47 protein-coding genes and 1 other RNA gene (1 of these 48 running past the window's edge) are annotated in these 57,671 nt (G+C 46.1%); 14 read left to right on the top strand and 34 right to left on the bottom strand.

Translation table 11 applies throughout. The features are described from left to right. A protein-coding gene (locus tag DXA36_RS11935) for a LytR/AlgR family response regulator transcription factor (protein ID WP_243114632.1) crosses the window boundary here: on the bottom strand, positions 1–358 show its 5' portion. Its footprint begins 359 nt before the window's first position; 358 of the gene's 717 nt are visible here — the first part of the coding sequence; it begins with the start codon at positions 356–358; the stop codon falls past the left edge of the window. A gap of 270 nt (positions 359–628) precedes the next feature. Between DXA36_RS11935 and DXA36_RS11930 the strand changes: the two genes are divergently transcribed. The 3 genes from DXA36_RS11930 to DXA36_RS11920 all read left to right on the top strand — a co-directional run bounded on the left by DXA36_RS11930 (position 629) and on the right by DXA36_RS11920 (position 5,111). After that, positions 629–3,007, top strand: a complete 2,379-nt coding sequence (locus tag DXA36_RS11930; protein ID WP_118679426.1) for an endonuclease MutS2 — start codon at positions 629–631, stop codon at positions 3,005–3,007. A gap of 82 nt (positions 3,008–3,089) precedes the next feature. Then, on the top strand, positions 3,090–3,788 hold the full coding sequence (locus tag DXA36_RS11925; RefSeq protein WP_118679424.1) for a response regulator transcription factor: 699 nt from the start codon (positions 3,090–3,092) through the stop codon (positions 3,786–3,788). Between the two features lie 15 nt (positions 3,789–3,803). Next, the gene (locus tag DXA36_RS11920; RefSeq protein WP_147366583.1) at positions 3,804–5,111 is read left to right on the top strand and encodes a Gfo/Idh/MocA family protein; all 1,308 of its coding nucleotides are present in this window, start codon (positions 3,804–3,806) and stop codon (positions 5,109–5,111) included. A gap of 79 nt (positions 5,112–5,190) precedes the next feature. Here DXA36_RS11920 and DXA36_RS11915 read toward each other — a convergent pair whose 3' ends face one another. From DXA36_RS11915 to DXA36_RS11885, 7 genes are all read right to left on the bottom strand, one after another. Next, entirely contained in the window at positions 5,191–6,387 is a 1,197-nt protein-coding gene (locus DXA36_RS11915) for a DUF4185 domain-containing protein (RefSeq protein ID WP_118679420.1), read from the bottom strand. Positions 6,388–6,417: 30 nt separating this feature from the next. Further along, positions 6,418–9,273 (bottom strand): hypothetical protein, encoded by a 2,856-nt coding sequence (locus DXA36_RS11910; protein ID WP_118679418.1) that lies wholly within the window; start codon positions 9,271–9,273, stop codon positions 6,418–6,420. A 17-nt stretch (positions 9,274–9,290) separates the two neighbouring features. Further along, the gene (locus tag DXA36_RS11905; RefSeq protein WP_118679416.1) at positions 9,291–10,124 is read right to left on the bottom strand and encodes a carbohydrate ABC transporter permease; all 834 of its coding nucleotides are present in this window, start codon (positions 10,122–10,124) and stop codon (positions 9,291–9,293) included. 11 nt (positions 10,125–10,135) lie between these two features. Beyond that, the gene (locus tag DXA36_RS11900; protein WP_182479030.1) at positions 10,136–11,041 is read right to left on the bottom strand and encodes a carbohydrate ABC transporter permease; all 906 of its coding nucleotides are present in this window, start codon (positions 11,039–11,041) and stop codon (positions 10,136–10,138) included. Between the two features lie 116 nt (positions 11,042–11,157). Beyond that, positions 11,158–12,507: an ABC transporter substrate-binding protein gene (locus DXA36_RS11895; protein ID WP_118679412.1), complete on the bottom strand. Its 1,350-nt coding sequence runs from the start codon at positions 12,505–12,507 to the stop codon at positions 11,158–11,160. Positions 12,508–12,695: 188 nt separating this feature from the next. Next, a complete protein-coding gene (locus DXA36_RS11890) occupies positions 12,696–14,522 on the bottom strand; it encodes a sensor histidine kinase (protein WP_118679410.1) in 1,827 nt (608 codons plus the stop codon). Continuing rightward, entirely contained in the window at positions 14,519–15,646 is a 1,128-nt protein-coding gene (locus tag DXA36_RS11885) for a response regulator transcription factor (RefSeq protein ID WP_118679408.1), read from the bottom strand. Before DXA36_RS11885 ends, DXA36_RS11890 begins: the two co-directional genes overlap by 4 nt. 233 nt (positions 15,647–15,879) lie before the next feature. Here DXA36_RS11885 and DXA36_RS11880 point away from each other — a divergent pair, with 233 nt between their 5' ends. The 4 genes from DXA36_RS11880 to DXA36_RS11865 all read left to right on the top strand — a co-directional run bounded on the left by DXA36_RS11880 (position 15,880) and on the right by DXA36_RS11865 (position 19,481). After that, a complete protein-coding gene (locus DXA36_RS11880; RefSeq protein WP_118679406.1) occupies positions 15,880–17,301 on the top strand; it encodes a sensor histidine kinase in 1,422 nt (473 codons plus the stop codon). 247 nt (positions 17,302–17,548) lie between these two features. Beyond that, positions 17,549–17,929, top strand: a complete 381-nt coding sequence (locus DXA36_RS11875; protein ID WP_118679404.1) for a GntR family transcriptional regulator — start codon at positions 17,549–17,551, stop codon at positions 17,927–17,929. Between the two features lie 41 nt (positions 17,930–17,970). Then, positions 17,971–18,834, top strand: coding sequence for an ABC transporter ATP-binding protein (locus tag DXA36_RS11870; RefSeq protein WP_118679402.1), 864 nt, complete (start codon positions 17,971–17,973; stop codon positions 18,832–18,834). Next, a complete protein-coding gene (locus DXA36_RS11865; protein ID WP_118679400.1) occupies positions 18,831–19,481 on the top strand; it encodes an ABC-2 transporter permease in 651 nt (216 codons plus the stop codon). Before DXA36_RS11870 ends, DXA36_RS11865 begins: the two co-directional genes overlap by 4 nt. Before the next feature lie 94 nt (positions 19,482–19,575). Here the strand turns inward: DXA36_RS11865 and DXA36_RS11860 are convergent, their stop codons facing one another. The 6 genes from DXA36_RS11860 to DXA36_RS11835 all read right to left on the bottom strand — a co-directional run bounded on the left by DXA36_RS11860 (position 19,576) and on the right by DXA36_RS11835 (position 25,090). Further along, on the bottom strand, positions 19,576–20,253 hold the full coding sequence (locus DXA36_RS11860; protein ID WP_118679398.1) for an AraC family transcriptional regulator: 678 nt from the start codon (positions 20,251–20,253) through the stop codon (positions 19,576–19,578). Between the two features lie 98 nt (positions 20,254–20,351). Continuing rightward, the gene (locus tag DXA36_RS11855) at positions 20,352–20,807 is read right to left on the bottom strand and encodes an AlbA family DNA-binding domain-containing protein (protein WP_330425024.1); all 456 of its coding nucleotides are present in this window, start codon (positions 20,805–20,807) and stop codon (positions 20,352–20,354) included. 115 nt (positions 20,808–20,922) lie between these two features. Next, positions 20,923–22,233 carry an MFS transporter gene (locus tag DXA36_RS11850; RefSeq protein WP_118679394.1) on the bottom strand — a complete coding sequence of 437 codons (1,311 nt, stop codon included), beginning with the start codon at positions 22,231–22,233 and terminating at the stop codon, positions 20,923–20,925. Between the two features lie 212 nt (positions 22,234–22,445). Then, on the bottom strand, positions 22,446–23,369 hold the full coding sequence (locus DXA36_RS11845; protein ID WP_118679392.1) for a radical SAM protein: 924 nt from the start codon (positions 23,367–23,369) through the stop codon (positions 22,446–22,448). Positions 23,370–23,602: 233 nt separating this feature from the next. After that, entirely contained in the window at positions 23,603–24,763 is a 1,161-nt protein-coding gene (locus tag DXA36_RS11840) for a glycoside hydrolase family 18 protein (protein ID WP_118679390.1), read from the bottom strand. Between the two features lie 153 nt (positions 24,764–24,916). Next, positions 24,917–25,090 carry a hypothetical protein gene (locus tag DXA36_RS11835; protein ID WP_207666357.1) on the bottom strand — a complete coding sequence of 58 codons (174 nt, stop codon included), beginning with the start codon at positions 25,088–25,090 and terminating at the stop codon, positions 24,917–24,919. Positions 25,091–25,311: 221 nt separating this feature from the next. Between DXA36_RS11835 and DXA36_RS11830 the strand changes: the two genes are divergently transcribed. Next, positions 25,312–26,109 carry a class I SAM-dependent methyltransferase gene (locus DXA36_RS11830; protein WP_118679388.1) on the top strand — a complete coding sequence of 266 codons (798 nt, stop codon included), beginning with the start codon at positions 25,312–25,314 and terminating at the stop codon, positions 26,107–26,109. A gap of 279 nt (positions 26,110–26,388) precedes the next feature. Here the strand turns inward: DXA36_RS11830 and ffs are convergent. Next, an RNA gene (gene ffs, locus DXA36_RS11825) (signal recognition particle sRNA large type) lies at positions 26,389–26,650 on the bottom strand. 117 nt (positions 26,651–26,767) lie between these two features. Then, on the bottom strand, positions 26,768–27,658 hold the full coding sequence (locus tag DXA36_RS11820; protein ID WP_118679386.1) for an Rpn family recombination-promoting nuclease/putative transposase: 891 nt from the start codon (positions 27,656–27,658) through the stop codon (positions 26,768–26,770). Between the two features lie 467 nt (positions 27,659–28,125). Between DXA36_RS11820 and DXA36_RS11815 the strand changes: the two genes are divergently transcribed. After that, positions 28,126–28,422 (top strand): DUF3795 domain-containing protein, encoded by a 297-nt coding sequence (locus tag DXA36_RS11815; RefSeq protein WP_118679384.1) that lies wholly within the window; start codon positions 28,126–28,128, stop codon positions 28,420–28,422. 46 nt (positions 28,423–28,468) lie between these two features. On the opposite strand, the gene DXA36_RS11810 is transcribed toward DXA36_RS11815, so the two are convergent. From DXA36_RS11810 to DXA36_RS11795, 4 genes are all read right to left on the bottom strand, one after another. Continuing rightward, positions 28,469–29,275 (bottom strand): polysaccharide deacetylase family protein, encoded by an 807-nt coding sequence (locus DXA36_RS11810; RefSeq protein ID WP_330425022.1) that lies wholly within the window; start codon positions 29,273–29,275, stop codon positions 28,469–28,471. Next, positions 29,268–30,812, bottom strand: a complete 1,545-nt coding sequence (locus tag DXA36_RS11805; RefSeq protein WP_118679382.1) for a glycoside hydrolase family 28 protein — start codon at positions 30,810–30,812, stop codon at positions 29,268–29,270. Before DXA36_RS11805 ends, DXA36_RS11810 begins: the two co-directional genes overlap by 8 nt. Positions 30,813–30,887: 75 nt before the next feature. Further along, positions 30,888–33,197 (bottom strand): glycoside hydrolase family 2 protein, encoded by a 2,310-nt coding sequence (locus tag DXA36_RS11800; RefSeq protein ID WP_118679380.1) that lies wholly within the window; start codon positions 33,195–33,197, stop codon positions 30,888–30,890. Positions 33,198–33,245: 48 nt separating this feature from the next. Beyond that, positions 33,246–35,072 carry a rhamnogalacturonan acetylesterase gene (locus DXA36_RS11795; RefSeq protein ID WP_182479029.1) on the bottom strand — a complete coding sequence of 609 codons (1,827 nt, stop codon included), beginning with the start codon at positions 35,070–35,072 and terminating at the stop codon, positions 33,246–33,248. A gap of 204 nt (positions 35,073–35,276) precedes the next feature. Here DXA36_RS11795 and DXA36_RS11790 point away from each other — a divergent pair, with 204 nt between their 5' ends. Next, the gene (locus DXA36_RS11790; RefSeq protein ID WP_118679376.1) at positions 35,277–36,110 is read left to right on the top strand and encodes a helix-turn-helix transcriptional regulator; all 834 of its coding nucleotides are present in this window, start codon (positions 35,277–35,279) and stop codon (positions 36,108–36,110) included. Between the two features lie 232 nt (positions 36,111–36,342). On the opposite strand, the gene DXA36_RS11780 is transcribed toward DXA36_RS11790, so the two are convergent. The 4 genes from DXA36_RS11780 to DXA36_RS11765 form a co-directional block, all read right to left on the bottom strand. Continuing rightward, positions 36,343–37,980 carry an extracellular solute-binding protein gene (locus DXA36_RS11780; protein ID WP_118679374.1) on the bottom strand — a complete coding sequence of 546 codons (1,638 nt, stop codon included), beginning with the start codon at positions 37,978–37,980 and terminating at the stop codon, positions 36,343–36,345. Positions 37,981–38,001: 21 nt separating this feature from the next. Next, positions 38,002–39,297, bottom strand: a complete 1,296-nt coding sequence (locus tag DXA36_RS11775) for an alpha-glucosidase/alpha-galactosidase (protein WP_118679372.1) — start codon at positions 39,295–39,297, stop codon at positions 38,002–38,004. 69 nt (positions 39,298–39,366) lie between these two features. Further along, entirely contained in the window at positions 39,367–40,299 is a 933-nt protein-coding gene (locus DXA36_RS11770; RefSeq protein ID WP_207666356.1) for a carbohydrate ABC transporter permease, read from the bottom strand. A gap of 106 nt (positions 40,300–40,405) precedes the next feature. Then, positions 40,406–41,374: an ABC transporter permease gene (locus DXA36_RS11765; RefSeq protein WP_243114631.1), complete on the bottom strand. Its 969-nt coding sequence runs from the start codon at positions 41,372–41,374 to the stop codon at positions 40,406–40,408. A gap of 209 nt (positions 41,375–41,583) precedes the next feature. On the opposite strand from DXA36_RS11765, the gene DXA36_RS11760 reads away from it, so the two are divergent. From DXA36_RS11760 to DXA36_RS11750, 3 genes are all read left to right on the top strand, one after another. Continuing rightward, complete coding sequence (locus DXA36_RS11760; RefSeq protein ID WP_182479028.1) at positions 41,584–43,182, top strand: response regulator transcription factor; 1,599 nt, start codon at positions 41,584–41,586, stop codon at positions 43,180–43,182. Then, a complete protein-coding gene (locus DXA36_RS11755) occupies positions 43,179–44,912 on the top strand; it encodes a cache domain-containing sensor histidine kinase (RefSeq protein ID WP_118679368.1) in 1,734 nt (577 codons plus the stop codon). The genes DXA36_RS11760 and DXA36_RS11755 overlap by 4 nt, the downstream gene beginning before the upstream one ends. Before the next feature lie 248 nt (positions 44,913–45,160). Further along, the gene (locus tag DXA36_RS11750; protein ID WP_330425021.1) at positions 45,161–45,634 is read left to right on the top strand and encodes a methylglyoxal synthase; all 474 of its coding nucleotides are present in this window, start codon (positions 45,161–45,163) and stop codon (positions 45,632–45,634) included. A gap of 101 nt (positions 45,635–45,735) precedes the next feature. On the opposite strand, the gene tadA is transcribed toward DXA36_RS11750, so the two are convergent. Beyond that, complete coding sequence (gene tadA, locus DXA36_RS11745) at positions 45,736–46,227, bottom strand: tRNA adenosine(34) deaminase TadA (RefSeq protein ID WP_118679366.1); 492 nt, start codon at positions 46,225–46,227, stop codon at positions 45,736–45,738. Between the two features lie 154 nt (positions 46,228–46,381). Between tadA and DXA36_RS11740 the strand changes: the two genes are divergently transcribed. After that, entirely contained in the window at positions 46,382–47,077 is a 696-nt protein-coding gene (locus DXA36_RS11740) for an anaerobic ribonucleoside-triphosphate reductase activating protein (protein ID WP_118679364.1), read from the top strand. 79 nt (positions 47,078–47,156) lie between these two features. On the opposite strand, the gene DXA36_RS11735 is transcribed toward DXA36_RS11740, so the two are convergent. The 9 genes from DXA36_RS11735 to DXA36_RS11685 form a co-directional block, all read right to left on the bottom strand. Beyond that, a complete protein-coding gene (locus DXA36_RS11735) occupies positions 47,157–48,284 on the bottom strand; it encodes a DUF6128 domain-containing protein (protein WP_118679362.1) in 1,128 nt (375 codons plus the stop codon). Positions 48,285–48,794: 510 nt separating this feature from the next. Continuing rightward, positions 48,795–49,883 (bottom strand): PucR family transcriptional regulator, encoded by a 1,089-nt coding sequence (locus DXA36_RS11725; protein WP_118679358.1) that lies wholly within the window; start codon positions 49,881–49,883, stop codon positions 48,795–48,797. A 103-nt stretch (positions 49,884–49,986) separates the two neighbouring features. Further along, positions 49,987–51,096 (bottom strand): ABC transporter ATP-binding protein, encoded by a 1,110-nt coding sequence (locus DXA36_RS11720; RefSeq protein WP_118679356.1) that lies wholly within the window; start codon positions 51,094–51,096, stop codon positions 49,987–49,989. 464 nt (positions 51,097–51,560) lie between these two features. Further along, on the bottom strand, positions 51,561–52,364 hold the full coding sequence (locus DXA36_RS11710) for a YesL family protein (protein ID WP_118679352.1): 804 nt from the start codon (positions 52,362–52,364) through the stop codon (positions 51,561–51,563). Between the two features lie 176 nt (positions 52,365–52,540). Further along, positions 52,541–53,518, bottom strand: coding sequence for a 2-hydroxyacid dehydrogenase (locus tag DXA36_RS11705; protein WP_118679350.1), 978 nt, complete (start codon positions 53,516–53,518; stop codon positions 52,541–52,543). Positions 53,519–53,657: 139 nt separating this feature from the next. After that, positions 53,658–54,227, bottom strand: a complete 570-nt coding sequence (locus DXA36_RS11700) for a DUF1002 domain-containing protein (RefSeq protein ID WP_182479027.1) — start codon at positions 54,225–54,227, stop codon at positions 53,658–53,660. After that, complete coding sequence (locus DXA36_RS11695; RefSeq protein WP_118679346.1) at positions 54,217–55,206, bottom strand: alpha/beta fold hydrolase; 990 nt, start codon at positions 55,204–55,206, stop codon at positions 54,217–54,219. The genes DXA36_RS11700 and DXA36_RS11695 overlap by 11 nt, the downstream gene beginning before the upstream one ends. A gap of 70 nt (positions 55,207–55,276) precedes the next feature. Beyond that, a complete protein-coding gene (gene metG / locus DXA36_RS11690; RefSeq protein ID WP_118679344.1) occupies positions 55,277–57,253 on the bottom strand; it encodes a methionine--tRNA ligase in 1,977 nt (658 codons plus the stop codon). A 123-nt stretch (positions 57,254–57,376) separates the two neighbouring features. Continuing rightward, positions 57,377–57,671 (bottom strand): hypothetical protein (locus DXA36_RS11685; RefSeq protein WP_207666355.1); only part of this gene is annotated, 295 nt, incomplete at its 5' end.

Raw genomic sequence — 57,671 nt, 5'->3', positions numbered from 1 at the left:
TTTGTAAGGTACTGCTCATTTCTTTTTCAAGCAGGCTTTTGGGAATATAGGCAAACGCTTTAAAATGGTATCCCTCCATTGCCAGTTCTTCATGGGAGGTAAGAAAAATCAGATACGCCCCCGGCGCCTCTTCCCTTATTTTACCCGCCAGCTCAAATCCATCCGTTTCCGGCATTTCAATATCCAGAAAATAAAGTTCCCAATGCTTCCCGTTCCTTAAATCAAATACGGCAGCCGCCGGGTCATCATATAACCGCAGTTCATAAAGCTTTCCCGTTTCCTGAAAGAATTTGTCCACATATCTGCAGAATACCGGATGAAATTCCGCATCGTCATCTATTAATGCTATATTTATCAAAATATCAGCTCCTTTTACAAATAATAACAGCCTCGACTCCCCTTTTTACCAGATGTCCTTAAATGGTATTATTTTTGAGTGTAAATGGTTGTCGGAAATCCATGAACTTTATTATAACAAAAAAAATGTTGCCGCCACAAGAGAAGGAACCGGTTTTCCACAACAAACCGGTTTTTCCGCTATTGGATATCTTCCTTTCACATGTTATAATAACCATAGTTTCTGAATTTCCGCCCTGTCGTTTCCCATCAAAAGGAGTAGCAAACCAAAATGAATGCAAAAGTATTAAATACACTTGAATATACCAAAATCATAAACCGTCTCACCGAACATGCCACCTCCGACCCGGGGCGTAAGCTCTGCCGGGATCTGGTTCCCATGACGGATCTGGAAGAAATCCGTACGGCCCAGGTGGAAACCAGGGATGCCCTCACCCGGCTGTTCAAAAAAGGAAGCATTTCCTTCGGCAGCAACCGGGAGCTTGGTATGAGCCTGAAATCGCTGGAGATCGGCAGCACGCTTTCTGCGCCGGAGCTTCTCAGAATCGCCGGCCTTCTGGAAAATGCCTCCCGCGTTAAAAACTACGGAAGGCAGGATCGGGAGGATACGCCGGAGGACTCCCTTACCGCCCTGTTCCAGGGTATCGAACCTCTTACGCTTCTTTCCAATGAAATTTACCGCTGCATCCTCTCCGAGGAAGAAATCGCGGACGACGCCAGCCCCGGACTGAAGCACGTACGCCGCAGCATGGCGGTTACCACAGACCGGATCCATTCCCAGCTCGCCGGCATGGTCAACGGTTCCCTGCATTCCTATCTGCAGGACGCCCTCATCACTTCCCGGAACGGACGCTACTGCATTCCCGTCAAATCGGAATACCGCAGCCAGGTGCCGGGTATGATCCACGATCAGTCCTCCACAGGAAGCACCCTGTTTATTGAACCCGCCGCAGTGGTTAACCTGAACAACCAGATGCGGGAGCTGGAAATCAAGGAGCAGGAAGAAATCGAAAAAGTACTGGCCTCCCTCAGCGCCCAGGTTGGGGATCATACCGAAGATATCGCAGAAAACCAGAGGATTCTTACCCGCCTCGACTTTATTTTTGCCAAAGCATCCCTCGCCCTGGAGCAGAATGCAACAGAGCCTGTTTTTAATGAGGATCACATCCTGAATATCCGCGGGGCAAGACATCCGCTGCTGGATAAGAAAAAAACCGTTCCCATTGACATCCGTCTGGGAAAGGACTATGATCTGCTGATTATTACCGGCCCCAATACCGGCGGTAAGACAGTTTCCCTGAAAACTACCGGCCTTTTCTGCCTCATGGGGCAGGCAGGCCTTCATATTCCTGCTCTGGATCGTTCGGAACTGTCCGTATTCCGGGAGGTTTATGCGGATATCGGGGATGAACAGAGCATTGAGCAGAGCCTGAGTACCTTTTCCTCCCACATGACTTCCATCGTCTCCATCCTGAAGCATGCGGATGCCGATTCCCTCTGCCTTTTTGACGAGCTGGGAGCCGGAACGGATCCCACGGAAGGCGCGGCTCTGGCTATCGCCATCCTGAATTTCCTGCATGACAGGGGGATCCGCACTATGGCAACCACCCATTACAGCGAATTGAAGGTTTATGCCCTCTCCACCTCCTTTGTGGAAAACGCCTGCTGTGAATTTGATGTGGAATCCCTGCGCCCCACCTACCGGCTTCTCATCGGCATCCCCGGAAAGAGTAATGCCTTCGCCATTTCTTCCCGGCTGGGTCTTTCCGATGAAATCATCAATGCCGCCCGCACCCAGATCAGCGCGGAGGATAAAAGCTTCGAGGATCTGCTTTCCGATTTGGAACAGAGCCGTGTTACCATAGAAAAGGAACATCTGGAAATCGCTTCCTATAAAAGAGAAGTCGAAGCCCTCAAAAATAAGCTGGAAGCCAAACAGGAAAAAATTGACCAGGCAAAGGAACGCATTCTGCGTGAAGCCAATGAACAGGCCCGCGAAATCCTCCAGGATGCCAAAAATACAGCCGATGAGACCATCCGGGCCTTTCAGAAGGCAGGCCCCGGCGCTTCCATGAAGGAACTGGAAAAAGCCCGTGAAAACTTACGAGGCAAGATATCCGATAAAAACGAAAAGCTGGCCGTAAAAAACCAGCAGCCCGCCCCCTCCGGCGTTAAGGCTTCCCAGCTAAAGCCGGGCGAATCCGTGCGCATTGTTTCCATGGGATTGAAGGGCACTGTAAGCACCATGCCCGACAGCAAGGGGAACCTCTTCGTACAGTGCGGCATCATCCGCACCCAGACCAACATCCGGGATCTGGTCCTTATCCAGGAGAAGGATTCCTCTTCTCCCGCCAAAGCCGGCCGCACCGGTTCCGGAAAGATCCGTATGTCCAAATCCCTGTCCATTTCCGCAGAGATCAATCTGCTGGGTAAGACAGTGGACGAAGCGATGTCTATGCTGGACAAATACCTGGATGACGCCTATCTCGCCCATCTTTCCACCGTGCGCATTGTGCACGGAAAAGGGACCGGCGCCCTGCGTAATGCAGTACAGAACCACCTGCGCAAAGTAAAATATGTAAAATCCTACCGCCTGGGGGAATACGGCGAAGGGGACGCAGGTGTCACCATAGTGGAATTCAAATCCTGAGCCTGCTTGCGGCGGATCGGGACATCTGCTGCCAGCCCCCCTTCCGGCATGCTCTTTCCTCATTGAAAAGGAGACAACTTACATGGTAAATAAACAGAAAATATTGATCGTGGACGACGACAACAACATCGCAGAGCTGATTTCCCTTTATCTGACCAAGGAATGCTTTGAAACGATGATCGTAGGGGACGGGGAATCCGCCCTCTCGGCGGCGGACAGCTTTTCCCCTAACCTGATTCTGCTGGATCTGATGCTTCCCGGCATAGACGGCTATCAGGTATGCCGGGAGGTGCGCAGCAAATCCAATATTCCCATCATCATGCTTTCCGCTAAAGGGGAGATTTTCGACAAGGTGCTGGGCCTGGAACTGGGTGCCGACGACTACATGGAAAAGCCCTTTGATTCCAAAGAACTGGTGGCCCGCGTAAAAGCGGTGCTGCGCCGCTACAAAACCGCCCCTGCTGCGCCGGAACCTTCTAATATTAAATGCGTGGAATATCCGGACCTCACCATCAACCAGACCAACTACTCCGTCATCTACATGGGGAAACCGGTGGAAATGCCGCCCAAGGAGCTGGAGCTTCTCTATTTCCTCGCATCCTCCCCCAACCATGTTTTCACCAGGGAGCAGCTGCTGGATCAGATTTGGGGGTATGAATATATCGGGGACACCCGTACCGTAGACGTACATATCAAGCGGCTGCGGGAGAAGATCAAGGATCATGAATCCTGGAGAATCGCTACGATATGGGGGATTGGGTATAAGTTTGAAGTAAGGTAGACTCATGTATCTGAGGTGGAATACAGGAAGCGAGGGATATTAATGAATAAGCCGATACGTGTTATTATCGTTGGCATGGGTGCACGATCCATGATTTATGCACAGGAATCCCTGAGACATCCTGACCTGTTTTCCATAGATGGTGTAGTTGATATAAATCCGGAAAGAATTCATACCGCCCGGCAGTTGTTTCATATTCCTGCTCATCATTGTTTCCATTCAATCAAAGAACTGACAGATGTTCCGAAATTTGCAGATGCCGTCATTAATGGCACGATGGATCAGCTGCATGTGGCAACTACTGTTCCCCTCCTGAAAAAGGGATATGATGTCTTATTAGAAAAACCATTCGCGGTAAATCAGAAAGAAGCGGATGTGCTCCTTCAATGCGCCGAAGAGACTAAAAAGACGGTTATGGTCTGCCATGTCCTTCGCTATGCTCCTTTTTACAGGGAAATACAGAAGATACTTATAAGTGGGGAAATAGGCAAAGTCATTCATATACACATGAATGAACAGGTCAGTTATTTTCACGAATCTGTCTCGTATGTACGGGGAAAATATGCTTCTCCTACGCTTTGCGGTTCAGGAATGCTTCTGTCTAAATGCAGTCACGATCTTGATATCATGGCTTGGCTTATGAAAGGAAATTTACCAAGGTCTGTATCCAGCGTAGGATCCACATTTCAGTTCAAACCGGAGATGGCACCAGAGAATGCAGGTACTCATTGCCTGATCAACTGCCCTGTCGAACGAAGCTGTATTTATTCCGCCAAAAGGCTTTATATCGAAAATCCTCAGCGCTGGGTCAATAACATCTGGCATGACAGCGGATTGGATATGCCTTCTGATGAAGATAAGCTAAGGATACTGAATAACCCGAATAGTCCGTTCAGCCGTTGTGTATACCGCTGTGCCCTTAAAATTGTTGACCACCAGTCAATCCTTATCGCTTTTTCAGATGGAGCTACCGGCACCTTTTCCATGAACGCAGGTGCAACCGCTTCCTGTCGCAGTATCCACATTACAGGCACACTTGGCGAAATAGCAGGCAATTTTGAAAATGAATCTTTCACAGTATATAAAATAAAAGCCGACAGCCCGGAAGGACGGGAAAGCCGCATAGTTGATGTCTCCGCCGACCAACTCGGCAATCCTCACGGCAATGGCGATCAGGCTATTGTACAGGATTTCTTTTCTTTCCTCCGAGGAGAAGCTTATTCTTCCTGCTGTACTACCTTAACGGATTCCATGGTTGGGCACAGGCTGGTTTTTCTTGCGGAAAGCTCGCGGGAAAATGGAGGAAAACAGGAGATATTTTAATATATTTTATATTTCTATAATTCAAAGGGCAATTCCTGAAAAGGAATTGCCCTTAACTGCGAACAATAATAAAACCATCTTAAATGTCATATCCATATCCGAATTTTGCTGCTTCGACCGGGAATTTTTCCTCTCCCCTACAGCGAAGCGCAATCTTCTGGACAACAAAATTGTAATCATCCCATGAACCAGAAGAAACCATAAACATAATGTGTCCATCCTGACTTATCCATTTGACCGGGAAATTAGGTTGATAATCTCCATAAGTACCCCAGTTATCATCTCTGTAAAAAAGCTTCCATGGCCCCCATGGTTCTTCTGCCTCAAATAATGTCAGCTGACTGATATGCGACTGTGGATAGTCCATCTGATGCACAGGGCGTGGGTACATCTCTTCGTCAACAAATCCATAGTTTCCCATGATATACCTGCCTAAACCCTTGTTGTAACAGACATGGTTTGATCCTGTCATTTTAGAATAGACAAATACAGGTTCAGCCTTTTTATCATCCGCCGTCCACAAAGGCTTTTTATAGTTATCTGAACAATAAAATTCCCATTTATCCCGATTCAAAATAGAATCAGCAGGAACCCTTCCTAACAAAAGAGCATCATTATTTTCCCAGTAGCTGCAGTTGTTTTCACGATCATAGGGGAAATAGGCATATACATATTCATCTCTGGAATCCCTGTAGCCTCTGCCAAACTGCAGAAAATGGCAGGATGATAAGCGTCCGGTAAAGAAATCACATGGTGTGGCTTCAACCTGAAAGCTTTTTCCATAATCATCGGACACAATAATCCATCCGTGGAGATTTCTCTGCCTGTTAAACAATGCATTGTCCCCATAATTCTGTGCTTCTACTGAAAAAAACAAGCGTCCGCCAATGTCCAGAATCCCTGCCGGCTTTATGTAGGGAGCATCCGGGTCTTTGCAATATGTTTCTACGTCTACAGGTTCCCCGTGAATCATATCCATCATCCATCTCCCGGAATTGGTTAGCGCTCCCGGATCCGGTCCCGGTGAATTCTCCGGAATATCCGTAATTCTCCAGACATTCATAAGGCAGCCCCGGTTATCACCGGCCCCGGCATAAATCCGGTTGTCTTCTCCCCAGGTTAACGGCCACATATCCCCCTCTCCGCTATGATAGCGGAATTTATCCAATACCACTTCTTCAATATAATCGGATAGAGGATAAGGTGGCACCGCCTTCTCAAATATCATGTAATCCCTTCGTTCCCCATTTAAACCAATACATTTTTTTATCTGCATTTTTTCTCCTTAACCGATGGATCTGAAAATTCAGCTCAGTGCTCCTAAAAATGTTTTAGCATATGAAAGCAGTTCCTCTCTCGTTTTAGTCTGTACAGGAATCTCACTCTGTTTTTCCAAAACTGTTTCTGCTCTCTTGTAATTTAACCGGACAAAAACAGTATCCTGCAGCTTTACCTGTTCAGAAGCGATTAACAGCGTTCCGCTCTTTCCTTCCCCCTGGAAAAAGAAAGGATGCCTATCAAACCATACACAGGATGCATCCATAGAATCCACTAATTCCACCCAAAAAGGAATAATTCTGCGTTCCTTCGGATCCAAACTAAACCTTTCCGACACAATCTCCCCTTTTTTCAGACTTTCTGCTTTATCCCAAATCCGGAATTCCTTTTGCCCTATTTTCATAAAATCAGGGATATTTACCTTTACAGTCACATCATCAATTCTTTCATCCCCACCGTTTATCAAAAGAAATCTAAACAAAAACACATTTCTTTTTTCTGTCATCCATTCAATATACGGCTGCTCAAAACCAAAATGATCAAACACAATTCCGGATTCATCCGATAAATAACGGGCCTCTGTTTCAGTAATATTTATTATTTCTTCTTCCATAATCCCGCTATATGCTTCCAGTTTCAGTTCCCTGCCCGGTTCTGCCATCCCCTCGCTTTCTACGGCTTTCCCCTGCGCCCCTGCGCCATAGGGACGACAGCCAAAGACTACCCGGAACGGCTCGGAATTTTTGTTTACAACGGCAATATAGCTTGAACTTTTTGTTTCCCGATAGGTGATGTCAAATACAAACTCACCCAATCTGGCACCTTTCCAATTGTATCCATCCAGCATCCCCATAGGCTTTATAATAAGCAGACGCGCTGCAGCATCAAATTCAATACCCAGCCATTGCTTCATATACTGCACAATCCAGCTTCCCTGTCCCTGGCTGCAGCGGGCAATCATCCTGCGCATATTTTCCGCTTTCGGCCACCAATACAAAGAGCCTGTTTCATCCACTGCCCCATGCACCATGTTTTTCAGTGCCTGTTTCATTTCTCCCTTAGCAGTCACACCGCCGAGTGCGGATATATATGCCGTACCGTCCAGTGCTCCTCCATAAGGGAACCAGCGAAGAACATCCATTTCCGGGTCGTAATTGGATGCAAATACCGATCTGGCAAATCTATGGTAGTTCAGCCACGGTTCAAAGGTGTAATCATAGATTCCGTAAACAGGTGCCAGAACACTTGAAGAGTCTTCCCCGTCATAATAAAAGAAGTCTTCATTCATATAAAAATCTTCCTGTTCTCCCAGATTTGTTCCGCCTGTAAGCTGCGGTCCAAAAGGTCCGTCCTTAACCATGGTGTCAAGAATATCCTGCTTTAGTTTACAGGCAAAGCTGCGTACCGCACTCCCTTTCTCTTCTCCCATAGCATCACATAATTTGGCATACAATACCGATGCATACCAGAATTTTACATTTGTGCCATGGTCATACCTTCTCATTACAATTCCATCACTGGAATACCTGGACGGCACAAGATTCCTTCCCTTTGTCCGGAAGCCTGCTATCTTTCCCCATATATCGGTCAGCTTTTTCCAAACATATGCATGTTCCTTAAAATAGTCTTTATCCCCTGTAAATTCATAATATTTTCCCGCCATTATCAGAGGGGCCATCATTATCGGGACGGAATGCTCCGGGTATCTGCTATATCTTGGTTCATTTCTTTCTATCATATATTCAATCAGCCTCTGTCCCAATTCCGGCATGATATGAATAAAACTGAGAGTGGTGGGTTCCACATCAATTCCCCACATACGCCCGTAACAATGAGACGGAGCTCCCTGCCAGTGAACAAGGACGCGGCCCGTTTCATCGGTCTGAATACAGTTGAAATCATCCAGGATATTACGTATATGTATGTCACGGCTGATAACGGCCAACTCCTGATCGGTCTGTGCATTCACGGTAAGCTCTCCAAGCCTGTCTCTCCAGAAATCGCCGGTTATCTGTATCCATTCCTGCAGTCCATGCATATATAGAACCCCTAAAGCTGCACTGATACCATCGGCCTTTTCAGAAACACATACAAAGGTTTCCTCTATTATTTCCTCTCCGGGTTTCAGACAGATTTCTCTGCATGCCGTCCAGAAATTCTCATCCTGTAACCATACGGCTCCTTTCATATGAATACCGGTATAACCTTCAGGCCTGCACATAAGCAGCAGATTGCTGTCCACCTGACTGTAGACACAGGGGTAACTGCGTTCTTCCACAGCAAGTCCTGAATGCTCATATTTTGACATAAAAGCATTGTCAAATCTGAGAATCAGTTTACCGCGTATCTCATCATTCCCGGTATTTTTAATACGTATGCCGTAAACTGCTCCCGACGGCCCCGGAAGAGGCAATGTTTTCATACTGTTTCTCCCTGCCTTTTCTAAAACAGGAGCAATGGAAACCGTATCCATTTCCAACCCCGGATAATCTGTTCTGGTATATGGCAGGAAATCATCCATATATGCGGTAACGCTTCCTTCGCAGGCGTTAGGCAGTATACTCCCGTCTGATAAGCAAAGCTCATACCTGACCTTTCCCAGGAACATCGTCAAATCGACCTGATAATACATTCCGGGACACGCGGTTATATGATTTTCTTTGTCAGTAATCATCGTTGGCAGTGCATAGTCCTTCTCATGAGGCACAGAAATAAAATGAAGCCTCCCCATAGTATCCTGTCCCAGAAGTACTCTTCCGTTCGACTGTGTAAACAGCTGCCGCTCGCTTAGCGCTTTATTATAATCGTAACTTTCAGCATCATATTTTGCTTTGAATTTATCGGAAAAATAAGCTGTTTTTAGTAATTCATCAAATCGTCCCATCACTCTTCTCTCCTTTTTTATCCCTTTACTCCGCTCATTGTCATTCCCTCTATAAATTTGTTCTGTGCAAAAAGGAACACAATAAGGATAGGGGCACTTGCTACCAGAGCTGCCGCCATCAGAGGTCCGTACTCTGCGCTGTTGCTCGACTGAAAATAAGACAGCGCCAAAGGAATTGTCCTCATTTTTTCATTTGACGTCACCAGCAAAGGCCATAGAAAATTGTTCCATGCATTCATAAATACAAATATAATCATTGCCGATAAGGCCGGTTTAGTCAGGGGCACTATAATTCTCAAAAGGATCTGCAGCCGGTTTGCACCATCCATCATCGCCGCCTCATCCAGTTCCAAAGGTATGGAATACATAAAATTCCGCAGTAAAAAGATACTGAAGGCTGTAACCATTGATGGGAGTATCATAGCAGCATAAGTATTCATTAATCCTAGTTTATCGATCATTATGTATTGAGGAATAATTAATACATATCCCGGAATCATCATGGTTGCAAGGAATACCATAAATATCTTATCCCTGCCGGTAAAACGGATTCTTGCAAAGGCGTATGCCGCCAGATATCCTGTGACAATCTGCCCCAGGGTTACTCCCCCGGCCACAATACATGAATTTATAAAAAATCTTACAAACGGCATGTCTGTGAAAACCCGGATATAATTCTGAATAACCAGCGGCCTGGGAATCCATTGAATATCATATTTCCAGATTTGTGCTTCTTCTTTAAAGGAAGTGGATACCATAAAAAGCACGGGGGCAATCATAAGAAATCCGAAACATACAGCCAATATGGTTCTTACTATTTTACATATTTCTTTCCTCGTTGTCCTTTTCATCTCCAGTCCCCCTAATATTCCATCTTTTCTTTTGATATCCTCATCTGCAGTGCCGTCAAAACAAAGATAACTACAAATAAAAGCCACGAAACAGCTGATGCATAAGGCATATCATATATCTGGAAGGCCTGACGATAAATGTAGTAGACGATCACATCCGTCCTTTTTATGGGTCCTCCGCCGGTCATCATAAAAATCTGGTCAAACACCTGGAAGGTATTTATAACGGAAATTATCATAAGAAACTGTGTTGTATTCCCCAACAGCGGAAAAGTTATTTTAAAAAATTTCTGCAGCCCGTTTGCACCGTCTATTTCTGCAGCCTCATAAAGACTCACTGGAATATCCTGTAGTGCAGCAAGATAAAGTACCATAAAATAACCAATCCATTTCCATACTCCCACAATAATAACTGCTGTCATCGCCAGTTTAGGTGATTTCAGCCAGGCAATATCCGGATCGATTCCAAAATTTGACAGAAAAAGATTAAACAGGCCAACTTTAGGACTGAGCATAAATTTCCATACCATTGATATTACAACTGTGGAAAGTATAACCGGGACAAAATACATTGCCCGTACCAGACCTTTTAAGTGAATACTTTTATTCACCAGCATTGCAAGCGAAAGACCTATGGCAAGATGAAAAAAAACAGTGGGAAACGTATATAATGCGGTTACTTTAAAAGAATTCCACATTTCCTTGCTTTGGAATGCCTTAATAAACTGCTTGGCTCCGGCAAACTGTAAATCCGTAATATTAGTTCCAACCTTCTCCTGCATACTCAAAAAAGCACTGTAGCAAAATGGATAGATTGTAAATATCAGAAAGATAATGACACAAGGCAGGATAAACGCATATCCCCAAATATTATCCCTCTGCCTTATCGTCAGATTAAACGGCTTTTTATGTTTCACTCTTACGCCCCCTATCTCTGCCATTTTATTACCGCAGCCGCCAAGATCATACCTGCATGATTTTGGCGACTGCCGCGATGGTAAAATTGATATCAAACAGTTGAATTTTATTAATCTTACTGATATTTACTTATTATATCCTTTGTCTGGGACTCAAGCTCTGCCAAAGCATCCTCACAGCTTATCTCCCCGTAAAGACAAGGCTCACATACAGCATACACAGCCTGAGACCATTCATCATACCAGGGAACCCTTGCACGATATGCACAATGATCCATTGCGGATTGCGCAACCTGCATTGCATTGCTTGCCGACAAATATTCCTTATATTCTTCCGTTTCGGCAATATTCATCTGACACACCAGTTCACCCTGCTCTTTACTGTTTGCAATAATTACTTCTTCTGACATCATGTAGGTCAGAAATGCAAACGCTGCTTCATTAACTGCCGCATCTTTGGAATCCACAATCATCATCTGGTCTCCGCCAACCATTACCTTTGATTCTACTTTTCCCGGCATAAGGCCTGTACCAAGTTTATCTCCCAACGCCTCCTGATAGGTATTTATGCTCCAGGTACCATCCATATACATTCCGACTTTTCCGTTTTCGAAGCCTTTTTCAGGATAATTCAATGTTGCAATACCGGTATCCGTAACAGCTCCAACCAAAAACTTTAAAGCTTCAATACCTTCCGGTGAATTAAAACGGGGTTCCGTATAATCCTCGTTGAACAGTTCACCTCCTGCGGATTGAACCATAGCCTGCCATTCCCAGGAAAACTGTTCATAATAGTCTCCGGTTATACCGGTATATGCAAATGGGATAATATCATCACCGCATTTTTCTTTAATCTGTTTTCCCGCTGCAATTACCTCATCCCAGGTAGAAGGAGGATTATCCACATCCAGTCCGGCCTGTTCAAAAATTTCTTTATTATAGAACAGTACATCGCAGTTGGCACAGACATGAAGTCCGGCAACTTTATCGCCCACATAAGCTTCATCCTGGAAGGTATCATAAAAATTTTCCAGCTTCAAAGTATCACTTTTTTCAAGATAAGGCTTTAAATCCAGCAGCGGGGCTACACTGTCAACTGTAGCGGTCATACAGGTATCCAATTGGATAACATTCGGCATCTGTGCACTTCCGGCTGAAGCCTGTACCTGAATCTTCTGTAATGTTGATGCATGATCCGGGAAAACCTCAGCCGTCACATGAATATCCGGATGTTCCGCGTTAAACTTATCTACAGCGGCCTGATCTACCCTGTACGATTTCCAGTATACAATTTCAATTGCCCCCTCCCTGGCAGCGGATTCCTGATTTTCAGCTTCCAATGTGCTTTCAGTTCCGGGCTGCGTATTTTTCTGCGTTTCCGTTTCCGAAGTATTTCCAGAACTGCCGCATCCAACCGCACCGAATAATAATGCCCCTACAAGTAAAGTTGCCATGATTTTTTTCATTTAGAACCCTCCCTTTTATTGTTTAGTATATATTCATTATAATAATTGTTCATCCCCCTATCTATTTAGTTATTTATCCAATTTATATAAATTTTTTTACAATTTCAGCATACATAATAAACAATATAACCCCTGTATAATTATTTTGTCTTATATATGATTTTTTTACTATAAATAATATAATAGACCTATTTCTGTTTTGTAACCGATGGTATCTTCAACTTTACCTCCGTACCCTTTTTTCGTTCACTAATGACATCAATTCCGTAATTTGCTCCATACAAAAGCTGTATTCTTTCTTCAATATTTTTTAGTCCTATACTTCTTGAATGACCTTTTCTATAGTCCGTTATACTGAGCAGTTGCTGCTTAGATATACCGCATCCATTATCCAAAATCCTGATAATAATGTTTTCCCCACTCCTTTGTATAATAATTTTTATTTCCTTTTTATAATGAACATCCTTAAAACCATGTAAAAAACTATTTTCCACAATTGGCTGTAAAAGCAGTTTGGGAATTAAAATCTCTCGCAGCTCTTCCGGGCAATTTATATCCAAAACCACTTCATCCAGATGTATGATCTCTTCTATTTGAAAATAATGCTTCACATTTTCCAACTCTTCTTCAATAGTAAGCATTTCATCTGAAACATCTAATGTTCCCCGAAGCAGCTTTGCCAATGAGGTAATTACATTATTAATATCCTTATTCCGGTTTAAAAGGGAAAGCATCTTGATAGAATTAAATATATTGTATAAGAAGTGCGTATTGATCTGTGCATGAAGGTAGTTTATTTCATTTAATTTTTTTTCTTTTTCTTCCTGTACTAATTTGTTGGTATAATTCTTAATATCATCTACCATCCTGTTGAAGCTTTCACCTATTTCGTCTAATTCATCATAATATTTCAGTTCATAGCTCAAATCATATTGCTCCCTGGATGCATTTTCCATCAGGCCTTTTAAATATCTGATACGGTAAGAAAATTTATTAGTAAAAAAAACTACTAGCCCACATGCTCCAAGGCTGCCTGAAAGAAATATAAAAAATAAAAAATTTCTGGCAGCCGAATTATTTTTGTCTATGCAGCTAATTGGAATCTGGTTAATTAAAATCCATTCCCGAGAGGGAATTTTCATGCAACTATAAATATAATAGTTATCCTCATATACAAATGCTTCCTTTTCATTTCCGGACATCAGTAATAATTTGTCAATTACTTCCGGCTGCAACTCTTTTTCAAACGTATTTAGACCCGAAAACATTTTTCCGGATCCATCATAAATATATATGGAATTCCCCATTTCCTCATCTAAATAAGAAGAATAGCATCTTTTCAGCTCATCAGCATCGATATTCATACATATGTATCCTTTTTGTTCCCCGGTTATTGGCGAACGATAACAGTAAATACATGCCAGCGTATTTTCATTCGCATATTCCTGGAAGTTCATGGCCTTTCTGTCCTGTACAATTTCCCACTTATAATTCTGTTCAGATTCGGCAAAATAATTATCCCATTCCTGCCGCTCTTTTGATATATTCATCGTATATTCGGAAATAAAATTAGAGGACCAAAACGTAAAAAGTGCCCCCTTATGTGTTACCAAAACATTACTGCCATCAATAAGTGTATATAGCATTGCATTACTTCTAAGTGTATTTCTGACTTCTTTCAGCCTGCGTGCCGTTTCGTAAGTACTCACACTCCACTTTTTAAATTCTTCCTGCCCTAAATCTGAGGTTTCAGAAAAAAACCATTGAATATAGTCATTGGAATAAATCGCAATCATTTTTTCTACCATTAAATCTGTCATGAGTACGATACTGTTTGAGATTTGTGTAAGCGCCTCTTTATCTGTCCTTAGCAATTCTTTTTTCACCTGTGTTTTGAGCATATACATACTTGCGGAATATACAATACTAAAAACCACAACAACTATGATGCTGTAAGTAAGAATCAGCTTTGTCTGCACCCTGTGCAGCAAGTGTTTGTGTTTTTTCCCCTTCATTTTTTCCCTGTCCTTCCTGTTTTATATTTATCTCTGTATTTACTTGGTGTTAATCCTGTGTAATTCTTAAAGCTTTTTATAAAATAACTTTTATCATTATATCCGACCATCTCCAGTATGGTATCTATCCTGAAATCACTATTTTTCAGATATTCGCACGCTCTTTCCATTCTTGCTTCGACAAGGTATTTACTAAAGTTTTTACCCATAATTTCAGAAAAAATTCTGGAGAAATAAGAATAGCTTATATTAAATTCCTTTGACAGATACATCAAATTCAAATCGGTCATCTGAATATTTTTCATAATAAATGTACTTATCATTCCTTTTAGCCTGTTGTCCTCTTCTTCCTTTTTCTTTTCTATAAACTGGTTTTTCTCATCCAGAATTATTTTCAACTTCTCAGTGAGTTCCTGAACGCAGCATTTTTTACGAAATATATCCAGTACCTGTTTTTCATCGATCATACTATCTTCTGGTGCATTATGTTTTCTTAGCCGCTCCTGGTACAGATAGATAAGATGCATAAATCCACCCATGATATCCGCCTTTTTAGGCCGATCCTGCTCTATCATTCTCCAGAGTTCCATTGATTCTTCCTTCATTTTATTTATATCTTCCATTTCAAGGGCATTTTTGAATATTTCAAGTAAATTCTCAAAATATTCCCTTGAAAATCTGGATTTATTCTTGTCATAATCTATAAACTCAACCGTTCCATACTTTTCTTCTTCCTTCTCCTCTTCTTCCTTTTCCCCTTCTATAACCCGGTTCATACAAGCCAATATATCTTCAAATTCCATTTCCGGTTTCCATAAATACTCGTCCGCATGATACCTTAAGGAATCCCTGACATAATCAAACTCATTGTGTGCAGTAAGCATAATGACATGGATTTTAGGAAATTTATGTTTAATAGATTTTAATAAAGTAATACCATCCATATCCGGCATATTAATATCCAGTAAAATAATATCCGGGCAGTTCTGATCACAAAATTCCATAATCCCCAGGGGGCTGCGAAAAGCCCCGATCAGCTCAAACCCATGTTCCTGCCAGTTAATCACTTTAGAGAACCCTTCTAACATTAAAGGCTCATCATCAACAATAATAATTTTGTACATATTATCCCTCCCCCTTTTTTGAATTTATAAAGGTGTATTAAATATAACATATTCCGTTTAGTACATACCACATATTTATAGTAAATTTCCACAATGTAACATATGATATTTAGGCTTGCCATAGATCGGAATATTTTTACTCCCATATAGGGATTACAAGCCGGTATAAATATGATAATATAAAATAAGCCTGTAATCCACAGACTTAAATTCGGACAAAATGAGGTGAGACAATGAGGAAGACCCTCTACCTGAAATTCCTGCTCGCATACCTGATATTCGGCTTTTTCGGCTTCATTGTGGTAGCTACCTTCGGATCCAGCATGACCCTGGAGCATATGAAAAGAGAAAAAGCGGACACACTTTATAAAGAAGCGACCCTCATCGCCAACACCTATGCATCGGATCTGTACAACAACGAGGCCTCCCTGGAAACCGTCAAGGTCCAGCTGGATTCCCTCGCCGTATATCTGGATTCCACCATATGGATCATCAACCCTTCCGGCCGTATGATCATGGATACCGATACCCCCGTGGATTTGGATCATCCCCGTATAGTGGAGGGTTTTAACGCCACGGAAACAGCAGGATCTTATTACACTATCGGCAACTTTTTCAACAGCTTTGACCAGGAAATGCTGAGCGTCTATGCCCCTATCACCTCTGATTTCAAGGTAAGGGGTTATGTAGTCATCCATACCGCCATGGCCGCCCTTCGCTCCACCAGTGAAAGCCTGTTGAGCATTTCCTACATCATCCTGGTAATCCTTTTCCTTCTTTCCCTTATTATTCTCATCTTTTTTACGGAAATGGTCTACCTGCCTCTCCGGAAAATAACGGAAGCTACCGAGCAGTATGCCGCAGGCAACCTGCATTACGAATTCCAGGTTGACAGCGAGGATGAAATCGGCTATCTCGCCGCTTCCCTGTCCTACATGGCCAGTGAAATTGCCCGGGGAGAGGACAACCAGAAAAAATTTATCGCCAACGTTTCCCACGACTTCCGTTCCCCCCTTACCTCCATCAAAGGCTATCTGGAAGCTATGCTGGACGGCACCATCCCCCCCGATCTACACGAGAAATACCTGAAAATCGTGCTGAACGAAACGGAACGCTTAACCAAGCTCACCAACAGCCTGCTCACTCTGAATAACCTGAATACCCGGGGAATGGTATTGGAAAAAACAGATTTTGATATCAATTCCATCATCCGCAATACTGCTGCCTCCTTCGAAGGAACCTGCCAGCAAAAGCACATTGCGATTGAACTGGTGCTCACCGGCGAGCAGCTTTCCGTGAACGGGGATATGGGGAAAATCCAGCAGGTGCTCTACAACCTGATGGACAACGCCATCAAATTTTCCCATTCCGACTCCGTCATCAAAATAGAAACCACAGAAAAAAGGAATAAGGTCTTTGTTTCCGTAAAAGACAGTGGGATCGGCATCCCCAAGGACAGCCTGAAGCTCATTTGGGATCGTTTCTATAAAACGGATCTTTCCCGGGGTAAAGATAAGAAGGGCACCGGCCTCGGTTTGTCCATCACTAAAGAAATCATCCAGTCCCATAATGAAAATATCAATGTTATCAGTACGGAAGGCGTGGGCACTGAATTCATTTTCAGCCTTCCCCTTACGGACGAAGAAGACGAATAAAGAGTACCGCCTGCGGCGGTTTATGGACAGAAATAATAACGGTTCCGACCGGTTGTTCTTATTCCCGGTAATGGCAGAAACAGCATATGTTTCTGCCATTTCTTTGTTTACAGAGACCTGTCTGAACTATTGCACTCTTCCAGATATTACTTGAAAAAAAGAAGTATAGGGTATTGACTTCTGTCATACAGTGTTTTATAGTGTACTTGTACAATAAGTACACTATAAAACACTCCGGAGGGGTTTTGTGGAAATTATAATCAGTAATAATTCAAGCAAGCCCATTTACGAACAGATTACCTCACAGATAAAAGCGATGATAATGAACGGGCAGCTGCAGGCCGGGGATGCTATCCCTTCCATGCGGGCTCTGGCAAAATCACTTCATATCAGTGTCATTACTGTTCAAAAGGCTTATGAAGACCTGCAAAGAGACGGATTTATCGAAACCACTGTCGGACGCGGCAGCTTCGTATCCGCAAGAAACAATGATTTTTATCAGGAGGAACAGCAGCGCAGGGTGGAAGAATTACTGCAGGAAGCCGCCGAGGCAGCCCGTACCTGTGGTATCCCGCTGGAAAAGCTGCAGCAAATCCTGGCTTTGTTCTATGAAGATTCCTGGAATTAAATGAATAAGTTGGCGTGTCCTGCACGCAGATGGGAGAAGATATGGAACCCGCATTACAGATAACCAACCTGACAAAAGAATATCCCGGCTTTAAGCTGGATCATGTATCCTTTACCCTTCCCCGGGGTACCATCATGGGCCTGATAGGGGAAAACGGCGCCGGCAAAAGTACTACCATCAATGCCGTACTGGATCTGATCAAACGGGATGACGGCTCCATTACTTACTGGGGGAAGGAGCTTTCCCAGGACCCCAGACAGCTGAAGGAGGATATCGGTGTTGTTTTCGACGGAATCAACTTTTATGAAACCCTGACTCCTGCCAAGGTAGGAAAAATATCCGCTGCCGCCTACCGCCAATGGGATCCGGCTGTTTACAAAAGCTACCTGGAAAAATTCCAGCTGCCTTCGGACAAGGAAATCAAAACCTTTTCCAAAGGCATGAAAATGAAGCTGTGCATTGCCAATGCCCTCTCCCACGATCCCAAGCTGCTTATTCTGGACGAAGCCACCAGCGGCCTGGATCCGGTTATGAGAGATGATATCCTGGATGTATTCCTGGATTTTATCCAGGATGAAAACCACTCCATCCTGATGTCCTCCCATATCACAACGGATCTGGAAAAGGTGGCGGATTACATCACCTTTATCCATGAAGGGAAAATCATCTTTTCCAGGACAAAAGATGAACTGATCTATAATTATGGCATTATGCGCTGCGGAAAGGATGATTTTTCCAGGATCGATCCCGGGGATATCCTGGCTTACCGGAAAGAGGATTACCAATGGAACGTTCTTGTTGCGGATCGGGAAAAAGCCATGTCCCGTTACCGCAGCATCGTGGTGGACCATCCTACCATTGATGATATACTTTTGCTTTATGTAAAGGGGGAAGCTGTGAAATGAAAAGCTTGATATTAAAGGATATTTACAACATCATGCATAATATGCGCTCCCTGGCCCTGCTTCTGGTACTCTTTATCGTACTTATGGTTCCCCAGGGCGGCCCTTCGGCCTATCTGATTACCAGCTGCCTGCTGTGCAGTATGATGGTAATGACCACCTTTTCTTTCGATAATACTTCCAAATGGGAAAAATATGCTCTGGTAATGCCCATAACCAAAAAGGATCTGGTAGCCGCCAAATTCCTTGTACTGCTTCTCTTCTGTATATTCGGCGTGGTATCCGGCCTGGTACTGGGCGTGGCCGGAGGGCTTCTTTTCAAAAGCTTTCATCTGAATTCTGCAGACGACTGGCTGATGCTCCTCATGGTAGCTGCCGCGGGCCTGGCTATCGGTATTTTCTTCGGAAGCCTGGTCATCCCCCTGCTCTTTAAATTCGGTGCGGAAAAGGCCAGAATGCTTTCCATTGCCGCTTTTGCCGCCCCTACTGCCATTGGCCTCGGATTATACAGGCTGCTTGCCGTGTTCGGCATTTCCATTTCGGATAAATTCGTTACTAAGCTGCTGTACCTGTCACCGCTGCTTGTCATCCTATGGGCATACCTGATGTACCGCATCAGTCTCCGTATTTTCCAGAACCAGGATCTCTGATCCCGGTTTTCGGAGCAAAGGCAGCCGGATGCTCCCACGCAGAAAACGGCCGTCCTGCCGGATAAGCAGGGCGTCCGTTTTGCTGTTTGTTATTTTATATCGTGGAATTCCCGATTTTTTCTTTTTCTATAGGAATCCATATCTCTACAATGGAACCGCTATTCCCGCCGCTGAAACGTTCATCGTAATACTCCACGCAATATTTTTTTCCGTCCAGCAGCTTTTCTGTATATCCCTCTTCGTTTGTATCCAGCCATTCATCCATGGCATTATTTTCGCTCTCATACCCATTGGATACATAAATCTCAAAAGAAGCATATCTGCCGGGCGGCAGTTCCAATAAGGTATATGCCTTATCCACTTCCTTATTTGAAACCGCATGTCCCACATAAACAGTGCACAGGTCTCCCTCATACATTCTTACTTCATATCCATGACCGGATACTTCATTTTTGAGAGGTTTTTCTGCACTCAGCTCTTCAAAAGCATTCCATACCTCCCATGTTTGGCTTCCATCCCCGCAAGTACCCGCAAGGAGGATACGGCCCTGCTTTATAATATTGGGATTCAGAAGCATCCCTCCTCTCAGCCTGTTGGTAAATCGCATAACCAGAGTCTCCGCACTGATTATTTCAGGCCGACATCCCTGTTTTCTATATTCGCTGGGAGAGATTCCCTGCACATCTCCGAACGTTCTGGAAAAAGCCTGTGCGGAATGGAAACCACAGTTCAAAGCAATATTCAGAATGGTATCCTCCCCGGAACTTAGCATCTTGCAGGCTCCTCCAGCTGCTCATCAATATATTTTAATGCCTCGCCAATTTTTGTGAAGTTGTTCAATGCACCACCTCCGCGCTTATTTTGTAGCGGCTACATAAATAGTATAAAAAACAAAATTCTACCTGTCTTAACATTTCTTGCCCGATTTTGTATCCCGCACACAAAACCGGCGCCGGAAATGATCCGGCGCCGAATGGCAGTGTCGGTAGCCTGTACGGAAGACGTGCCCTGCCGGATAAATACCCCTTCCGGGCGTAGTCCTTTCTTGGCCAGGTAATATGGGCGTTCTGTTCCACGCTGTACCTCGACAGCAACAATTTGTTTTCTGTCAATCTCCTTCGTTTCATAGTGAAGAAACATAGTAATGTCCGGTTTGATGCTGTCCCGGATCATATTAGCAATCTGCTGTGTTGTCATATCCGGGTTTTCCACCCCGGCAATACTGCCATCATCCGCAACACCAATATACAGAGTACCTCCCATACTGTTGGCAAATGCCATAATTTCCTTCTTCACATCGTCAACGACGATCTGTTTCCATTCTATTGTTTCCCTTTCTTAAAAAATCACATTATCGCTTCCTTGCATTTAATTCTAACGTTTCTAACGCTTCTTATCAATAACAGTGTTAGAATATGCAAAGAACATAATTCCAGGACTGCTACCCTTCCTCTTCGGCATCCAATGCCTTTATTTCCCGATTTCCATACCAGTAGATACTGGCAGCAGCTCCAAGGACACCCGTACACAAAAACATCAGGGCCATGCCGCTGCCCTTACCGGCACCCACAAGCATACCCAAAAAGGCTGCCGCCCGGGAACCGCCGCTCATAAACGGTTCGAATACATAGTCCGCGAGCCAGCCGCCCAGAAGGATCCCTGCGGGAATGCTGGAATACTGCAAAGCATTCCGTACCGCAAAAATCCGCCCCTGAATTTCCCGGGGAACCCGGTTGTACAGTATCTGCTGCTGTCCTGCGGAAAGAAAGGGGATCGGAACACTGGCGGCAAGACCTGCCAGGCTCCATATCCAGACATTTCTGCCAAGACCCATACACAGATCCCCAAATAAAAAGGAAAATGCGGCAGACAGATATATCATTTTTACGGGCTTCCCTTTTATTCTCCCGGCAGCCACAAGCAGGCCGCCTGCAATGCCTCCCATTCCCAGGACACTGCTCACCATTCCCATAAGCTGCTCATTTCCTCCGGTCCGTGCCAGCAGCATGGGGGACAGGATATTCTCATAGGTCAGCCGTGAAAGGAAATTAATGAGGCACATGCTGAGAATCATAGAAGCCAGCCCCTTCCTTTCCTTAAGGAAAGCAATGCCATCCTTCAGCCCGGAAAAGGGCGTTTCCTTCTTTTTCTCTCCTGTCTGTTCCTCCGGGATACGGATAAACAGAAGAAGCACACAAAACGCAAATACAAAGCTGCATAAATCCAGGAGTATCACTCCCTCCAGCCCCCAAAACGCGCTGACAGAAGCTGCCATCACCGGTGTTACTACGGTAAGAAGGTTATTGGAAAAGGAATCCATACCGCTGGCTCTTGCATACAGCTCCCTGGGAACCAGGATTCCGATAGCCACCGACTGTGCAGGCTGCTGAAAAGCGTTCATAAACCCGGTTATGGCATTCGCCACATAAATATGCCATATTTCCAGCCTGCCGCCCGCCAGCATTCCCCAGATAAAAACCGTGCACAGGGCCGCAACCGAATCGGATACCAGCATAATTGTCTTTTTGCTGTGTCTGTCTATAAAAGAACCCGCCAGCAGACTGACAATAATATAAGGCACATACGAACAAAAGGTCATCAGGGATACCGCCATGGCGGAATCCGTCTGTTTATAGGCCCAAATCACCAAAGCAAAACCAGTCATTGCGCTTCCCAGCTGGGAAACAGACTGGCTGAGCCAAAATATAATGTAACATGTAAATCCACTCTTTTTATTTTTTATATTGTTCATTGGTTTTCTCCTTATAGTTAATTATTTCCTATAAGTACAAAATCCAATGCGGGCGGCGGTTATTATTTCAAAACAGTAAACCTCTGCACAAGTTCCGCCCATACACTGAACCTTGTACAGAGTAATGCATCCATGATTATTTCCTCATGTCTTTTCATTCTATCTCCTTCCATTAAAACAGACGGCATAGATACTTTATCGGATTATACCACTCACAGGCCTTCCCCATCAAATTCCGGTATAAAACTTTCCTCCGCCGTTTCCCCTTCCTGGATGAAACCATTCTCCACCCCCATATCCAGGGCGTAATCCACAATCCTTTCATATTCCCGGGCAGTTATCCTCCGTTTCAGCTCCGGAAATGCGGATAAGTCACACACCGGGGTGTATTGGTTCATAATACTGATATATATCCTGTCCCCGTAAGTATGATACAGATAGGACAGAACTTTTTTTGAATCTGCGGTACAGCCCGGAAGAACCAGGTGGCGTACAATAACTCCCTTTTTCATCAGGCCACTGCTTTCGTCAAAAACCGGATTCCCTGTCTGTCTCACCATTTCTTCTATAGCCCGGGCAGCCGTATCGAAATAATCCGGCGCATGGGAATACCGTTCTCCCAGCCGGGAGGACATATATTTCATATCCGGCAGATAAATATCCACCAGGCCCTCCATGCGTTTCAGCGTCTCCGTCCTCTCATAACTTCCGGTGTTATATACCACAGGGATATGCAGCCCCTGTGCTTTTGCCCGTTCCAATGCCAGGGCAATCTGGGGAACAAAATGAGTGGGCGTCACCAGATTGATATTATTTGCCTTTTTTCCCTGGAGTTCCAGGAAGATTTCCGACAGCCGTTCCCCGCTGATCACCCTGCCGGCCCTGCTTTCTGCTATATTGGTGTTCTGGCAGTATACGCACCGCAGCACACAGCCGCTGAAAAACACCGTCCCGGAACCTTCTTTCCCGGATATACACGGCTCCTCCCAGAAATGAAGTCCTGCCCTTGCAGCCATAATTTCTGCGCCCTGCCCGCAGTAGCCCCGTTTTCCGCCAAGCCGGTCCGCGTGGCAGTTCCTGGGGCACAGCGTACAGTCGGCCAATATTCTTTCATACCCTAATGTCCGATTTTCCATCCTATTCCTTTTTTAAATACCTGTAACTGTTCAGTAAATGCACAGACCTGCTGAACAGTTACAAATACCTTTACCGTTTTCTCTCCTACTTACTATACCGAATCGGAACTCCTTTTACAAGAGCACTCTGTACCTGCCGGGTAAAAATAAAAAAAGTTGGTACCGCCATGGACGGAAAGCAACCGGCAGCCGGAAGGAGGACCCCCGGACACCGGGGATCCTCTTAATGATACCTATGCCCCGGCCAGGCCCGCCCGGGCGCTTTCCAGAAGCTCTCCTCCGCTGTCATGAGACAACTCCCATATTCCGACCCCGGCCAGCCCCGAATTCCTGGCAAATGCGGCTTTAGCCATTATGGAGCGTGGATTTTCATAGGAAAGAAAGGTGCCGTTCCCATACAGATAAGGAACCACTGCCCCTTCGTGGAAAAAGGAGGAAAATGCCGGATTATTCAGATATGTCCTTTTAAGACTATCGTACCCCAGGGCACGGGCTTTGGAAAAGGTACTGTATCTTCCCTCCCGTTCCGCCGCCGTCCCTTCGTAAAGATACCCGTAAAAGGGCATACCCAGCACCAGCTTATCCGCCGCTACGCCCGCGTTCAGATACGCACGGACCCCATTCTGCACACTGTTCTTATACTGGGGGCTTTCCTCCGCCGGATTGTACAGCGGCGCTCCGAAATCCGAATAGGTATCCCAGGGACCATGCATGTCGTAAGCCATAACGAAAATATAATCCACCAGCCCGGCTACCTGCTGCGGTTCTATTTTATTCAGATAGCTGGAATTGGCTGCACCGGCAATGGTGAGATAATATTTTTTGCCGTCACGCAGAGATTGGGCATTCAGTTGGTTCCGGATAGCGGAAAGCAACAGGGTGAAATTTTGTTTGTCCTCCGGGCTGTTCGTATTCCCGGCGGGCCCCCCTGAAACCGGATATTCCCAGTCCAAATCAACTCCGTCGAATCCATGGGTGAGCAGAAAATCGAGACACCCCAAAGCAAACTGGTTCCTGCTTTCCTCCGTCGCCGCAATCGTGCTGAAATAGGTAGAATAATCCCAGCCTCCTACGGAAATCAATGTTTTTAATGCAGGATTTTTCTTTTTCAAAGCTCGAAGCTGTTCAAAATTCTTGATATCCTTTTCCGGGTTCGCCATTGCAATGGTATTTGCCGCCGGATCAATTTTGGCAAACGCATAATTCAGATGGGTGAGCTTACCCGCCGGAATGTCCGAAGGGGTATACCCTTTATCCGAAGACCAGTTCGTATAATAACCCACTACCAGATTTCCGGTATCTGTTTTTGCCGGAGCGGCCTTGGCTCCCATGCCGGTACCTGCCAGAATAAGTATGGCTGCCGCCACAAGAGAATGAATAATATGTTTTTTCATTATGTGCTTCCTTTCCGTAAATAATCAGGCATAAGGCGCTGTTTCTTCTCTTCAGCGCTTTATGCCTAATTATAAAGGGCAGCATATGAACGGTACAACACACAATATTTGGCAGTTACCCATTTTTCTGCAAAATACGCCTTCCCAACTTCCCTATCCCTTAACGCTGCCGGCCGTCAGGCCCGCCACAAAGAACTTCTGGCCGAAAATAAAAATGAGCAGGACAGGCAGCAGGCTGAGCACGGAGAGGGCAATTACATATCCCCACTGGGTAAACTGATGCTGACCGAAGAAACCGGATATGGCAACGGGAAGCGTCCTATTCATATTGTCATCAATTACCGTATTTGCAAGGGGAATTCTTCCCAGGCCGTAAGGAAATTAAAAATGGAAACCGATGCGATGCCAGGTCTCATTCCTGCCTCTTTTTAAATAGAAAAAAATTGACAATGTTACGATATTATTCTACACTGAATACGTCCTGGTTCTCCCACAATGATAATGATTACAGAATAAATAAAGCAAGAAAACAATACGGAGGAAATAAAATGAGCTATTTTCAAGAAAATAAAGCGGCCTGGGAAGAAGCCTTTGAGCACCGCCATCCCGGCTGGGGAGAAACAAACCATGAGAAGCTGTCCGACGAAGGGCTTCCCTTCTTCTGCCCTGATGCGGCTAAGGAACTCACTGCAATAGATTTCAACGGCAAAACCATTGCCCAATTCTGCTGTAACAATGGACGTGAACTGCTGTCTCTGATGCGCCTCGGCGCAAAAGCGGGATTTGGATTTGACATTGCTGAAAATATTATAAACCAGGCTGTTGATACTGCCAAAAAGGCCGGAATTGACAACTGTCGGTTCACCGCCTGCAATATCCTGGACATTCCGGAACAATATCACAGCTCCTTTGATTTTGTTATGTTTACAATCGGAGCCATCACATGGTTTGAGGATTTGAACGAACTCTTTCAAAAAGTGTCCCTCTGCCTGAAGCCCGGAGGCATCCTGTTCATCAACGATTTTCATCCGATTATGAACATGCTGCCTATGCCCGGAGAACCTGTGTTTGATGAGAACCATCTTAACCGGATTGCCTATTCCTATTTCAGGAAGGAGCCATGGATTGAAAATGAGGGGATGGGATACATGTCCGAACAGTATGACTCAAAAACCTTCACCAGCTTCTCCCACACCATGTCAGCTATAATCAATGCCGTAAGCAATGCCGGGCTGCGTGTTGTCAAGTTGAATGAATATGATTATGACATCGGTTTATCCGAGGTATATGATAAAAAAGGATTCCCGTTGTCTTATCTTTTGACCGCGGAAAAAATAATTAAATAGAATTAACCTGGAAAAATACGCCTTCTGTATAGGGGCGTATTTTTATTACTGTAAGATATTTGACTTGGTCACAAGGAGGACCTGCAGAACGCAGCATCGATTATTTTCACATATTCCGCTGACGTATACCGCATCCTCTTTAACAGTTCCGACAAGTCCGGCCTGTTACCATTCTCTTTCCGGTACGTAAAAAATGCGTCAGACCATTTCGTTTCACGAAACCATCCAACGCAATCCCTGTTACCAGTCGCGGCTGTTATCCATATATACAAACAAAGACCGTGCGTCCTGCTTCGAACACAAACCCATATGCGTTACCTTTACAGTTAACTCCGCCAGGCACCCTCACGGCACACGGAAAATTCTGCTTAGTGCTGCTTTGTTCCCAACCTGACACGGTTCGCAGACATCCGTTGCGTAAGACCCAAACTTCAACGCCACTTATAAAGGGCAGCCACACAAGCACAAGCCCTCGGCCGGACATCACCCCTGCTATAGCGGATTTCAGGTACAAGGGACCGCTAATCCCCCGGCTGCACGGTTTAATTAGTATACTTTTTTTTAAACAATTTGTCAATCCTTTAAAGTTATTATAAAAATGTAAAAAAATTAGCGGTAACAGTACAGACGGTACAAGGGGCCGTCTGTACTGTTACATTTAGCGTGTAGAATTAACATTATTCATATATTTATCCATTAACCTTTCCGCATCTTTTTCCGGCAGATTAAACCTGATTATCAGTTTTTTAATAATCTGCTCCTTGCTTTTCCCTTCTTCCATGTTATCAAGAATAAATATTCCAATGCCTTCTTCTTTACCCTTCTCTAATCCTTTCTCCATCCCCTTATTGAACCCATTTTCCATTGCCTCTTGCCGTACATATTTTTCCCTTGCCGCCTGGTCACGCATGTCTTTCAGATACGCTTCATAATGGGCGCGCAGTCTTTTTCCCAGACTCATAAGCTTCACCTCACGTACTGCTTCGCAAATCCCTGCATTTTTCGTTTTTATCATATCCAGATCCTCCTCCGTTTCGGCATTGAACAGCCGTATCCAGTCATCAACACGGTTCTGCCCTGCAAGCTTCTTTTTCAATTCAATCGTATGTATCTCAAGCATGTTTGAAAACAGATTTCCCTCCGCATCTGTCAACCGGTAAATGCTGTGGTATTCCGGCCTGCCGTTCAGGTTAAAATCCAATATACTTATCCCGATACAAGGCCTGAGGCAGGTATAATCATTCCCCATGTGTAAATCTGCCGTGTATAGCTTTGACAGATAAAAGATCTGCCTTTTATCCCAGTCGGCACTGACCTTTACCTGGATTTCGATATTAATTTTCGTATCGTCATTCAGTTCAATCAGCACATCCAGTATCCCCAGCTTTTGGTTCCGATACCTTTTCCATAAAAAAGTATTCAGCAGCCGGGATGAGCGGATTGTTTCCGGCGGTATATCCAGTACATCGCTCAAAAAATGCCTGCGTACTACTTCATTCCGGAAAAGTTCCTTCATGCAGTAGTCATATTTTGGTGATACAATTTTCATTTTTACGTCCTTTCCGATACGGAAAGGACAGGCAGAATGTTCTTTTTCTGCATCAGTTACGTCACCTGTTGCTTTCTGCTTTTATTATACGCAAACTCTCCGTATCTATCAATATTTTTTGTAATGAAGCGAAATTTTTGGCGAAATGCCGTTTGAATATAATGATATATGAAATACGTATAGGAAAGTGAATTTTCCCGATATGTTAACTATATCAGAAACACTTAATTTTTACAAGTCAGGATTTTTTCTGCGATAAAACAAGAGATAGCAAAAGCAACATGACAATTAGTTGTCATGTTAGTTATGCTATTCTATGATTAGCTCCCGGAATCCTGTGCCCGGCAAACAAAGTTCACCAGTACCTTAACCTTTGTAAAGGAAACTGCCATGCCTGGTTTAACAGGCAGCACCATAAAATAAGACGTAAAGATTCCTGGAGTAATTACATCCATAAGGAGGAAAATATGGCTAATACACTTGCATTTACCGAAATCGTTGATTCCCGGTGCGGCCTGCACTGCACCGGCTGTTCCTGGAAGGAGTCCCACGGATGCGGAGGATGTATCCCCACTAACGGTAACCCGTTCCATGGGGAATGTCCCGTTGCCGCCTGCTGCCAGGAGCAGGGTTTTGTCCATTGCGGACAGTGCCCCCGGATCCCCTGCGATCTGCTTACACGCTATTCCTGCGATGAAGAAAATGGGGATCTCCCTGTCGGGGCACGTATCGAACAATGTAAAAAGTGGGCAGGAAATACATAAAGACAGGAAAAATGGCGCCGTAATTTGCAAAAGGAGGAGATCCGGGCTACAGCCTGGTAAGCTGTCCTCCTTTTGCCTCTTTTTTCACCCCATCCGCTTCTATCCAAACCGAAGCTGCCGAAGGGTTGTAGACCATATCACCGCCGGCCCCGAACTGAAGGCGTTCGGCTGCCTCCATGTAATCGACGATTTCTATATTGGAAGCATACCAGATATCCTCCCTTCCTCCCATCCTATTACAGAAATCCTCCATAACCTCCCAGTTATTATAATCTGTAAATTCATAGCTGTGTCCCCATACATACATCATGTACAAATACTGGGTTTTGTGCAGCGCCGCAAATGTTTCTCCCAGCTTGATGAGATTATGGTTATAGTGGCAGGTTGCTTTCCATTTCAGGAAATCCTCCGGCATGGCAAATCCGTTTGTCTCTTCCACGGTTCTGGAATAACGGATGCCAAGGGCCGGAAGCATTTTTACGATATCTTCGTTGTAGGATCCGTTGGGATAGGAAAGGCCGCGTACCGGATAACCCACAGCCGCCTCCAGATTTTTACGATCCTCCAGAATCTGGCTTACCACCTGCTCCATGGGACATCTGGCTATGGTAGGGTGGGTACAGGTATGGCAGGATACTTCATGTCCTTCATACAGCCTGCGGTATTCGGTTACCGGTATCCTCTTCTCCTCATGGATAGCAGAGTTTACATGAAACGTACCCTTTATCCCATGCCGGTTAAAAATATCCACCAGCCGTCTGTCCTCCAGCCTTCCGTCATCAAAGCTCATGGTAAGCACCTTGTGCTTTCCTCCCGGAAAGCAGATATAAATATTGCGCATTTGTTCATTCATTGCTTCCAATCTCTCCTCCCTCTTTTTTTCCGCTTACCGCATGGTATTCGTAAGCTCCGCCCTCCCGGGCGCCTATCGTAACATTTTCCATCTGCAGATTCCGGATATTAGCGGCTTTCATACCATATCTTCCTCCGGCTTTCACATTGACCAGCCTGATGTTTTCCAGGGGGCTTTCCGGCAGACCCGCCAGAAATACCGCATTTCCCGTCACGGTTTCCGCCTCCATATTTTTCAGGGTTATATTCCTTATATGGGAGGTTCCCTCATCAACGGGCTGCGGATTCTCCCAGTCATATTCGTCATGGCTGTAAAACTGATCGATATAGATGGCTCCCCGGAACCATTTGCAGTCCTGGTGCTCCCTGCTGTGGTTGCAATGCTTCATGGAATCATAGGTGATATTTTCAACAATACCGCCTCTGCCCCGCGGCGCTTTTATGCTGCATATGCTGTATGTATCCCGGAAGGTGCAGTCCTGTACCAGGACATCCCTCACTCCGCCCGACATTTCACTGCCTACTGCCACCCCAAAACCGCTTAAGAAGGTGCAGTTGGATATCCGTATATGCTCCGACGGGATCCCCACCCTGCGTCCTTCCTCATTCCGGCCGGCTTTTATGGCAATGCAGTCATCCTGGCTTGCAATGGTACAGTTGAATACCTTTACATAGCTGCAGGAATCCGGATCCAGTCCGTCTCCATTGGCAATTCCTTCATACCGGTTTCCCTTTTCATCATATTTGGTATGGATATGTACGCCGTTGAGGCTGACATGGTTGCAATATACCAGATGGACACACCATGCGGGCGATTGGCGTACCGTGATTCCTTCCAGGTACACACCGTCCGTGCGCCGCAGGCAGATTGCCCGCCCCGGCTTCCCTTTCCCTTCCGCCAGCTCCAGCTTCCGCAGCAGCATACCGTTGGCATCAATAGTCCCCTTTCCCGCGATGGTAATAGAATGAAAGTCTTTCTCTTCTTCCTCCCCGGTATTAAGCAGACTGGCGTAGCAAACCTGTTCCCTCCCTTCAAACCGGCAGGTAATAAGGGGAAAATCCTCCAGGCGGCTGCTTCCCAGGAGCTTGCTGCCTTCCTCCATATAAAGGGTCATATCACTTTTCAGGAAAAGGGCCCCTGTAAGAAAAATACCTGCGGGTATCATTACCGTCCCTCCCGGAGGGCAGCCGTCAATCGCTGCCTGGACAGCCTGTGTATTCAGGGTTCTTCCGTCCCCAACCGCACCGAAGTCCGTAACATCCAATAATACACTTTTGTCACGTGTCTTTATAGTCACATGGCTGCTCACCACCGTATCCAAACCAGCCGATGCCTCCACATATATGTCATAGGAATGGCCGCTTTCCAGCTCCCGCAGGGTATAGTCGGTTTTATCCGTAACGGCGGTTTCTTTACCGTCCACATAGATCCGGTACAACTGTGCGCCTTCCACTTTTTCCCATAGGAGCGCCGCGTGACACATTGTCCGGGCCTCTTCCGGCGACTCCAGGCCAAATTTACCTCTTTCCGTCTGCATGCTTCTATCTCCTTATTTATTTCTGCGGGCCGCCTGCTACGGCGCATTTGCCTGATCTTCTACCGGAAAAAACGGTTATTCCACGACGATGATTGTTTTTCCGGCATACATTCCGTCCGCATACGCATATACCACCGTACGCCCTTTCGTACCGCCAAGTCTGATGAGAACGCTTGCCGCCCCCTGATACATATGGATAAAATCCTCCTGATAAGGCTCGTTTCCCATCAGATTTCCATTATCAACCGCCAGGATTTCCCCGTCCCCTTCCAATCGGAAACGGACTCTGGCACTTTCCCGGAAACAGGGATTCCCTTCTCCGTCCACAGCCTTTACGGTAAGCAGCTGCTGATACCCTCTTTGGGCGGGCATCCTCTGTTCCTCCTGTTCAAATTCCAGTTTCACTGCGGGACCTGGTGTTTTTACGGTTGTGCTGCATACTTCCTTTCCCTCCCGGTACCCGATGACCGTTACACACCCCGGCTGCCAGGGAAGGAATCCCGTAATGGTATGGTTGGGGCAGGATGCAGGAGAAGGTACAAAAAAACGTTTCCCGTTCAGATACAGCGCGACTTCCTCACAGTTAGTGGCTATACGGTAGGGAATTACCGTTTTATGGAACTGGGGGAAATGCCAGTGCTCCGCATAGGGCGGCATATCCCAATGCTCCTTTACCCCCTCGTCCTCCAGGGAATAATCCAGGACGGCAAAATGTACCATAGGCGTATCATTCCAGAAGCTTTTCAGCGTATAAAAGCCCGGTTTTTTCCGGTTATTGGTGCGAATCATGGCACCGCTCCAGCCCTTGGCCGGATATCCCATGGACTCACCCAGATAATCAATCCCTGTCCATATAAAACCTCCCATAATATAATCCTGTTCCAAAGGGACCAGGGAAGGGTTCTTTTCCGTAAAATTCTGCATCTGCTCCGGATGACCCATAAAATACTGGTAAATTTCCGTACCGAGAATCAGTTTATCCGGCACGGCTTCCTGTATCATGGAATACCACTGCTCCTGGTAATTGCAGGCTATGACATCCACAATCTCCCCGATTCTCCGAATCCGTTCCACCCTTTCCCGGTTGTCATAGATCTCCGTATCATCCGCTTCATCCACAAATTGCTGGATATCCTTAATTTCAGATATATCCACATTGCTTTCACGCTTGAAATGAGGATTCATGGCATATGTCACCGGTCTTGTGGAATCCATGGTAAGAACATATTCCTTCAGCATTTTCAAAATGGAAAGCATAGAGTCCTGGGCCTGGTTTTCCACTTCATTTCCTACACCCCAGATAAAAATGCAGGCCCGGTTTCTATCCCGCTTCACCATAGCTTCCACATCTTTTTTCCATTCCGTCTGAAAATAACGGCCATACAGCCCTCCCGTCCATTTATCAAAGCATTCTTCATAGACGTAAAAGCCCAGCTCATCACATAAATCCAGAAATTCCGCAGAATGTGTATGGTGTGCCGCCCGAATGGCATTACAGCCCATTTCCTTTAACAAAAGAAGCCTTTCTCTTATGATTTCCTTTCTTACGGCAATCCCGGCGCAGCCGGCCTCCTGATGAAGGCAGACCCCCTTCAGTTTTACAGGCTGCCCGTTTACAAACATGCCTTTTCCGGGTATCATCGCAAACTGCCTGATCCCGATACGCATCACAATAGTATCCGCCGCCCTCTCCCCGTCCATAAGGGATAAGGTCAGGGTATACAGGTGAGGATCCTCTGCCGACCACAGAACGGCATTCTCCACGGAAAAATTCAGGTTTCCGTTTTCCCCCTGTGCCTCAATGCAGACGGTTCCGTCCGAAAGTGTCCCCTTTACCGTTCCGTCCGATCCGGCGGCAACCTCAACCCTTGCATCGGTTCCCTGAAGCCTGGTTTGCACCACCACCTCCTGTTCGTCCAGATGGGCTTCCTCCACTTCTATCCATTTTACAGTCCGGTAAATACCGGCGCCGCTATACCAGCGATCCGCAGGGCTTGCCGTATTATCCGCTTTAACTACGATCCGGTTTTCCCCTCCCTTTACCAAATCGGTAACATCCAGCCGGAAAGAACTGTAGCCATATTTCCGTCCGCCAGCTTCCCGGTCATTTACCCATACCGTACTGTTTTCAAAAATCCCGCCGAAATCCAGATAATAACGGTAGCCGGTCTTTTTTTGCGGGACTACCAGTGTCCGGCGATACCAGCCGATTCCCATTCGCTCCCGGAAACCCTGGGCCGCCCCTTCCTCCATATCCCTGTTAAAGGGGGCGCCAATCACCCAGTCATGGGGCAGCATGACCGGGTGGAAACAAGATTCTTCATCTCCTGTCTGACTCCGTGTAAATTCCCAGCCTTCCATTAATTCTATTTCTGTTCTTGGCATTATGGCTCCCTTCTGCGTGTGCGTAACACGCATACCGCTTGTTTTCCGTTATTTGCAGGCCATTTTCCCGGCTTCCTGTATATTCATCATTTTTACCAGAGCTGCGGTACAGTCCGCTCTGTTCGTTTTCTCCTCCCTGCGGTAGCCGTCCCACACAAGCCCCATATCTGCAGCCAGCTTTTCGCATATTTCCATATCCAGATCCCGATCCGCCTCCGGTTGAAGGCTGCGTACCATAAAGCTTACCAGTTCGCCGCAGGTAAGGCCGTCATCCGGCCGGAACCTGTCGTCCGGGGTAGTCGTTTCATCAAGCAGTCCCGCATCCAGCGCCGTCTGTACATTCTGGGCGTCAAATTCATATTTATAAATATCGCAATATCTGCCCTGATAGGAACGTCTCGCCGGCGTTTTCGCCGCTTTGAAAAACAGGTATAAAAACTGTCCTCGCGGCATCTCACCAAAGGGATGAAAATACAGGATACAGGGATCCAGCAGCCCTTTTGCCATGGCTTTCTTCAGATCCTGCTCCTGGGGGATACCGGAACAATCCGCATAAGGCAGCCCGGGCAAATCCGTGGGGAGAACCGGATGCTCCTCCTTTAATACTTCGGAACGTGATGCACCTGTCCCCGTATCCGCTGCAGGACATTGGGATCTGTCCGGAATCCAGGCATCCCCGTCATATGTATTCATGCCTGCCGGAATCCATGCATACAGAGGATCGGCAGCAATTCTCCGGATTTCTTCTCCAATAAACTTTGCCGCCAGCAGGGCGCCGTAATCGTTTGTATGGGTAGTGTCGCAGAAATAATCGGTATATATATCCGGCCCCATATCGCACCAGAGCCGGAAACTGTAGGAATGCAGATCAATAACCGGTACATGAAGTTCCTTTCCCACTCTGCGGCAGCTTTCCGCATAATCCTCCAGCAGATCAAAATAACCATCCCCGTCTTTTCCCGGAATTCTGCTGAGAGAGGTGACGATTACAGGAAACGCCCCTTTTCTGCGTATTTGGAGAATATACCAACGCAGATTGGCCGCATATTGATCAAAAGCTTTTAAATTCCTCCGCTTCTGATCGTTATGTCCGAATTCCATCATAAAAAGGTCGCCCGGCTTTATATTCCGGGAAACGATATCCCAATGCCCGTCGTCCCGGAAGCAGTTGGTGGTCAGTCCCCCATGCGCCTGATCACTGACGGCAATTTTGCTGAAATACTGCAGCAGATTCTGTCCCCAGCTTCCATAATTGCGCAGAGGATTGTAGGGATACAGGCTTTCATAATCGGTTACCAGGGAATCCCCCGCAATATAGAGGGTGGGACACTCCGTCTTTTCTATTGTAATTCCGGTAAGGCGTGCCCTGCCGCCTGTTCTGTTAAGCACGGTCACATATATGGAACGATCGTCTTTGGCGCCTTTTCCCACAACAGGGATGTAAGGGCACACCTGTACACAGTAGCTGATGGAAAATTCCTCTCCCGGGCCGATATTCAAATCACGCCTCACCAGGTTTCTCCGTCCGGAATAAAGCATCAGAGCCGTAAGGCCGTCCCTGCCGCCGCGGATGTCCACCGTTATCCGGTAGGTACCGTTTTCCGGCACCACCGCCCGGAAGCGTAAAGGCATCCCCTCTTCCGAAATCTCCGCCCCATCCTCTGTCCCATACCATAAAACAGGAGACCACTCCTCCTGTTTTTTTGCCCACTCCTCTCCGGGATTCCAGCCGCCGCTTCCGGTAAACCGGTCTGCCGGCGCAGTTTGGGTACCAAATTGCAAAAAGCCGTACCCTTTCCTGTCATCATAAATATCTTCGGGTGCCACCCGTACCCCATCCTTCTTCTCCGTGAAAGAAAATATCCTGCTATCCATAAAACTCCTCCCTTGCCGCATCCATGCCCGGACACCGCATTCTGCTCCTGATACATCCTATCTATCATAATAAGTCAATTTATCTTATTTTTCTTTTATTATATTGCTGTTTGTCCTCTTTTTTTATATACTATTTTAGAAATATTAACATATTGCAGGTGCTTTTTTCCGGGAAATACCGGGAGAGAGGATCAGGGAGATATTATGAATGCAAATCTTTATTCACCGGAGCATATGCTGCAGGTGGAATATACCAGGCATCCCCAGGATTATGACATGGGAACCTTTCATTATCACAATGCCTACGAACTGTTATTTCTGCAGGAGGGTGAATATACCCTGATAACCATGGATACCGCCTATACCATGCACAAAAACCAGGTTTCCCTGCTTCCGCCTTATTGTATGCACAAATCCCTCGGACGTGCCGGCAATGAACGAACGCTTATGTATTTTGACGACCGCTTTTTAAACCGGTATTTCACGGAAAAAAGCCGCTCTTTGCTTTTATCCTGTTTTGCTGTGGGACAGCTTTCTTTATCCGGGGAGCGCTTTTCGGAGGCGCTCGGGCTTTTGTTCCAAATCCGTGAACTGGTACATAAAAATAAGTATGACAGGGCTTATCCGGCATTCGTACAAATTCTTTCCCTTTTGGGGGACACCTGCCGGGAAAATCCCTTGAAAACGGCCGCGGAGGACAGGGATAAAAGGGCGGAAAGCACGCCTCTCATTGCCGAAGTTATCACCTATATTAATCAGAATTACAGCACCATCCGGTGTCTGGATGATATCGCTTCCCATTTTTATATTACCAAATATCATCTCTGCCGGCTTTTCCGCAGCACAACCAGCAGCACGGTTATGGATCATCTGAACAGCATACGCCTTCTTCAGGCCTGCAGCCTTTTGGAAAATACGAGCAAAAGTATTACAGATATCAGCTATGCCTGCGGCTTTCATTCTTCCGCTTATTTTTCGGATATATTCAAAAAATCCCTGGGCATGTCGCCCAGAGCCTATCGCAGGCTGAAATCATAAAGCCGACTGTAAATCAAAAGCTGCATAAAGGAGAAAATCATGGTAAGCGAGAGATTACAACAGATGATTATGTTGCCTATTGCGGAACACATTGTGACCATATTGTACTTTCAGAACCCTATAAGAGTATGTTTTATGACGGTTTCAGAGGTGCAGTAAATGAATTTGATTAGAATTAAAAGCAAGCACAGGAAAAAGGTTCCCCCTTTCCTATGCTTGCTATTACAAAGATTTACTTCCATAACTCCATCTGTTTTCTATATTTCTCCGTATAAATCGCTTCGATGGCAGAAGCCTGATTAGCGTCTATTTCCTGAATCATACCTTCGTAAAGGGATACGACCTGTTCCTCCGATTCCGCATAAACCATATTGGTAAATGCCGTATCAATAATATCCTTTATTTTCTGTTCCGACAGCGCTTCCGGCGTACCGGCCGCAGGACCGATATAATCATAAGGAGCGGTATCCCATGTGGAATCAGCCATAGAGGTCAGTGCATGAGTGCTGATCGCATCCCTTTCATATTTGGTGGCCAGATCATAAGGGGTTCCATCGCTTCCGTAACCGTTTTTTATAAACCAGGTCCATTTACGGATACCGGTTTCCTTGGTAAAAGCATTCCAGTCATCCTTAAAGCCCTGCAGGGTTTCCGGACGAGGCACATGCTTCCCATTTTCCATGTCCCAGTCCTTTCCTTCGATCCCCCACATAAGCAGATACTGTCCCTCCTCACTTGCCAGGAAGTTCATAAACTGAATTGTTTCCACAGGATGTTCATTTTTAACGGTAATCCCTATGGCATCCCATCCAAGGGAGCTTCTGGGGCTGAACGTAGTTTCGTCCGGTGCCGTCCCGTCAGCCACTACCTTAAACATATAGAACTGTGCATCCGTATCTTCTCCATTCTCTTCCCGGAGCAGTTTATTTCCATCCGTAGAGAGGCCGATGGTAGCAGCCACACGCCCGCTTCCTGCTTTCTGTGTAAAAATCTGTTCCTTATTGACGGCCCATTCCTTGTCAAGCAGCCCGTCCCTGTATAATCCGTTCATATATTTAACCATCTCCAGATAAGCAGGGTCGCGTACATCAAAATAAAGCTTTCCGTCCTTCTCATAATAATTTTTCATACCATACATAGCCTTAAAGGTACTGATGACCGCCGGCATATAATCCGCGTTTGAAGATAACGGAATGGCGGACTGTCCGTCCCCGTCGCTATAGGTGTCCCGGAAGCGGGTAAGAATATCGCGGAATTCTTCCTGGGTAAAAAATTCACCCTTTTCAGCCTTGTCACCATAGCCCAGCTCCTTCAGCACATCCATTCGGATGCATATAGCTCTGTCGGGATCCGGATCCAGCCCGTACCAGTTATTCAGATAATAGTTTTTCCCATCCTCATAACGGCTTTTATTGAGGATATCTCCATACATTTCCCGGATATCAGGACCGTATTGATCAATCAGATCATTCAGCGGCACCAGCGCTCCTGCGGCAATATATTTGTTGACAATATCACTGCGCCTGTCCATCAGAACAATATCCGGAAGATCGCCGCTGGCAAGCATGAGATTCAGCTTTTCCTCCGGATTACCCGTGGGCTGCTGCACTTCAATCTTAATACCGGTTTTTTCCGTAATAGCCTGTGCAACCGGATTATCAAAAGTATCTCCCGTATTCTTGTCAAAAAAGGTCAGTGTAATGATTTCCCCGGATCCGTTCTTTTCATCTGATACTCTGGCAACGGAGGAAGCGGGATTCTCCCCGTCAGAGGACTGGCCGGCGCTTTGGGATGAATTGCCGCAGCCGGCCGCCAGGCAGGATAAAGTCAGGATACAGGTAAGCAGTATACTTATTTTTCTTTGAAACATAATTTTCCCCCAATCAATTTCCTAATTAAAATTTGGCAAATATATTTTATTAAATTCCAGCATTTCGTCACACATTTTCACAATATCTCCAATGGAAAGCTCTGAGGAAGTATGAGGATCCATCATGGCTGCCTGGTATACATGTTCCCTTTTACCGGTAAGGGCTGCCTGGATAGTGAGAAGCTGCATATTGATATTGGTACGGTTCAGAGCGGCACATTGTTCCGGAAGCGGGCCGAAATGAGTGGGCTGGATGCCGTTTCCGTTAACCAGACAGGGAACCTCCACGCAGGCTTTTTCAGGGAGATTGTCTATCAGGAAACCGGTATTCAGTACATTCCCTGCGATTTCATAAGGAATATTCGTTTCCATGGCTTCCATTATATAAGAGGCGTATTCTCTGCTTCTTTCATGGGTCAGTGCAGAGTTTTGTATTAAATCACTCACTTCTTTCCAATACTGCGCCTTTCCGTTCGCCCAGTTTTTATAACCGTCGGTGGGAAGATGATATTGCTCCTTTAATTCCGGATACCCTGCCTTATGATAGTATGGCACATATTCGGAGCCGTGGGAACTGGATTCTGTTACATAATAGCCGAACATTTTTAAAAACTCATATCTGACCTTATCGTTATGATCATCCGTACGTTCCATGGCCCTGCGGCGGATTTCAGGATACAGGTCCATGCCATGGCGGGAAATATCCAAAAGCCAGGCCTGATGATTGATTCCGCCGATCCGGTAAATAATATCGTCAAAAGGCATACCCAGACCTTCCAGGAGTTCTTTTGCACAGACCTGGACACTGTGGCAGAGGCCCACACATTTTACAGAGGTGGCCTGCTGTACGGCTCCCGTGACAATACACATGGGATTTGTGTAATTAAGAAGCCAGGCATCCGGGCAAACTTCTTCCATATCCTTAGCGATATCCAGCATAACCGGTATGGTGCGCAGGCCCCGGAACAGACCTCCCATGCCAAGCGTATCGGCAACGGTCTGATAAAGGCCGTATTTTTCCGGGATTTCAAAATCCGACACGATAAAGGGGGAATATTCTCCCACTGCAATGGCATTAATGACATAATCCGCATCCCGCAGGGCTTCCTTCCGGTCATGATATACCTCTACGTTTGCATGACCGCCAAGGTTCTCATTGAGACAGCGGAGCATGGTTTCAGACTGGCGCAGTCTTTTTTCATCAATATCGAACAACGCGAGACTGGATTCGGCAAGAGCGGGGGTGCACATGCAGTCACCTAATACATTTTTAACAAAAATGGAACTGCCGGCACCGATGAATGTTATTTTTGGCATAAAACCCTCTTTCCGGCGCAAAGCGCCTTTTTTTATAGCAGGCCGCAGAAGGATTCCGCGGGCTTCCTGTCAGTCTTTTACAGCTCCCAGCAGCATTCCTTTGATGAAATATTTCTGAAGGAACGGATATACCAGGATAATGGGGATGGTTGCCACCATGGTCACCGTCATACGGATACTTTCGCTGCTGACCGGCATTTTCTTGGCTTCATTCGCCATCTGCTGGGCCTGGGAAACCATGGCTCCGGTCTGGTATTGATTCAGTATTTTTACAAGGACCGCCTGAAGGGTTTTTAACTGGGGCTTATAGGTATAAATATAAGAATCGTACCAGGCGTTCCAATGGGAAATCGCGGAAAAAAGCAGGATGGTGGCAAGCACAGGCATACTCAAAGGAAGCACTACCTTCAGGAAGATGGTAAATTCTCCGGCTCCCTCGCTGGCCGCAGCTTCAAACAGTTCCGCGGGAAGCCCTTCTATGTAAGTACGCACCAGAATCATCCAGTAAATATTGATTAGCCCCGGAAAGATAAAAACCAGGAAATTATCTATGAGTCCCAGTGCCTTGATAACCATATAGGTGGGGATCAGGCCGCCGGAAAAATACATGGTAAACACAAAGAAAAAGGTAATAGCACTTCTGTGGACCAGTTCTTTTTTGGAGAGAACATATGCCAGCATGGCAACACAAAAAACAGTGAGGGGGACGCCTATTATGGTTCTGGCGACGGTTACTCCGAGAGAGGACAAAATCTCTTCATTCTGAAACACTGCCTTATAGCTGCTCAGATTCAGTTCCCGGGGCATAAGAAGCAGGCCTCCCCGCAGGGAATCGCCGGCATCATTGACAGAGAGCACGAAAATCTGCCAGAAGGGAAAGAATGTAATGATAAAAATAAAAAGCAGGAAGCCATAAATCACTATCTTCCCGGCAACCTGGCCGGGAGTGGGCAGGTGCAGCCGTCTGTTGCGTAAAAATGGATTTATTTGTTGATGTTTCATAAATATCTCCGTAACTGTTCAGCCTCCTCGCAGTAAATGTGCGGACCGGACTGAATAGTTACATTCTCCTTTCATTATTTATCGGGACCAAGCCTTTAAAGGCATGTTAAAAGAGGTGGCTGCCTTCCAGCTTTTTGGATATTGTGTTCACTGTGAGCACAAGGAGAAACGCAATGACTGATTTAAACATGCTTACCGCAGAGGCATAAGAAAACATGCCGTTCTGGATACCATAGCGGAAGGTATAGGTGTCTATAACATCGGAATACTGTCGGTTCAGGGAATTACCCAGCAGGAAATACTGATCAAAACCGGTATTAAGCAGGCTTCCGATGGAAAGAATGAGCAGTATCAGGATGGTGGGCCGTAGCAGGGGAAGCAGGATATACCAGATTTGCTTCAGCCTGCCTGCCCCATCGACCTGGGCAGCTTCAAAGAGTTCCGGATTGATTGCGGAAATCGCGGCCAGATACATAATGGAGTTATAACCCATATCCTTCCAGGTGTTGGAAAGCGCTACAATCAGCCAGAAGTGTTTGCCCTCCTGAAGGAAAAAAATACCTTCGTCAATAAAACCGCAGGCCATCAAAAGCTGATTCAGAAGCCCTTCTGAGGACAACAGTGTCACAATGATATTGGCTGCAATCACCCAGGAAATGAAGTAGGGCAGATAAGAAACAGTCTGTACTACACGTTTGAAAAACCGGCCTTTAACCTCATTCAGGGCAATTGCAATAAATATCGGGATAACAAAACCTATGCTCAGTGTCAGAATACTGGAGCATAACGTATTCCTAAGTACATTGAGGAAATCCTGGCCTGAGAAAAAATACCGGAACCAGCGCAGACCTACAAATTCACTTCCGAAGAAGTTAGACCAGAAATTACCCAGGGAAGGCTGATAATCAATAAAGGCCATATAAAGCCCGGCCATCGGCCCATATGCGAACAGCAGCGCCCAGAGGATTCCGGGTATCAGCATGAGGTATAAGGTGCGCTGCCGCTTCATAAGACGATGCCTCGTCTGCCTTCGTTCCCATCTGTCTCCGGTAGTTTTTTCCATTCCCGTTTTCAATGCTCTCCCTCCTTGGTCAAATTGTATTATTACATCACTTTCAAGACCTGATTATAGTGAATTATACACAACATTTCCATAACGAAAATCACCGATTCATAACCGAAACGTACGGTTATGGGGCTTGGATTCTTGAATTCCTGTAAATTATGTTATATGATGCACTTGTGAAAGTGTCTTATTCAGGGAAGAATTCAGGGGGAACAGATATGTACCGTATTTTATTGGTTGACGATGAGTGGCTGGAATTGGATACTTTAAAAAATTATATACCCTGGACGGATATGGGTTTCCAGGTTGCGGGAACGGCAGAAAACGGCAAGGCCGCCCTGCGGCTGTTAGAGGAATTGGATCTTCAGCTGGGGGATGGTACGGATGGAAGGCATTTGCCGGATGTGGTGCTGACGGATGTTAAAATGCCGGTGATGGATGGGCTTGTTTTCAGCAGAACGGTACATGAACGATATCCGGACATGCAGATTGTCTTTTTAAGCGGTTACAATGATTTTGAATATGTAAGATCGGCACTGTCAGTAGAAGCCTGCGGGTATATATTAAAGCCGCTGGATTTGGAAGAATTGAAAAAAACCATGGAAAAGGTCCGGGAGAAATGTTCCCGCACATTTCAGGAAAAGGCATCCCGCGCATTGGTGACTGCGGAAAATCTGAAAAACTGCATTGGCTTCAGTATGGGAGAGAAGGAAGCGCTTTGGGAAGATATCTGCCGTTCCTGTAATGCCATTCTTCACTGCAGCCCGGAAAACAGGACGTTTTATACAGGAATGCTTTCCATTGATGAATACCGGTTTCTGTCAGGATATGAATCCAATGGGAAAGATATCCTGAACGCCATACATATGGCAATCCGGAGGCTTACCAATAAAAGAATCCTGCCTCTGCATATCAATGACAGCAGCTATCTTTTTTTATCCGAGTCGGATCCTAAAAATGCGGCGGCGCAATTTATGGAACAAGAAGGGGAAGCGGCAAGGTGGACTACCATATGCCTGTATGAAAACAGGCAGTCCCTGGAACATCTGCCCGTTTTATGCGGAGAAATGGACCGATACCGCAGGTGGTACGTTAAGCTGTATGGATCCGGTCATATTATCGTCTGCGGCAGGCCGGAGAAGGACGCTTATATTCAGGCAGAAGGAGAACCGGCGGATTATGAAATGCTGCTTTCCTTCCTCCAGAATGGAGAAAAGGAAAAGATAAAAGAATGGCTGGATACTTTTTTTCTGAAGTGCCCTGCAGGGGATGGCGATATCAGCAGGGATGCCTTTGAGCTGACCGAGAAAATCTATTCCTCCGTGACGGCAGCGAATCCCGCTGCCGAGGAACAGATGGAGGGAAAAGCAGGATTATATGGAAGGCTTTCGGCTGCCGAGGGCCTTTCCCTGATTAAGGAAATCCTGGAGCAGTTTCTGGAGAAAACAGCGGACATTCTTGTTGGACTCTCTGGGGACAGGAGGCTGGAGGTGGTTAACCGTGTCCGGCATTTAATTGAGGAGGAATTTAACGTACCTTTGACAACAGAGTATCTGGCGGAAAAGGTTTATATGTCGCCCAATTATCTGCGTACACTGTTCAAGGATTATACAGGGGAGACGGTATTGGAGTATATGACTAGGACTCGGATTAACCGTTCGGTAGAGCTTCTGCGGGAGACAAATATGCGGGTCAATGATATTTCCAGAAAAGTGGGGTACGAAAACCCCTCCCATTACTGTGCGGTGTTCCGGAAATTTATGGGTATGACACCGAATCAGTTCAGGGACAGACTGACAGGAGGAAGAAAAAGTTGATAAACAGACTGAAGGCATTGTTTTATAATCTGCCCATGATGGGAAAGCTTCTGATATTGCTTATTCTCTGCTCCCTGCTTCCCCTTATGGTTATATCGGTTTATTCCTTTACATCGGCTAAGAACCAGCTTCTGGAGCAGGCTTATGATAATATGAACCACATGAACCAGCAGATTAATAATAATATCAGCAGCCAGTTGGACAGCTTTCATCAAATTTCAGGAATGCTCTATACAAATGCAACTTTAAAGGCTTATCTGACACGGGAGTATAATCAGGATATTGATTTTGTGGAGGCCTACAGCTATATTAACGACCTTTTTTTCGGACTGATGGCAGCAAACAGCAACGTTGATGGAATTACGGTATATGTTTTCAATAATACCATTCCTACAGACGGCGTATTCGTAAAATATTTATTTGATACAAAGGCCTCTCCGGAGTGGGTGAGAAAGCTGGATCAGAGTTATGGTAATGTGGTTTATACTGGTATTACACTGAATGACAGGAAGGAACGGGTATTTTCCCTGGCACGTATCATGAATTTCAGCAGCCTGAATTACCCTTACGGCGTACTTACCATTTCTGTGAAGGAAGATTACCTTTATTCTATGATACGGCAGGAATCGGAAGGAAAAAGCATCTATGTGGTAGACGAAAAGGGGGACATCCTTTCCACAAGGGATAAAAACCTGATATCCGGGAAGCTTTCGGAGGTCCTGGGGGTGGAGATCCCCATGGAGGATGCCGCGGGCCGGCTTGTTATGGATATTCAGGGAAAACGTTCCCTGGTGGTGTTTAACCGGATGGATCAGGGCTGGAGAACGGTATCCATAGTGCCGGTAAATGATATCCTGCGGGAGACAAGGCGGTCCGCCAGCCGGATCCTTATGATGGCTGGCTTGAGTTTTCTGCTGGCGCTGATATTGATTGTTTTCATATCAAAATATCTGACGGGGAGGATCCGGAACCTGACAGGGCAGGTTGCTCTGATAGAAAGGGAGGATTTCAGCGGGAAAATAGAAATCAAGGGAAATGATGAAATCGGACAGCTATCCCATGCTTTTAACCGGATGACGGATCAGCTGAACCGGTTGATCAATGAACTGTATAAAAAAGAGATTACCCGAAGGGATGCCGAGTTGTATGCTCTTCAAAGCCAGATTAACCCTCATTTTCTTTATAACACCCTTTCTGTGATATCTTCCCTTGCCATACGGAAAGGGGATGGGGAAATAAGCGGTATTATCAATCATCTCTCAGCTTTTTACAAAACTTCGCTGAATAAGGGAATGCGCTATATAACTGTGGGAAATGAACTGGACATTACCAGGCACTACCTGGCAATCCAGCATATGCGTTTCCGGGATCATTTCCGGGAAAGCTACGAGGTGGATGAGACCCTTTTCCCATGCAGGACGTTGAAGCTGGTCCTCCAGCCGTTTATTGAAAATGCAATCAACCATGCCGTATGTGAGCGGGAGGAGCCGCTCCATATCATAATCCGTGTTTTTTGTGAAGAAAACAGGATATGTTATGAAGTGGAGGATGACGGAGCCGGAATTGAGGAAGAGAAAATGGAGAGGCTGGTTACCGGGCAGCCGGAAGCCGGATATGGTATTTATAATGTAAATGAGAGGATACAGCTGGCTTATGGAAGGGATTATGGTGTTTCCATCCGGAGTTTTCTGGGGAAAGGGACAAAGGTAAAAATCACGATACCGTTGTAGGGGGGAAGCCGCAGGGCGTAAAAGGCCGTCTGAGCTGTTACGAAGTAGTTACTGTTCACTCAGTACTGTGCATTTACTGCACAGTACGTGAGAAAGTGATTCAAGAGTGCATAAATCCATACCGGACTTTTTTTGTCGATACCCTCTCTTGCATTTTTAGGGCGTTTCCTGTATAGTGAAAGACGTAGGCAGAAAGATAAACATACAAACGTATATGGACAGGTAGGTCCATAAAGGAGGAAACGTTTATGATGAACGAAGAGTTTCTCACTCTCACAATCGGAAAGCAGAAAAACATTGCCCTTATTGCCCACGACAGCAAAAAGCCTGAGCTTATCAGCTGGTGTGAAGAGCATAAGGATATCCTTAAAAACCATTTTCTGTGCGGCACAGGAACAACGGCAAGGATGATTACCGATAAAACCGGCCTCCCCGTAAAAGGCTATAACAGCGGCCCCCTTGGAGGTGACCAGCAGATCGGTGCCAGAATCGTAGAAGGCCGCATTGACTTTGTGATTTTCTTCTCTGATCCCTTAACTGCACAGCCCCACGACCCGGATGTGAAAGCCCTTCTCCGGATTGCCCAGGTTTATGATATCCCCATTGCCAATAACAGGGCCACGGCGGACTTCCTAATAACCAGCACTCTTATGGATCAGGAATACGACCATCCCATTGTGAATTTTAAAAGGAATATTGAACACAGGGCCAATACCCTGTAAACCAAACCGCCGTTCCCCGGATCGCAAAGGATGCAATCCGGGGAACGGCGGTTTCTGATTATCCGTAAATTCACCAGGGGCGGCTTTGCTGGGCGGATAATTTATTGTTTGGTTTTACGTGCCTTTCTTTCTTCTTTCACACGTACGCGCAGTTCTTTGAAGAACCGGGTAAGCATGTCGCTGCATTGTTGTTCCAGGATTCCTCTGGTTACTTTTACCTGGTGGTTGAAGGAGGGGTTTTCCAGGATGTTGAGTATGGATCCGGCGCAGCCGGCCTTGGGGTTCATGCAGCCAATGACAACCTCGGGGATGCGGGCCTGGACGATGGCACCGGAGCACATCTGACAGGGTTCCAGGGTTACGTAGAGGGTGCAGTCCTCCAGGCGCCAGTCGCCGATTTTTTTGCTGGCTTTGTTGATAGCGGTAATTTCGGCGTGGGCCAGGGTGTTTTTGTCAGTGTTGCGGCGGTTATAACCTCTGCCGATGATTTTATCCTGGTGGACTATGATACAGCCGATGGGGACTTCCCCGAGGGCATATGCTTTTTGGGCCTGGGTGAGGGCGGCTTTCATGTATTTTTCTTGTGGGGTCATAGGGCGTTGGTCCTTTCTTGGGTAGGGTTATTGGGGAGGACAAGGGGGCAGGGTTGTGGAGAGGCGGGGGGTGGGGTATAATGGGGAGGTAATAAAGTATCAGGGCGCCGCCCGGCTCGTTGTTAGATAAAAGTGTACCAAGAAAGAGGATAAAATGCAAATTTGTGGATTTAACAGGACTACTTTGTTGGATTTTCCGGAGCATGTGGCTTGTACGGTGTTTGCGGGAGGATGTAATTTCCGGTGTCCTTTTTGTCAGAATGGGGATTTGGTGCTTCATGGGGGGGATCTGCCTCTTATCGGTGAGGAGGAGGTTTTTGAGGTACTTCATAAGCGGGTGGGAATTTTGACGGGGGTGTGTGTGACGGGCGGAGAGCCGACGCTGCAGAAGGATCTGGATGTGTTTCTTTCGCGGGTTAAGGATTTGGGGTATTTGGTAAAGCTGGATTCGAACGGGTACCGGCCTGAGGTTCTGCAATCTCTTTTTGACAGGGGGCTTGTGGATTATTTTGCGATGGATATTAAGAATTCCCCGGAAAATTATGCAAGGACGGCAGGTGTGGAAACGCTTGATATGGGACGTATCCGGGAATCGGTGGATTTTATCCGTTCCTGCGGCGCGGCTTATGAGTTCCGCACGACGGTGGTCCGGGAGCTGCATTGCGCACAGGATTTTTTATCTGTGGGGAAATGGCTGCAGGGCTGCAGGGCTTATTTTCTGCAGTCTTATGCGGAAAGCGACGGCGTGATCTGTAAGGAGTTTTCTTCGTATACGAAGGAGGAACTGGAAGAATTCGCAGTACTCCTTAAACCGTATATTTCCAATGTTTCCCTGCGCGGAGTGGATTGATACGGGTTACCGGTTTTTCCCGTATGCAGGTTTGGCACCGCCGTGACCTCCGGCTGGAAGGTCCGCGGCGGTGCCATATTCATATCCGGACACTTTTCATATAGTAGCCGAAGCTTCCCGGCTCGGCGGGCGTCAGCTTTCCTTCAAAAGCTTCAAAGCCAAACATTTCTGCGGCCATTTTTTCCCTGTCATAGTATACGCCCGGTACTCCGAGATAATATTTTTCCTGATCCGCGGTCGTAAATTTCCCCAGGATAATATGGCGGTAATTGTAATAGCCATGGAGGAGGAAGCTGTTATGTACCATTTTCTGATATTCGGACGCCAGCACCACAAAGTCTTTGGGCGTTATGGACAGGTATTCCCTTTCATCCCCAAAGGGATGGATTGTGGTATAGATATGGCACAGCTGTTCCCATTTGTCGTCAAAGAACTCTTCCTTCATAGGATCGTTTTCCTCAGCTTTGGGCGCAGGTTCCCTTGTTTTAGCTGAGTCTGTTTTTTGTATGGCTTCCTGTTTTTCTTCCCTCTGCAGCGGTTCGTATTTTCTGTGCAGACATCTCCTGCACAGCTTTTCGGCTGATAGGGGAACCTCTTCGCACACCGGGGTCTGGGGCCTGGCCGGTGTTTCCCTGGAACACGGAGGTTCTGTCACCGGTTCTTTCTGCCAGGCGGCCTCTTCCCGTACAGGTTCTGTTTTCTCCCGGAAGGGACTTTCCTTTTCCCTATACATCTGCTGTTTCTCAGCAGGTTCTTCCGCTTCCTCTTTCTTTTCCATAGGAAACTGTTTTTCCAGCCGGAACAAGTCCTTCTCCTGCTGTATCGGCAATTTTTCCACAGAAGGAAAATTGGCGGCACATAATATTTCCCCTCTTCCCTGCCATCTTCCCACTACTTCTCTGCCTCCGAACAGACGGATGCAGATGCCGCATATTTCATCATATTTCCTACCGCCCCGGCTGGTTCCGCCCGCCGTAAATTCTCTGGTATAGGAACCTGTCCCCCTTTTCAGAAGGATTTTGTCGATGATGGCTCCTGTTTCGTCCCGCAAATCAAAGAATCCCGTGTCTGTCTCATACAGGCCCTTTATCTGCATATTCCAGGTTATGGTATCTTCCGTTTCTTCCCGTCTGAGAAATCCTGCATTTTTTATTTTATTTCCGGCTTCCATATGGTCTAAGTATATAATCTGCCTGTTATAATACAACACTTTGTCCCGTTGTCAAAACTTTATAAAACTTTCAAATGTGATATGTTTCGGTTGAATTAGCCTTGTTCTCTTTTCGAGCTTTATCATATTACTAGTTTTGACAAACTTACCCCTTTCCTTATTTTTTTTATATTTTTAGATACTTTACGCTGTAACCGGCGCAACTTTTTGTTTGGCTTTTTACTTTTTGAGCCGTACCTTCACTGTCCTTATCATCAATCAACTTGTCCTCGCCGTAATAGTCTCTTTTTATATAGTACCGACATTTTGTAACCGCCTTCAATGTTCTTGTACCAAATTCATAAAATATCCAAGTTAGTTTCATGAATTTTTATAACTGTCTTTAACTGATATAACCTCCTTTATAGTCTCTATTTTATTCAGAAGGTTTTATAAATATGAATGATATTTATACTGGAGAACCCAACAAAAAACCGGAAAAACAACTCGTACTGTTTTTCCGGTTCCTTTAAACACTATTCCTTTTCTCTGCAGATGTCCCGCATATCAATAATCAATACTTTCCAGATATTTCATATAATTAACTACCATCAGCGCAATCTTGAACGTAAGTGCATCGTCAAATACACGGATATCCAGGCCGGTGCTCTTCTGCAGCTTTTCAATCCGGTAAACCAGCGTATTTCTGTGAATAAACAGCTGTCTGGAGGTCTCCGATACATTCAGGTTATTCTCAAAGAATTTATTGATTGTAGTCAGGGTCTCTTCATCCATATCATACGGTACATTATCTCCGAAGATCTCTTCAATGAAAATCTTGCACAGGTTAACAGGCAGCTGATAAATCAGACGGCCGATACCCAGCTTCGCATAAGAGATCACACATTTCTCCGCATAGAAAATCTTTCCCACATCCATAGCCATGGTAGCTTCCTTGTAGGATTTGGATACTTCTCTTAATTCGCTGACCACCGTGCCATAGGCTACACGGACATTCATCATAGCTTCACTGTTCATCATGTCAACGATCATATCTGCTGTTTTCTCAATCGTTTCCAGATCGTCTTCTCTTTCCAGCGCTTTGATCAGAATGATATTTTTCTCATCCACCGCAGTGATATAATCACCGTTCTGGCTGGAGAAAAGGCTCTTGAGCATTTCCATGGCGCTGTTGTCTTTTTCAATCTTAGTTTCGATCAGATAGATTATTCTGGGACACTCCACTTCAATATGAAGCTTCTGCGCGCGGTTGTATATATCCACGAGAAGCAGGTTGTCCAAAAGTAAATTCTGGAAAAAGTTGTTGCGGTCAAAGCGCTCTTTATATGCCACGATTAGATTCTGAATAGAGCTTACCGCTATCTTGCCTACCATGTAGACATCATCACTGGGTCCCTGGGCTACAAGTATATATGCCGGTTCCCCATCGTCAAGAATTTTAAGAAGGTGGCGTCCTCCCACTACCTGACTGTCTGCCGGTGAAGAAGCGAAATTTTCAATTATATCCCTGGAAATATCAATCTCGTCTACCGTTGTCGCAACTTTCAGGCCTTCCACGTCAAATACCCCAAGGTCAACCTTTGTAATTGCACGTAATTCATCAATGCTGTTTTGTATTACTTGATTGGAAATCATCTCTCTTCACGTCCTTTCCTTGTTACAATTAACTATATAGCAAAATCTCCAAATATGCAAGAAAAAAGGGAAGATGCAATGCATCCTCCCCCTGTTTCTTAAATTAGTTGGTGATAACCTGCTCTGTTTCTTTGTCGAAAATATGAATCTTTTCAACGTCGAATGCAAATTTAACAGTATCGCCAGGTCTTGCAGTTGTACGGGAATCCACTCTTGCGGTAATCGGGTAATCTGCAAGGTCAAAGTACAGATAAACTTCTGCACCAAGCAATTCATAAACTTTGATAGTAGATTCAAAGGTACATTTAGCTGTTTCAATAAACATCTGGGAATCATATACGTCTTCAGGACGGATACCAAATGTAACAGTCTTTCCGGCATAACCGCCTTCGATAACCTTCTTTGATTTTGCAGGAGGCAGAGGAATGGATTTTCCGGCTACCTTCAGGGAAGCATTGTCGCCGCTTACTTCAACAACAGCATCCAGGAAGTTCATCTGAGGAGATCCCATGAACCCGGCTACGAACAGGTTCTGCGGCTTGTCATACAGATTCTGAGGAGTATCAACCTGCTGGATAACACCATCCTTCATAACTACGATTCTGGTACCCAGTGTCATAGCTTCTGTCTGGTCATGTGTTACGTAGATGATGGTGGTACCTAATCTCTGGTGCAGCTTAGCGATCTCAATACGCATCTGAACACGCAGCTTGGCATCCAGGTTGGAAAGAGGTTCGTCCATCAGGAATACCTTAGGATTACGTACGATTGCACGTCCCATAGCAACACGCTGTCTCTGACCACCGGACAGAGCCTTCGGCTTACGATCAAGGAGAGGAGTAAGGTCAAGGATCTTAGCTGCCTCTTTAACCATCTTATCAATTTCATCCTTCGGAACTTTTCTTAACTTAAGTCCGAAAGCCATGTTATCATATACGGACATATGAGGATACAGAGCGTAGTTCTGGAATACCATCGCAATATCCCTGTCCTTAGGCTCTACATCGTTAACTACTCTGTCACCGATTTTTAATTCACCGGAGGAAATGTCTTCCAGACCAGCGATCATACGAAGTGTAGTAGATTTACCACATCCGGACGGTCCTACGAAGATGATGAATTCTTTATCAGCGATTTCCAGGTTGAAGTCTTTTACTGCTTCAAATCCGTTGGGATATACTTTGCAGATGTTCTTTAAAGATAAACTTGCCATTTAATTAGCCTCCCTATGTTTTTATTTACATGTTTCCAGCCGTGTCCCCACAACTGAGCCTGAACTAAGTATAACGTAACTCCCTCCTTTTGGCTATACCACAATTCCACAAATATTTATCGTGACATTGTAAAATTTGCTAAGAAAAGGAGAATGAATTTTTAGGGCCTGTCAACTTGCTGAATTCGGCATTCTAATATTATACACTTTGACCATATTCCGCTATCCTGCGCGGTTTTCGACCCTTCCTGATCCTTTTCGCAAAGCCTTTATTCCACTTTTACGTATGTTTCGTTTCCGTAAAAAGCCACCTGGTTTTTCCCTCTGCGCTTAACGGTATAGAGTGCACAGTCCGCGGCTTTATACCGTTCTTCGAAGCTTCTTCCGTCTTTCGGGTATACCGCGGCGCCTAAGCCGGCGGGGGAATATTTTACATATTCCCCCGCCATTTCCCGTAACAGCTATTATTCCTTGTCCTTATTTCCTTCCTGTGCCGTTTCCTCCGTCTCGGCATCCTGTACCTCGGATATATTTTCCACTTCCTCTGGCCCTGTTTCCTGTGCTGCGTTCCCTTCTTCAAGAGCTCTCTGCTTCTCTTCCTGTTCCTCACGGATAAAGGAAAGCGTCTCCAGCTCGTCCGACTTTTCTTCCTCTTCTTCCGGCTCAAAACGCTTGAATATCTTTACAAAAAGCATGCTGGCCACATATGCCGGAACCGAAAAGCCAAACAGGATAACAATAGGCATTGCCTGAAGAGTCACCAGCAAAACAACTGTGGGAATCAGATTGATGATTACCAGCAGAATGGTTTTGGGCAGGTTCAGCACGCTCATCAAAAAAGCGTTTCTGATAGTATTCTTCACCGTGTTTTCAAATCTGGACAGTACGGGGAAAATATAAATCATAGTAAAAATATACACAACAGCAACCACCGTGATCAACACCATGATTACTTTGCCGAAGGACAGGGTGGAATTTCTGAGGATCATGAAGTCACCCACCAGGATAATTCCCACAAACAAGGCTATCAGCCAGATGATGGTAGCCTGCTTGAAATTTTCCTTGAAGGATTTGAAATATCCCTTCACTATGTAGCACTCTTCATTCTTGACCATCTTGACAGTCATGTAATAAAGAGCGGTCATCGCATCCCCTGCCGTAATAATCGGGATACAGCAGATCAACGTTAAAAGATTCAGAATCATTAAGTCCGCCATCTTAGACAAAAAAGTCATAAGAGGGCTGTCCAAGTTAAAAAATCTACCCATTTGTATTTCTCCCTGTACCTGTTCTATAATACGGGCATGCTTATCTGCCCGTCAACACTTATAGTAAATATCATACTACGGGATGGGTTTCAGTGCAAATAAAATAATTATTAATAATCTGTGCATCTTCGGTTACTGGTCACGGAGTAAAGAGTAACCATCTTTGTGCGTCCGGTTCATTCCACCTTATTCTGCAGAGGCATCCCGTTTTCCAGGGCATATGCGTTCTCCAGCGTTTCATGGGCTATGGCCTGCATAGCTTCCACGGTAAAAAATCCCATATGGGAGGTGATGAGCACATTGGGGAAGGTCGTCAGCCTTGCCAGGTTTTCATCCTGAATGATTTCATCGGAACAATCCTCATAAAACAGGCCTTCCTCTTCCTCATAAACATCCAGGCCCACCCCGCCGAATTTTTTGGAAAGAAGCCCTTCGATCAGCGCCTGGGTGTCTATCAGTCCGCCCCGGGAGGTATTAACGAGATATACGCCCTCCTTCATTTCGGCGATTGTCTTTTCATTGATAATATGATGGGTTTCCGGAGTAAGGGGACAGTGCAGGGAAATAAAATCCGCTTTGGCCAGCAGCTCCGAAAGTCCTACATACTGCACATCCAGATTGTGGTTCGGGTAAGGGTCATAAGCGAGTACGTTCATGCGGAACCCATGGAAAATACGTATCATAGCCTGGCCGATTTTCCCGGTTCCTATCACACCTGCAACCTTATGATAGAGATCAGTTCCCATAAGACCGTTAATATTCATATTAAAATCACGGGTTCTCCCATAAGCCTTATGGGTAAACCGGTTTACCGTAAGCAGCATGGCCATTGCAAATTCCGCCACCGCCTCAGGTGAGTAGCTGGGCACACGCAGGACCGCAATTTTTCCTTTTGCCGCCTTTACATCCACGTGATTGTAGCCTGCGCTGCGCAGAAGCAGCGCCTTCACTTTGTTTTCGCTAAGATAATCTATCATCCTGCCGTTTACCTGGTCATTGACAAAGATACAAACCGCATCGTAGCCGTTGGCAAGGAACATGGTTTCCTCGCTGAAGGGCAGCTCAATAAAATGGATTTCATACCCATAATCCTTTGCCATTGGTTCAAACCAGATACGATCGTAGGGTTTTGTACTGAAAAATGCAATGCGCATAAAAAAGGCCTTCCTTTCCCCTAAATAAATATAATATTTTTATCTAGTGTACGCAGAAGGTCTTATTTTATACTTTTATACGCAAACTTCGCAGGTGCTAAACGGCCTTCGTCCTAACGGCAGAGCGGTGTTCCCGGCATCAGGAAAACAGGCGCGTGAAAAAATTACGTATGCTGTTTCCCATATCCCGGAAGAAATCACGGATAGCGGATTTAGTCCCTTCCACTACGGCTTCCTTCACAGGCTCCACCACATTTTCCTGTATGGCGGCATCCGCACTTTTTTTAATCTGTTCTCCGTATTCTTCATACAGTTCCTGGGCTTTGGAAAGGATTTCATCGGAATCCAGCCCCAAATCATTCATCTTGCCGATCAGTGCCGTGATCTGTTCCTTCTGTTCCTCCGTCAGTGTGATCTCCAGTTCCTCCTCACACTGGCCGATAGCCTCCCGGATCTGCTCCTCTGTTTCCAATTCCCCCGCATCCAGCTTTTCTTTCATTTTTTCCAGAAGCTGCTTCTGTTCCTGCGTAAGGGTAAAGCCGGATCCGTCACTGAGGGAGAGCATCTGCGGACCGCCGGCCTCCCTCTCATGCACCAGCGCCGGCGCGGCATAAGACACGGGGTCCGGCAGCGCCGCCAGACAGACTGCCGCCAGGAAAGCCGCCGTTATTTTTACTGCTGATTTTTTAGATATACTCTTATTTTTCAATATCGTCTGCTTCCTTTTTTGCTGCGGTTTTGACCACCCATTCCCAGATATCCTTCCAGACAAGTTCCCGGTCGCTTTCATTCACAAGCTCGTGCCTGTCATTTTCATACAGCTTCAGGGACACCTGTTTCATCCCCAGCTCCCGGAAGGACCGGTATACACTTTCCACAGCCTTCCCGTAATCCCCTACCGGATCTTCGGTTCCCGCCATGAACAGGACGGGCAGCTCCTTCGGCATGTTTTCCAGCCTGCTTTTGTCATGCAGCCTGTCTATCAGTTCAAACAGGGCGGCAAAGCCGCCCAGGGTAAAGGTGAAGCCGCAAAGGGGATCCTCATTGTATTTGGCAACCTCCGCCGGATCTCTGGATAACCAGTCCATGGAAGATACGGGATGGGGGATTCTTTTATTATAGCTGCCGAAGGCCAGGGCATTTACCAGTGCACTCTTATGCTTTTCTCCCTGGAATACCGTAAGAAACTTCACCAGCTTTTTGGAAAAACCCAGCAGTCCTTTAGGCTGCATCCCGGTTCCCATGATAATGGCGCCGTCAAGCCCGGCCCCATACGAACAAAGGTAATTACGCAGGATAAAGGATCCCATGCTGTGTCCCATGATCAGATAAGGGATTCCGGGATTTTCCTCCTGCGTTTTCTTTCTCAGGCTGTGCACATCCTCCACGGCTGTGGCCGCCGGATCCTGCCGGCAGAAATAACCGTATGGATGGCTGCTTTCCCCGCCTTTTCCGGCTTCCTGGGCGCTCTCGTATATGCTTTTGCCATGCCCCAGATGATCGTTGCCGGTGACCAGAATCCCTTTCTGTGCCAGATAAACCGCAAGACGATCGTAGCGGTTGATATATTCCGCCATCCCATGGACAATCTGCAGGATACACACCGGCTTTCCGTCCGGTATCCATACCGCCCCATGGATTTTGGTAACGCCGTCACCGGAATCATAATAAAAATCCTTTTTCTTCATTGGCATCCCCTCCTTTCCCGTCTGTCCTCTCATGAGGCGGGCAGACGCCCGCCCCGCCGGCATCCGGGTATCAGCAAATCTCCGCGCCCGCCGGCATTTCCTTTTCGGGAATCACTAGGGCAAGGTTCCCTTCGGCATCCTCCGCACACAGAAGCATGCCTTCCGATACAATACCGGCCAGCTTCGCAGGTTTTAAGTTCACAAGTACCATCACCTTCTTACCCACCATCTCTTCCGCGCTGTAATGGGCTTTGATGCCGGATACGATTTGTTTTACCTGGCTTCCCACACGCACCTGGGAGCAGAGCAGCTTCTTGGATTTTTTAACCTCCTCGCAGGCAATGATTTCTCCTACCTGGAACTGCAGCTGCGCAAAATCATCATAGGTGATTTCCGGCTTCTGCGGGATATCAATAACCCCGGGCGCTGCTTCCCCTGCTTCATCCCCGGTTCCTTCTTCCGCCGCCTTCCGGGACGCAAACATAGTTTCGGCTTTCTCCACCACTTCTTTGGCATCCAGCCTCGCAAACAGGATTTCCGGCTTGTCGGTCACCTTATTGCCTCCGGGAAAATGACCGAATGAAGTGCATTCTTCAAAAGCGGGAAGCGTCGTCTGCAGCTGTGCGGCTATTTTGGCTGAGGTTTCAGGCATAAAGGGTTCCAGAAGGGAAGCGCCGATTGTAATGCCCTCCACCAGATTATACAGAACCGTGGACAGGCGATCCTTCTTTGCCTCATCCTTTGCCAGCACCCAGGGTTGTGTTTCATCAATATATTTGTTGCAGCGCTTGAACAGGGAGAAAATCTCTGTCATGGCATCCGCCACACGCAGATCTTCCATTTTCGCACATACCTTTGTATAGGTCCCGGTTACGACAGCCTTGAGATCCGCGTCTACATCCTCCGCCGCTCCCTTGTCCTCCACAATGCCGTCAAAATACTTATTGCTCATGGAAATCGTACGGTTTACCAGATTTCCCAGGGTATTGGCAAGGTCGGAATTAATGCGTTCCACAATCAGTTCCCAGCTGATTACGCCGTCATTTTCAAAAGGCATTTCATGCAGTACGAAATAGCGCACTGCATCCACACCGAAGAAAGCAACCAGATCGTCGGCATACATCACATTCCCTTTGGATTTGCTCATTTTGCCGTCCCCCTGCAGAAGCCAGGGATGGCCGAATACCTGCTTCGGCAGCGGCTCGCCCAGCGCCATCAGGAAAATAGGCCAGTAAATGGTATGGAACCGGATAATATCCTTTCCGATCAGGTGCAGATCCGCGGGCCAGAGTTTCCTGTACTGGCCGCTGTGCTTTCCGTCCGCATCGTAGCCGATCCCGGTGATATAGTTGGTCAGCGCATCCAGCCATACATATACCACATGCCTTTCATCGAAATCCACCGGGATTCCCCATGTAAAGGAGGTCCTGGACACACACAGATCCTGAAGCCCCGGAAGAAGGAAATTGTTCATCATTTCATTTTTGCGGGATACGGGCTGGATAAACTCCGGATGCTCATTGATATGCGCAATGAGCCTGTCCGCATACTTGCTCATCTTAAAGAAATAGGCTTCTTCCTGGGCAGGCTTTACTTCCCGTCCGCAGTCGGGGCATTTCCCGTCCACCAGCTGGGACTCCGTCCAGAAGGATTCACAGGGCGTACAATAAAGGCCCTCATAATGTCCCTTATATATATCTCCCTGGTCATACAGGCGCTTGAAAATCTTCTGTACCTGTTTCACATGATCCCCATCCGTGGTACGGATAAACTTATCATACGAGGTACCCATCAGATCCCACAGCCCCTTTACTTCACCGGCTACCCTGTCCACATATTCCTGGGGGGTTACGCCGGCATCCTGGGCTTTTAATTCAATTTTCTGTCCATGCTCGTCCGTTCCGGTCTGAAAGAAAACCTCATAGCCGTCTTTTCTTTTAAACCGGGCGATGCTGTCCGCCAGAACCGCCTCATAGGTATTCCCGATATGGGGCTTGCCGGAGGTATAGGCAATGGCGGTTGTAATATAATACTTTCCTTTGCTCATTTGTCAAAATGCTCCTTTCCTGCTTTTCCCTGATTAATCCCGTTAACAAAAGCCCGCCTTCTTATTTTTAAGCTTTTGTTAAAAATAAGAAGACGAGCCTTACGCCCGTGGTACCACTTCTTTTTACCCGGTTCTCACGAACAGAGCCTTTGCAGGTACATCCGAAACAGTATCCTGCCCCTTCAATACCCTGCCGCTGTAACAGGCGGCGCCTGTCGCAGCCTTGCCCCCGGTATCCCGGCGGTTCGGTGCGCTGCTCCGAAGCCATTTTCCATCCGTATCCGCCCGCTCCCTCTCAGCCTGCGGCGGCAGCAGCCTGCTGTCCGCCCGGGGAACCTCTCTGTAAAGCTTTCCCGGATGTACTTTCTTCATCCTTGCTTTCTGTATAAACTTCAGATTATCACAATCCCCCCCGGTT

The sequence above is a fragment of the Eisenbergiella sp. OF01-20 genome, assembly GCF_003478085.1.
Lineage (GTDB): Bacteria > Bacillota > Clostridia > Lachnospirales > Lachnospiraceae > Eisenbergiella.
Note: the sequence above shows the minus strand (reverse complement) of the source record. Positions and strands in the feature narration are given on the sequence as shown.

Coding starts and splice junctions, on each gene's coding strand:
- DXA36_RS11725 (WP_118679358.1), bottom strand. CDS start 49,883: ATGATTTCCAATCAAGTAATACAAAACAGCATTGATGAATTACGTGCA.
- DXA36_RS11895 (WP_118679412.1), bottom strand. CDS start 12,507: ATGAAAAAAATCATGGCAACTTTACTTGTAGGGGCATTATTATTCGGT.
- DXA36_RS11885 (WP_118679408.1), bottom strand. CDS start 15,646: ATGTACAAAATTATTATTGTTGATGATGAGCCTTTAATGTTAGAAGGG.
- DXA36_RS11820 (WP_118679386.1), bottom strand. CDS start 27,658: ATGAAAATTGTATCACCAAAATATGACTACTGCATGAAGGAACTTTTC.
- DXA36_RS11915 (WP_118679420.1), bottom strand. CDS start 6,387: ATGCAGATAAAAAAATGTATTGGTTTAAATGGGGAACGAAGGGATTAC.
- metG (WP_118679344.1), bottom strand. CDS start 57,253: ATGAGCAAAGGAAAGTATTATATTACAACCGCCATTGCCTATACCTCC.
- DXA36_RS11860 (WP_118679398.1), bottom strand. CDS start 20,253: ATGCTAAGTTCCGGGGAGGATACCATTCTGAATATTGCTTTGAACTGT.
- DXA36_RS11710 (WP_118679352.1), bottom strand. CDS start 52,364: ATGGGTAGATTTTTTAACTTGGACAGCCCTCTTATGACTTTTTTGTCT.
- DXA36_RS11695 (WP_118679346.1), bottom strand. CDS start 55,206: ATGAAGAAAAAGGATTTTTATTATGATTCCGGTGACGGCGTTACCAAA.
- tadA (WP_118679366.1), bottom strand. CDS start 46,227: ATGACCCCACAAGAAAAATACATGAAAGCCGCCCTCACCCAGGCCCAA.
- DXA36_RS11865 (WP_118679400.1), top strand. CDS start 18,831: ATGAAAAGCTTGATATTAAAGGATATTTACAACATCATGCATAATATG.
- DXA36_RS11835 (WP_207666357.1), bottom strand. CDS start 25,090: ATGAATAGGACGCTTCCCGTTGCCATATCCGGTTTCTTCGGTCAGCAT.
- DXA36_RS11850 (WP_118679394.1), bottom strand. CDS start 22,233: ATGAACAATATAAAAAATAAAAAGAGTGGATTTACATGTTACATTATA.
- DXA36_RS11805 (WP_118679382.1), bottom strand. CDS start 30,812: ATGCAGACGGAAAGAGGTAAATTTGGCCTGGAGTCGCCGGAAGAGGCC.
- DXA36_RS11705 (WP_118679350.1), bottom strand. CDS start 53,518: ATGCGCATTGCATTTTTCAGTACAAAACCCTACGATCGTATCTGGTTT.
- DXA36_RS11810 (WP_330425022.1), bottom strand. CDS start 29,275: ATGAATGAACAAATGCGCAATATTTATATCTGCTTTCCGGGAGGAAAG.
- DXA36_RS11750 (WP_330425021.1), top strand. CDS start 45,161: ATGATGAACGAAGAGTTTCTCACTCTCACAATCGGAAAGCAGAAAAAC.
- DXA36_RS11910 (WP_118679418.1), bottom strand. CDS start 9,273: ATGGGACGATTTGATGAATTACTAAAAACAGCTTATTTTTCCGATAAA.
- DXA36_RS11870 (WP_118679402.1), top strand. CDS start 17,971: ATGGAACCCGCATTACAGATAACCAACCTGACAAAAGAATATCCCGGC.
- DXA36_RS11720 (WP_118679356.1), bottom strand. CDS start 51,096: ATGGCAAGTTTATCTTTAAAGAACATCTGCAAAGTATATCCCAACGGA.
- DXA36_RS11830 (WP_118679388.1), top strand. CDS start 25,312: ATGAGCTATTTTCAAGAAAATAAAGCGGCCTGGGAAGAAGCCTTTGAG.
- DXA36_RS11890 (WP_118679410.1), bottom strand. CDS start 14,522: ATGAAGGGGAAAAAACACAAACACTTGCTGCACAGGGTGCAGACAAAG.
- DXA36_RS11845 (WP_118679392.1), bottom strand. CDS start 23,369: ATGGAAAATCGGACATTAGGGTATGAAAGAATATTGGCCGACTGTACG.
- DXA36_RS11880 (WP_118679406.1), top strand. CDS start 15,880: ATGAGGAAGACCCTCTACCTGAAATTCCTGCTCGCATACCTGATATTC.
- DXA36_RS11770 (WP_207666356.1), bottom strand. CDS start 40,299: ATGAAACATCAACAAATAAATCCATTTTTACGCAACAGACGGCTGCAC.
- DXA36_RS11925 (WP_118679424.1), top strand. CDS start 3,090: ATGGTAAATAAACAGAAAATATTGATCGTGGACGACGACAACAACATC.
- DXA36_RS11760 (WP_182479028.1), top strand. CDS start 41,584: ATGTACCGTATTTTATTGGTTGACGATGAGTGGCTGGAATTGGATACT.
- DXA36_RS11740 (WP_118679364.1), top strand. CDS start 46,382: ATGCAAATTTGTGGATTTAACAGGACTACTTTGTTGGATTTTCCGGAG.
- DXA36_RS11780 (WP_118679374.1), bottom strand. CDS start 37,980: ATGTTTCAAAGAAAAATAAGTATACTGCTTACCTGTATCCTGACTTTA.
- DXA36_RS11800 (WP_118679380.1), bottom strand. CDS start 33,197: ATGCCAAGAACAGAAATAGAATTAATGGAAGGCTGGGAATTTACACGG.
- DXA36_RS11775 (WP_118679372.1), bottom strand. CDS start 39,297: ATGCCAAAAATAACATTCATCGGTGCCGGCAGTTCCATTTTTGTTAAA.
- DXA36_RS11815 (WP_118679384.1), top strand. CDS start 28,126: ATGGCTAATACACTTGCATTTACCGAAATCGTTGATTCCCGGTGCGGC.
- DXA36_RS11905 (WP_118679416.1), bottom strand. CDS start 10,124: ATGAAAAGGACAACGAGGAAAGAAATATGTAAAATAGTAAGAACCATA.
- DXA36_RS11795 (WP_182479029.1), bottom strand. CDS start 35,072: ATGGATAGCAGGATATTTTCTTTCACGGAGAAGAAGGATGGGGTACGG.
- DXA36_RS11790 (WP_118679376.1), top strand. CDS start 35,277: ATGAATGCAAATCTTTATTCACCGGAGCATATGCTGCAGGTGGAATAT.
- DXA36_RS11840 (WP_118679390.1), bottom strand. CDS start 24,763: ATGAAAAAACATATTATTCATTCTCTTGTGGCGGCAGCCATACTTATT.
- DXA36_RS11930 (WP_118679426.1), top strand. CDS start 629: ATGAATGCAAAAGTATTAAATACACTTGAATATACCAAAATCATAAAC.